Raw genomic sequence first — 57,671 nt, 5'->3', positions numbered from 1 at the left:
GAAGGCTTCTTGAATAACTTAGGCCACGATGTGGTCATCGCGACAACAGGGCAAGAAGCACGAGCTATATTCAGTGAACAAGAGTTCGATATTGCACTGGTGGACATCAACTTACCGGATTGCGATGGCGTTGAATTGATTCAACAGTTGAAAGACGATGCAAACCAACACGAACAAGCAGCAACACGTAAAGTGCCACCGATGATTGCTGTATCGGCTCACGTGTTTAACGAAGAAGTCGAAAGCTATTTGTCGTCGGGTTTCGATGGTTTCTTACCTAAACCTTTAGAGAAAGAAGCTTTATCGGAGTTGATTGTAGAGCAATTAGATGGTCACACTCTATTGTTGCCTCAGCCCGATCCATCGGATGCTATTTGCTGTAAGGTCGGTTCGAAATCTCAAGATGCCGAGTTAGATTTATCGGCATTGGCACTTGGAGGTTCCGCACAACTGGCAAATCAAGACACAGAAGTTAACCAAGGAGATCAAATCGTGCAGATTATTGATCCGAAAATCATTAAAGATGACTTGGCCATTTTAGGCCACGAGAAAATAGTGCAGATTGTTGGTCTGTTTGAGCAGAGCAGCCAAGCCACTCTCGATGAACTTGTTGTAGCGGACGAAGCTGAGAACGCTCGTGAAATTAAGTCGCTGGCTCATAAATTGAAAGGTTCGGCGGGAAGCTTGGGATTATCGGCCTTGTTTGCTTTATGCCAGAGCATTGAAGCGAGTGAAGAGCCGTTGAACCAATATCGTGACAATGCCGATTCACTTTCTGAATTGGTGAGAGACTCGCTAGCGGCATTGCGCGAACAACTGTAAATAAGATGCTCATATTTAGTAAACTAACAGCCAGTAAATCAGACTCTAAAAAAACAGTCGCTTAAAAATCAAAAAGCAGGTGATATCTTCGTGTTTCCATGAAGTTATAACCTGCTTTTTAGTCTTGGATGTAATTTAAAGCCAGACCAAAGGAGAGCTGTCTCAAGCCATTTTGATGTGGCCCGCTGCTTTGATCTTCACGTGAACCATGTTGCCTTGTAGGTAGCTTAATGGAATCTCGCTGCGTTCAATGATTGCCACGTTGTCGCTGCATGCGCCCGCCTCAATCGCCAGTTGCTTTGATTGCTCTTCTAAGCCTTTTAAGGTCTCTTCACGAGAAGCGGGATCAATCGGGACAATCTTATCGAATTGACCTGATATTTCACCCAGTGCAACACCAATTGCATTCGCCACTTCAAAGTGTTCAGGGCGAACCACTTGGCTCACACCTTCAAAATGGTCTGGGAATAGGGCACTACCGCCACCAACCATGATGACGGGTACGCTTGCTGCGGAAGTCTTCATCTTATCGATGCCTTCCTCAACATCAGTCACCATCTGTTGATACACCTGACTTGCTCGCTCGGTCGAAATACCAATCTCATCACTCAGTTGATGTTCCGCTTGCCACTGCATTTGACCTGTTTTGAGTGCAATGTCGGTTAACGTGAGTTCATCACCGCCAAAGCTGCGCGCCGTTTGCGTGAGTGTGTGGCCAACACTCTCTGGGCCTAGTTCGATACGTTCTTGTTCAAAACGAACCTTGGTGCCACCACCAATGGCTAACGCCAATATATCAGGCATACGGAAGTTGGTTCTTACTTCACCAATCTCTACCGCTAAGCTCGACTCTCTCGGGTAACCGTGAGTTAGCACGCCAATATCAGATGTTGTGCCGCCTACATCGACCACAATCGCATCTTTAAGCTTAGTTAGGTGACTTGCACCGCGAATCGAGTTTGTTGGGCCACAAGCCACGGTGAGGATTGGGTAAATCAAGGCGAACTGCTGCGACATTAATGTTCCATCGTTCTGACCGAAATAAGGTGTAGTGTGGATTTCATGATTGATGAGTGCATTACAAAAGCCGTCAACGAACCGTTTTGCTGTGCCTTGTAAGGCTGCGTTAAGAATCGTGGCGTTCTCACGTTCTAGAAGCCCTAAGCTGCCTACTTTATGGGAAAGCGATAGGTTCACGCCCGGAAGTTCTTGCTGAATCCACTCTGCGGCTTGCAGTTCTTGGTCGCCATTAACAGGAGAGAAAACACCGCAGATAGCGATTGAATCCACGTGGCCTTTCATTCTCTGGCAAAGCTCGCGGATCTCAGACTCTTGAATGTCGGCAATCAATTGGCCATCGTATTCGTAGCCGCCGTGTGCTTGGTAGAAGTGTTCACCAAGCAGGCTTTGCCACGCTTCACTCCAACCACAAAGGGGCGGGACGCTGTCGCCACTTGGAAGGGCTAAACGAATCATGCCAACTCTGTCTAAGCCTTTTCTTTCCACAATCGCGTTTGTGCATTGAGTGGTGCCAAGCATCGCGTGTTTCACTTGCTTACCGTCAATGTTAGCTTTGCTTAGTAGTGCAGAAATCGCGTTATCGATGCCAGTGGAAATGTCGTGTGTGGTTGCAGTTTTCACTTTAGCAATCACATTTAAGTCTGCGTCGAGCAACACACCATCGGTATTGGTGCCACCAACGTCAATGCCCAAACGGCAGTAATCAAGCGTAATGTTTGTCATGCTACTACCTCTTTAATGCAGACTTTAGTTGTTCAATGGGTTGATATTCGACTGTGTAGCCAAAGTAACCTGGGCCCGCAACTTCGATGCCTATGTCGGTGCGCCATTTTGGGTCGCAAGGGTAGGCGATAAGGTCGATGCGTTGTCCGTAACGAAGCTGTTCGGTTGTGATTGGCTTGCCGGTTTCATGATCCAATATCGAAATAAGATCCGGTGTCGAAGCCAAAAGGTTATCTTGATTCATGTCGGCACGGCTTGTGCCTTTGTGCGCCAGAAGCAATTCGTTTTGGAACTGCACGAACACGTTATCTAAGCCGGTATCTTCAAACTGAGCCAGTTTCTCGATCACGACGCCACCTGTCGCAAAACCACCATCGGTTTCGCGCTGAATATCAACAATCTTGCCGCTGATGATCGTGTGGCCGCCAACAATGTCCAACACAGCCTGTGTGCCGCTCTGGTTGTTGTCGTTCGCCAATCGAATGGCTTCACCGATCTTCATCGCTTGGGTCAGTGTTGCAGGCAGTGCGCTACGTTTTAGGTTCTTACCGTTCATTGGGTAGTCACACATTGCTGCCGAGCCGCCCATCTGCTCTGTAATCGGCCTAGCAAATTTTTCAGACCAAATACCGTCTATCGGGTACAGCGTTACCACATTGCCACGCTCGTCGGCCAATGTGTTGGGTGCTGAAGGTAAATCGTCGAGGAAGAAGGTCACCATCTGCGCTTCAGGGAATGCACGTCCCATCGCATCACAATCGATTACAGGGATGTTCTTTTGCGCTGCAACGAGAATTGGAATCAGTGAGTTGAAACCACCCACTTCGATAGGGAACGTTGCCGCTACCTCAGTACCAAGTGCCTTTTCCATCGCTTCGAATGCAACCAGCATTTGATCTTTCGAATTGAGCTTTTCTACTGCCACGGTTGGTGCGCCAATCATTGAAGAGGGCACTGTCATCCAATCGTCTTGTACCTCTTCCAAAGGAATCATACGTACAGGTTGTTTTGCCGTTGCGATAGCGACTTTCGCCATCAATGCGCCGCTGTATGGGTCACCACCGCCGCCCGTGCCTAATACAGTGGCACCAAGCGCGATGTCATCAATCATTTGTTCAGTAATAATCACAACTACTATTCCTTATCACTTGAAGGAGAAAGCTTCATTAGGGCTAGGTAAATAACACCAGCTGCAAGAATGCCGTCTAACGCCGAGATGCTGGTTAATGAAAACAGGTTGAAGAATTCTGGTGCAGTACAAGCACTGAATGCGGTACCAAATGCCCAAGAGGCGAGGCCTTTAAACATCCAAGCTGGAACTTGTTGGATGTTCTCAAAGCTCATTTTTGCAGAGTCTAAAACGTAATATTGAACGATGTAGACACCGGCAGCAGGGGCGATGGTCACGCTCAGTAACATTAAGAAGTCAGTAAACTTGTTCACCATGCCGAGTTGAGCAATACCGATGCCGACGATGGTCATGATCACAACCAATACAGGGCGAGGGATCTTAGGCTGCACCATCGACATACATAAGCCACCCGAGGTCAGGTTGCTACTGTTGGTCGTCCATTGAGTAAACACCAGTACGATGATGGCAGCCATACCTAAACCAAGCGTGAAGAAAACTTCGACTAGGTCGTCGGTGCCTGTCATTTTGGTCAAGATTAATGCGATAAGAATGATGGCACTGTTACCAACCAGAAAGCCGATACCTGCTCCGAGAATCGCATCACGACGAGTCTTAGCGTAACGAGCAATATCGGGCGCGGCGACGGCAGCAAGAATCCAGATAGACATTACAAAGGAGATGGCTTGGCCAAGCGTTAGAGGATCTTCAATCGTTGGTGCAGCGCCGCCTTGGTAGTCGGCAGCCATGAACAAGCCAATGGTAATCAGCGTCACCATCAAAGGTACTGAATAGGTGCTGAGTTTACCTAGGGCACGAACGCCGTAGATGGCTGTCATCATCATTAATACGCTGCCGCCAATCAGCGCGGTTAGGTGAGAAATTACAATGTCGTATTTTGCGAGAGCATCCACCATGATGAAGGCAAAGAAATCAGCTTGGAAAGCAAACCAGCCGACTAAAGATATGCCATTGATGAAACCAAGGATCTTACCGCCGTTACGACCAAACACCGCGCTACTGACGAGTGGAGTTGAAACACCCGCTTGAAACCCGATATTGGCACATAGCATCGCGATGACTGCGAGTAAGCTTGAACCGATAAATGTTGCAAGCAACGCATCTTCAAAACCAATCCCGCTGCTCAGAATCGAGCCAAGGAACAAGCCAGAGATATCGATACCGATAGCCAACCAGATGAGGCTGATCACCCACCAAGAACGCTTGGCCTTCTCGGGAACGGGTTCCAGTTCGAAGTCATCTATCTTTTTGTGGCTGTGTGTTGCTTCGGGTTTATTCATGTAAGCTTCTGTCGCCATAGCGCCATCCATGCATTGTTATTCCATAAGTGTGAATAAAGCATACTGATGTATTTATCGTTAATAAATGAATATAATCAGATGTAAACATAGTAAAAACCAAATGTGAGTGGCAAAGTGAACCCAAACAATAAGTTAGATAAAAGAGACCTACGAAGATTAGAACTTTTTTGTGAAATTGTTGAGCAGGGAGGCATCAATCAGGCGGTCGCGAGTACCGGGATTAGCCAACCTGTGCTCAGTAATCAACTTATTGCCTTGGAAAAAAGCTTAGAATTAACATTATGCCAACGTGGTCGGCGTGGTTTTAAGCTCACTCATGAAGGTGAGCAGGTGTATAAATATGCGAACCAACTGAAATCAACCTTAACTGACTTCGCTTATAAGCTACGAGGTGTTCAAACAGAACTCTCAGGGCACGTGCGAATTGGTTGTTTGGATAACACGGTGACTTTGCCCTATAACCCACTTCCAAAAGCGATAGAGACATTTTACCAACGCAGTAACAGTGTTGAAGTGAGTGTTGATGTCGGTGATTTCACTCAGTTGAATGAGAAGCTGGCCAAGAACCAGATAGATATGATGATCGTTGTTCTCGGATCACATCAAAAATCAGCCTTTCAACATAAATACCCATTGTTTGAAGAGCACAGCTATCTTTATGCGCGTAAGGATCTGGCTGAGAAGATCATGGATAAGGATTTCTCCCTTGATGGCTGTCGTATCAACATGGGTGGCTATGCCAAAGATGAGATGTTCCGATTGCTTAATATAGAGCAGTACGATTCAGTAAAGCCTTTTGATGGCTGGCATGTTGAGTCGGGTGTGATTCTCACTTTAGCAGGCACACACTTGAGTTTCTTGCCGTCTCACTTAATCGACCGCGGTCACTATGACCAAGCTTTGATCGCGCTCCAGCCGGACAAGTGGAGCCTGAAAAGTCAGTTTTATCTAGTGTTGAAGCAGCCTTTGGATTCTCTTTCTCCCGCCGCTCGCGCATTTTTTGATGAGCTACACCAACCGGAAACATCGGGTTCAATCTAGAGAGCTCCTCGCTTCTAAAGAGCACTTCTCGCTTCTCAAGAGCACTTAAGATACTTTTCCCCCAGATACAAAAAATCCTCTGCCAAGACAGAGGATTTTTGTTTTCAAATGTTATGTGTGAAAACTAGCGGTTCTCAAAGCGGTTGTAATCCAACAGGCCGAACTCGATAGGTTGCGCTTGTTGATACCAGCGATGGACACGGTCACTGAACGGCCAAAACTCCGGAGAGCTGCGTCGTACAGCAAACTTATCAAGTAACGCCACGTAATCTTCTTCCGTGTTCAAGTTCTGGAGTGTTTTAACCAGAGTCGGAATGTCGCTTTCGGTTAGTGAGAGGTAAGCCGCTGGGTAGCTGCCTACAACGCCACGCACGAGTGTTAAGTCATCGTTGGCGTAATCTCGGTTACCTTCTTCATTAAACAGGCTCGAAATGTTGCTGTGAGCGTTGTTGTGAATCATGGTAAACAGCTGCTCTTCGCCATTCTCGCCTTCAATCATGATCATCACTAACTGAGGAACGTGGCGTAAGCCTTCTCCTTTAATCAAACTCACTTGATTCAGTAGTGCTTCGTTTTTCTTACTAAAGCCTGTTTCGACAATATCAAAACGATTATTCAGAACTGGTTCGAGTTTCTGTTTGATCATATCCAGCAATTCACGCTTAGGATCGGCCGTTTTGTACACTACGCTGGTCGGTTGATCGAAAGGGGCGATATTACGCTGCAAGAAATCGCTCAATTGTACACTCTGGTTTTGGTACCAGCTTGAGTGTTCAAGGTGGCGAACGTCTTTAGGCAGAAGGGTTAAGAAGTTACTTTCGCCTTCAAGTCGTAAAAAGTCCATGAACATACGGGTAATCAGCTGGTGGCCGAAGTTTCCGTATACATCGAAGCCAGCAACAAGCAGGTAGTGAATACGCTCGAGTAGGGCGTAATCAAGAATCCACGCCGTTTTAGGCTGCGGCCCCACTAAGCCTTGAACAACGGAAGCACTGTCAAAGTGTCTGAATATCGTTAAAGCGGCATTCGGATTGGTGCCATTTCCGTCCCAAATGATGCCCGTATCCAGGTTTACGCCACTTTCAAACCATTTGTTGGTGAAGTCTGATTTAGCGTTTAGGTATCGTGCTTGTTGTTTAGAGTAACGTACCCAATTGGTCGCCGGGACTGTATTACTTTCCAATTCACTTGGCAGCTTTAAGTTTTTCTTTTGGCTTGCATAGAAGTCGTTAATCTCCGGCACATCAGCTTTCTCAGGGTCAATAAAGAACACCCAGAAGCGGTCATTAATGACATTGAGTGCAAGTTGCCCACGACACACTGGCCCTTTAATGTACGCCATGATGGTGTTCTGTGCGTTATCCAACATGAAGTTGAAGCGAGAGTTAACAGGCAGGGCTTCAAACGAAGTCATTGGGTTAGCAGCAACATCAACGTCGTAGCTAGGCAGCTTATTTACCACATAATCAGCATCAACGAACCAAGTGTTCCAATTCTGTAGACGCTCTTCATTCAGTGCGAAAGGCATGTGTGTCTTGTCGACAATGGTGCCTTGCTCTGGAATTAGTCGGTAGTAAACACGAGAGACTTTTGGATCGTCGTAAGGGCGACGAGTGGTAATGCGCTGTACTGCTTCGCCCGGAGGTGTTGTAGAACGAACGATCGAGAAGAAGCGTGTCGGTTGCCCTAAATCAGAAAAATAAACGTGCGATAAAAATAGGTGCTCATAGATATAACGCGCAGAAAGCTGGCTCTTTCTCGAACTCTTATTCAGGAATTTTTCATAGACATCAACCAGCTCTTGCTCGGCTTCGCTCAACGGAATGTGTTCATTCATTAACGCGCCGTTTTCCAACCAACTCATTAACGTCGCATACTCGGCCTTGTCTAGGTTAGGCATCCCATAAGGCATGCCCCAAGTTGGGTAATCTCTTTCGTATTGAGCGTACTCTTCGATAGTCGGACACTGTTGGTCGCGATCAATCGAAAAGTCGAAACCTTCCAACTGCTTTTGATCTGGAAGCGGGTGGTTCTCTTTTTGAATCAGCATTCGAGATACAAGACCCGCATCGAGGTTAGCGGTTGAGTTTTGCATACGTTCGTTGAGCACGGGGTGGAAGTCGGCTTCACGCCACTCTTGAGTGGTTAATGCATCTTCAAATAGGCGAGTAGGGGCAGATGCCGTTAAACGCGTACCTTGATAAACGAGAGCCTTGCTTGCACCACGATCGATGCCTTCAACGGAAGACATTTTGAGTTGGCAAGGCGCATCATAACAAGCGTGACAAACCACACATCGGTTATCAATGATCGGCTTCACTTCGTTGATGAAGTGTTGAGATTGAGCCGAAAGAATAGGGGCTTGGCGATCGCGTACTTGCTGTTCACCAAACAGCTCGTCAAAGTTTAAACCCGCGTACACGGCACAACCTGAGAAGACGCTAACAAAAGCTAAGATGAAGAGTTTTTTCAAATTCATACGTATTTAGATATTAGGCATTTTTTCTAATTATATCGAAAATGATTGAAAATGCTCATGTTCTAACAATTTTGTAGACAAGATATTGATGGAACTGAGTCACTTATCGCGTCAGCCCTATCATTAAACCAAGGTTCAGAAAGCTTAGCTAATGCTCATTGATTGACGTAACACACCGAAAAAGGAACAGACAAGCGTTCAAACTCTTTGATCCAACGCCACTGGTTGTCTTGCAATTTATCTCCCGGCCCTTTTACTTCAATCCAATGAAACTCATCACCCTTGAAGGCAATCAAATCTGGCATCCCAGTTCGGAATAGCTTTAGGTCACTCAATATCACCTTGAAGAGATCAACAATTAGGGTGTTTGGGATCGAAGCCATACTGTGCTCAATAAGTGCTTTAGGGAAATGATTCCAATGAACAAAAGGATTAGCGATGCCTTGCTTGTTATCGTAAGTCTTAAGTAAATGATTCAGCCCGTGCTCGGATAGTGTTTGGAACACAGCTTCAATTTGCTCGGCTCGTTTGTCTACGAAGTCTGAGTGATACAAGTCCAGTGGCCGATGTTGGTAACGATTAATAAAAGCACTTTCGACATCAGAGAAAATGACATCCCAGAAAGCTAAACCGAACAACCCACAAAGAAAGCTGTTCTCAGAAAAATAGACATTCCAACCTTGGCTTTCAAAGTGCTGCTTTACTGCAAGCTCAACTCTGGTTTGGCTGAGGTCTAATTCCAACCTAATCTGTTCGCAAGTCGGTTTTGAAGTGCGTGGAACCTTTTGTCCCTGTTTTCTTAGTAGCCTCTGTTCTAGCTTAGCTGCGACCTCTAACTCAGATACATCCGATGGATTCGCTTTTATTTGCGTGACAATGTCACACGTCAAGTCTAACTCGTCTTGTTTGTCATAGATGCGCGCAAGTCGTTCTCTGCTGGGAGGAAGTACCGATTGCTTGAACCAAAAGACAGCTTGGTCGCTTTGGTTGAGCCTTTCTAGATCGCGTGCTAGGTCGTTGATCAATCGCGATCGTTTTCTAGCAATGCTTCGGTGTTCTGATTCTTCGGGTATAGCTTGTAAAAGGCGTTTAATAAACTCAGGGTCTTTACGATCACCTTCGTAATACTGGTGTTGAACTTCACGCATCTCAAGCAATTGATTGATCTGTTCTCTAGCGGTGAAGAACCGACGTTGTTTGCTTAACGGATAGCTTTCAAAGGTGTTGAGTCCAAGGTCACTCAATACGAACTGACTTAGGTCTTGGTAAGTATTGGCAAAAAACAGCAACAGCAATACATCAATCACTTCGGATTCAATCACGTAAATGCAATCGAACGATAGGTTCTGGAACTGATCAAAAGCTTGTGGTTCAAGCAACGTTAACAGTTGGTCTTTTTTAGCAGCTTTGTTGCTCTTAAGAGATGGGAATAGATTCAGCAACTCAGGCTTAGTGAGCAGGTTCAATCCAAGTTCGAGCTGACTGATTTCTAAGTCATGCTTGTCAGTTGGGTGACTTAAAGTAATGAAGCGTGAAGAGCTTAGCTCTTGCAATGCAGTGTCGATATCTGGGATTTCATCATAAGCGAGCTTGTCACTACGAAACCAACAGCCTTTACGAGAAAGCAAACGAACCATTAAACACTGGCTTGAAACAGAAAGACGTTTGTATTCAGACAACCAACGGCACTCATCGTCACTCAGAAGATCAGGGTAGAGCGTTTGAGCGTGTTCAACCAGTCGATTGAAGTTGTCGAGATAATAAGTAGGTGAGAGCTGAGGAGTGGTTTCTATCGTCAATGGAGAAGTCGCTTGATACAAAAAGAGCCTAACCCTAAGGTTAAGCTCTTCAGTAACAAATTCAATCTTTTCTGATGATTAAGCTTGTGATGCTTTTAGTTCAGCAACTTTCGCTTCAGAGATTGGCTTAGTGATGATTGCTAGAACAATACACACTGCCATCATAACTGCAGAGATTGTGTAAGCTAGGCCGTAACCTTCGCCGTTTGCCATTGAGAAACCAACAACTGCTGCACCGATAGCGCCGCCGATACCCCATGCCGTGTAAAGCACGCCGTAGTTAGTACCGTAGTTTTTCAGGCCGTAGAATTCAGCAGTTAGTGTTGGGAATACTGCTAGAAGCGTACCGTAACCAACAGCTGCGATAGCTGTACCAATGATTAGCGTGAATTCAGAGTTGAACGTAGCAAATAGAGCCATGTTCGCGCCTTGAAGGATGAACGCTAGAAGTAGAGTACGTACACCACCGATTTTATCTGCAAGCATACCCGCAGCAACACGGCCGCCTGAGTTGAATACTGCAAGGATAGACGCTAGGTAAACTGCGTTTGGCAGGTTAGCTTGAACGCTAGCGATTGTAGTGATGTTACCGATGATCATTAGACCAACAGATGCAGCGAATGCGTACATGATCCATAGAGAGTAGAACTGAGGAGTCTTCAGCATTACTTTCCACGTTAGGTCTTCAGTCTTCTTAACCGCTTTAGGTGCTTGGCCTGCTTTTACTTTAGGTTCAGCTGGCGTGTAATCCGCTGGTGGGTTGTTGATTGTTGCTGCTAGAGGTACTGCGATTGCAAGTACACCAACACCAAGAATCATAAAGCTTGTTTGGATACCCATGCTGTCGATTAGCGCAGAAGTTACTGGTGCTAGGTAAATAGCTGCAAGACCGAAGCCTGCTGCGATTAGACCGTTAACCATACCTTTCTTAGAAGAGTGGAACCACTTCATTGCTGATGGAGAAAGACATGCGTAACCGAAGCCGATACCAGCACCTGTCATAATACCGAACGTGATGTTCAGCATCATAGGTGTTGTAGCGAAACCAGAAGCAATCATGCCTAGGCCTGTTAGAGCTGTACCTAGGATTAGGATCTTACGTGGACCCATACGGTCTTGTAGGATGCCTGCAACAAGAAGACAAACAGAGAATGTGATAGTTGCAATAGCGTAAGGAGAAGATGCTTCAGCAGCACTCCAACCAGCTTCAGTTACTAGCGCTTTGTTAAATACACTCCAAGCATACAGGATGCCAAGACAAAGGTTGATACAGAAGCCTGCTAGCAGGATACGTGTTGCTTTATCAATCTTGCTCATTTTTATTCTCGGTTCTGTCTTTTGTTTAGTAACAGTCACTCAACGAAAGACGGGTTATTGTCATTGTTTCTTCAAAATTAGTTTGCGTTTATCAACAGATACCGCAAAAGAGCGCGGATTATAACCAATAAAAATGTGATTGGAATCTCTTTTTCCATTTTTGGTAAATTAAATTCACTTTGTTAACAAGTTGTTTTTTGTAAGTTTTAAAATTGTTCTCAACACCTTTCTATTTTGTTCTTTTTAGGCGTGCAGCCTTATTATTTCAGGGATTTTTTGATATTGGTTTTTTAATAGCCACGTATTCCGTGCGGATATCACAGAGTTACAAATTATTTTAAATAATTTCTAAGGTTAATTTTGTGTAACAAAATAAATTAAAATGGGACTTTTTCTATGTAGGACAAGTGATAACGGACTTTCTGAAAAAACAACTTGTTAACGCAATGTTAAATGTGGTTTTGTGGTTAATATTCACACACAAACTGGTCATGTTTTGGGCTTGTGTTCTCCTCAAAAACAAGGAAAATAGTATGCAAAATGAGATTCCAAATTTGAAAGGATGCGTTTCCAGTCTATTGCGAGGCGAGTATTATGAAACTGTTTTTAATTCTATTGATGTCAATTTCTGGTGGTGTAGCGGCAGCTGACCATATTCACTCTTTCCTATTCGGCTTCTATGTTGCGGCTCTAGCTGTTGGTAGTTGCTACTGGCTTGCATTCCGCAGTACGCGTTTCCCACAGTTGGCATTAGTGCTATTGATGTGTGGCTTTTTTGCGAAAATTGCAGTGACTGTTATCGGTGTTTCTTGGGGTATCTCGAACGATATCATTCAATCGCCGTTCATTTTCTCATTGTCATACCTGTTCTTCTTAGTGGTTGTGTCTTACGTTTGGTTTGCATACCGCGATAAATTGACGCTAAAAAAGCGTGCTAAACAGGTAGAAGAGTCTCGCAAACAAGCGGCAGCATAATTTGATTCTTAAAAAGCCTTCTTCGGAAGGCTTTTTTGATCCTGTCTACCTGAACTCTATTATTTAGTTATGACGGTAGATAAAAGAAACCCCAGTATGCGACATACTGGGGTTTCTTGTGTTTGAGTCTCTATGAAAAGCGTTCTATTTCTTCATCATCTTTGCTAGATCAGCAAACGGGTTATGCGTAGCCGTTTGGTGGTCGTCTAAACGTGCTTTTGCGTCCACACCATAACGCTCATGGTCAGTGTATTTTGAGTGCTCATGATCGTGACAGTATAGGCACAATAGTTCCCAGTTACTGCCATCTTCAGGGTTGTTTGTATGATCGTGATCCACGTGGTGAACGGTCAGCTCTCTTAAGTTTGAGTAAACGAATTCACGTGCACACTTACCACAAACCCATGGGTACAGTTTTAGTGCCTTTTCACGGTAGCCTTGCTCTTGGCGAGCGTACGCTGCACTCGAGCCTGTGTAATCAGAAGACATTGCCAAATCCTTATCAATTATAATCCCCCGATTTTATCACAGCTTTCTGGAACGGATAGGACTGTCGTTGCTAAATGGTGCAGTAGATTAACCAACATTGAATGAAGTTCGAACTAGGGGGCGAATAGATGCCTATCTTTTACATAAACCACCTCGTAAAACGGGTTATGTCTTTCTGGAATAAGCCATGCTTAACAGTTTGAAAATAAATCGTATTCAGGGGTTTTAACCAAGGACATGTGACCTAATATCAGTTTGTGAGACCCTATATTAATAAGGAAATATCATGTCACAACAATACACACCGCCAAAAGTTTGGGTTAACGATGCTGCTGGTGGTAACAAGTGGGCAAACATTAATAGTCCTGAATCTGGCGCTCGATTTGATAAAGAGCTTCCTGTTGGTGACCACGCCTTGCAACTGTATTCTCTTGGTACGCCTAACGGTCAGAAAGTCACTATCATGCTAGAAGAGCTGTTAGCGGCGGGTGTTAAAGAAGCTGAATATGATGCGTACTTGATCAATATTGGAGAGTCAGACCAATTCTCTTCTGGTTTTGTTGGTGTAAACCCAAATTCGAAGATCCCAGCACTGTTTGATAAATCAGGTAATGAAGATGTGAATGTATTCGAATCGGCTTCTATCTTGATGCATCTAGCTGAAAAATTTGGTCACTTCTTGCCGAAAGAAGGGGCAGCACGCACGCAAACCATCAACTGGTTGTTCTGGGCGCAAGGTTCAGCCCCATTCCTAGGCGGCGGTTTTGGCCACTTCTACGCTTATGCAGATGAAAAGCAAGAATATCCAATTAACCGCTTCGCAATGGAAGCTAAGCGTCAGCTAGACGTGTTAGACAAGCAACTTGCTAACAGCACTTTCGTTGCGGGCGAAGAGTTCAGCATTGCTGATATCGCAATCTGGCCATGGTACGGCAACCTTGTATTGGGCAACCTATATGACGCCGCTGATTTCTTACAAGTTGAGTCTTACACCAACGTAGTTCGCTGGGCGAAGCAATTAGAAGCTCGCGAAGGCGTTCAACGTGGTCGCATTATCAACCGCTCATGGGGCGAAGCGTGGGAGCAACTTCCTGAGCGTCACTCTGCAGAAGATATCGATTCGGTGTTGAAGCTCAAGCCTTAGTCTTGATTTGATCAACATTGATGTTTTTTTCGAAACGCCATATCTCTATAGAGGTATGGCGTTTTTCTTTAACTAGGCCATAGTAAAACGAAAATAGAGCTTTTAGTTAATGTGTAAATTAAAGCAATTTATTCAATTGTTTATGAGTAGTGCTCTTTGTTGTGAGGATAAAAAACTATAGTCATCAAGACGGGCCAAATCTATAAAATAACCGTCCATATAAAATTACGATTAACATCGCTCAATGAAAAAAAACATAATTGCGTTGGTCATTATATCCGCCGCACTTTCTGGGTGTAATGATGATTCACCAACCTACAGTGAGACCCCTGATGTCGTTCCACCAACGGATCTATTACCTCCAACAGAGGTTATCCCCCCAACGGACATTCTTCCGCCGACTGACATTATTCCTCCTACAGATATTGTCCCTCCAACGACTTACATTAGTTCGTTGATATCGAGTGGAACGATAATATCGGGAGAGGTTTATTGTGATGGTATCAGCCTTGAAAGTGGCACATTCAGTGTTCAACAAGGCGTGGGTTTTAGCTGTACATTAGGCCATCTTAATTTAGGCGACTTTACCGCTCCTTTTCCTGACATTACAGAAAGATCGATTTCAAATGATGGCGTTCGTGCGGCATTTGAGTTGACGCAATTACATGGAAAGAACGTCACCAAGGTTCTGCAATCCATTGATGTGTGCGAGACGGAAAGCGAGATATGCCTAAAAGAACTTGATGCCTTTGATATCGAGGATGTGTTCTCACAACTTGATGATCAAAATGCAGTCGATGCGTATTTTTCGTCAAAAGAAGAAGAATCTACCGATGAAGTTGGCAAGGCTCCGAGTTCACACGTAGATACAACCGTTGTTCCTGCTGTTGATCCTAATGCGGACAATAACCTTAACGCTGGTTTTGTCTCTGCAGATGCAGAGTCGACTTATGCTTACAAGCCAAGTGTTGAAGGAAAGGTATTAACGCGCAGTAAGCTAACAGACGAGAATGGTAAACCGATTTCCGGGGTCAGTTTCTTTTCAGCTAACGCGACAGGTGTGACTGATGAAGACGGGGGGTTTGAGTACCTATGGGGCGACAGGATTGCTTTTGGTATCGATACGTTTGAGTTTGGTTATATCACTGGTAATCAGTTAGCCTACAAATTGTCTGATGTGACCAATAATGTGGTTGAGAAAGCAAATATCCAATCTTTGATTGAACGTTATGCTGTTGATCATGATAGTCACTATGAGATCTCTGAAGAGGTTCAGGATACGTTCTCAAAGTACCCGAATGTTATTAACGAACTGATAAATCTAACTCTGCCAAACGGTGGGGTAATAGAAGGTACTGACTATGAACTTCCTAATGAGTTTGTTGGTCAGTTTAGCCAAGGGTTAACGGCTGTAATCGATGAGGAGTTACGTCAAACACCTCTGTTTATGGATTATGTGCGCCAACCTGTGATGCTATCTATGGGTTCTGGCCACTATGTTACAGAGTCTCTGCAGCAAATATTCCATAACGTAACGACATTCCATGTCTTTAACGACAATGGTAGCTTCTATGGTGCGACGGGTTATACCCGCGGTATGCGTGCTCTGAATATTTCAAACAGAGCCTTCCCTGTGATGATGCCGAGAGCAGACAAGAACCGAGAGATTCCTTTTGGAGAGCATCAAGCTTGGACTCGTGAAGGTAAACCTTACATTGCGGAACATCCTCAAATTGTAATGCAACCCATTCCTTTCGTTTCTGAAGATAACGCCACTTATGGCTTTCCATTCGTTACAGCAGGCGAGATCGGCAAGGGTAAGGTTGTGTTTATGGGCAATGGCTTATATCCAAGTATTCTGTCATGTCCTGACAATTATTGGGCTAACCGTGCTTTAAACATTGATAGTAAAGCTGAGCGTTGTCTAGCAGCAGAATTAGAGAATGCAGAGCATGATGACCACGGCAGCATGAGGTTGTTTTTCTCGAACTTGTTTGAGTGGTTCAATAATGGTTTGCCTATTGCTGGGATGAATGCTGTCACTAATATTGACCAAGCTTATTCGGCTTATCACCATTCCACCATGGGTAAGCAGTACACCTTCTTTGTTAGTCCGCAGTATGGTTTTGCATCTTTAGAAAAGCGTGGATCAGGTGAGTTTGATGGATTAGAAGCGACCACTACGCCAATTTTGATTCTTCAGGCATACCCACCTAAGTTGATTCAAGATGGAATGACCAACCAATTCGTTGCTGACTTAGAAAATCCAAACTTAAGCCAAGACGATATTACTGCGCTTATTAACTATGTTAATGAAGGTGGCAATATCTTGTTTATGGATGCGATTCAAACGACTAACCCTGAACCTATTGGACGCTTAGCGGATGCTGCTGGTGTTTCATTAGGTGGTGAGAACGTTACGCCAACGAATCAAGCTTTCTGCGGGAGTTCTTATTACTGCCAAGCGCCATACCCAAACCTTCACGTGAAAAGTGAAAAGGAAATGGTGGTACTAGAGCGCTTTGAAGATAACCAAGGGGAGCCTCCATTCACTGTCAATCAGGATGGTACAGTTGATTGGATCAAAGATGAGTCGAAGATTAAGTTTGAAATACCAACTTATGAAGTTCAAAAGCTAGACGAAGAAGGCAAAGCTGTTTTTGATAAGTCTGGTAAACCAGTCATGGTCACTAAACACGCACGTATTTTTGTAGAATCTGCTGAGGAGAGAGCAGCGGCCATCAAAGAACTGCAATCTGCATTTGCTGGGACTCCTCTTTGTAACAACGAATATGAGTACGAATTTAACTGTATTGAAACTCGTTCTGGAGACGGTGTTACTGTTCGTGGTGCTTATCATCGCGCAGACTTTGATCGCTATGAGGTGAGTGAAGCTGTTGTTGGTAGCATGGTTAAAGCGGCGAATTTGGGCACTAACTTTACTGCCCTTTATGAGCATGAAATTTACTATCGCACGAAAGGCACTCAGGGCAAGCGCCTGTCTAACAGTGAATTGAATCAAGCTTTCGACAACCTGTCTGTTTGGATGTGGAATGACAACGCTTATCGCTTTGAAAGCGATATACAAGATGAATTAGGCTTTAAGCAAGCTGTTCAATTCTTAAATTGTTATACCGATGGCCAACATCAAACAGATACAGTAGAAGCACAATGTCCTGTTGATCTTAAAGCTTCATTGGTAGCCAATAACATGATCTATGGCGAAGGTGACTTAGTGGGGCAGTTAAACCCTAGTTACCCGTTGAACTATATGGAAAAGCCACTGACTCGTATCATGTTGGGACGCTCTTTCTGGGATCATAATATTGTTGTCGATACGACAATGTACCCAGGTCGAACTACAGGTGCGTCTTCGTCAAGTTCAGTTCTTATCCAAACGGGTGGTAAGGGCGTAACGTATTCGGCTGGGAACAATCAATCGACAGGTTTATGGGCACCTCAGCTACAAGATGTGACGATTAGTAACGGTGTCGTTGCAACGATCACTGTGATGATGGCGGATGATCTTACAGGCAAGCCTAACCATGAAACCAGTTTGAAGCGCCCTCCGCGTATGCAAACTAACTATGCGTACGATGGTTCGAATTTAACCTTCAAGGTTCCATATGGTGGCCTTATTTACATTCAACCGAAAGTAAAAGAGTTTGGTGAAGTCTCATTTATCGTTGATGGCGCGTTAAAAGCTGCTTGGTGGAAAGAGGGGGAGTGGATTAACCCAGTTCAATTGGCAGACGCACCTATTGCGGAAGTCGACACGGGTTCATTTATCTATACCACGCCTGTTAAGAACATAGAATCCGCTGATTTGGTACAGTTTGCTTCGGACATGAATCGATTCGCTGACGCCGCAAGTGAGTTCTACGGACGTGATGAGGTGCAAGATGATGGTTTACACCGTAGGTTCACTTATCCAGAATTGACGGCGTTCCGCCATCGTTTTGTGAATGACGTGCAAATTTCGATTGGCGCTGCTCACTCTGGCTATCCAGTGATGAATTCGAGTTTTAATGCAAACCGCACATACATCCCAACTAACCCTGTGAATGATTGGCTACTGTGGCATGAAGTTGGTCATAACTTGGCATCTGCACCTTTCTCAGCAGCGGGCAGTACTGAGGTGACGAACAATCTGCTTGCGCTTTATATGCAAGAGTTAGAGGGGCGTAACGAAAATCCAGAAATGGATCGTATTAAAACGGATATTAAGAAGGCACCAAAATGGCTAGAGCAAAACGATAGACATGCTTGGTCACATGGTGATGCTGGTTTACGTCTAGTTATGTTCGGGCAACTGAAAATCTGGGCAAAATCGAACTTTGCTATTGATGATTGGTATGGTCGTGGAGCTAGCCAATCTGCGGCTTACGGTGATGATGAAGGCTGGAATATGTTCAAGCTTATGCATCGTAAAGCACGAGGCGATAGAGAAGGTGACTCGAATACGAACTATTGCAGTACTAGCGAAACTGGGCTTTCTGGTGGAGACCTAATGATGGTGTGTGCTTCTTATGTTTCGAACTATGACTTAAGTGACTTCTTTGAAGCTTGGAACGTAGGTGAAACCTCCATGACTAATGCTGATGGTTCAAAGTCTTACAGTGGAGGCATCAGCGAGAAAGGTCGTAGTTTGGTAGAGCAATTAAACTTGCCGAAACCAAAGGATAGTCCTTTGAAGGTCGACTCTATCTAAGAGGGACAACCATTGTTTAAACTGCTTATTGCTTGAATCAAACGCCACACTTCACTTTAGTGTGGCGTTTTTACAGCCATAAAAGAGATCTATGCGAAAAAGCAGGTTAAACTGCGCGTATCATAATTCTAAAGGATGGTGCCATGTACCACGGTCATATCTATTTCCCTCTGCGCTTTGCAGAGCAGGCAGAAACACTGCGTCAGAAAATTCTATCGGAACGTAAAGATGTATTAGAGGTTTTTCCGCTAATCCAGCGTTTGGTTGGCCCACATAAAATGCCGATGTTTGAGTTCCACTTTGCTAACAAAGAGTCGGGCATTGTTGAGTGGCTTGAGCAAGAGCGCGGCGATATGTCTGTGCTGATTCACCCAGTAACGGGCGGTGAAGAAACGCTAGACCACACAGTACGTGCGATTTGGCTTGGTCGTGAGCTAGGTGTGTTTGAAGAGACATTAAGTAGCTAATTTAATTCGCGCCCGACAGTTTTTAGCTAATCAACGTTTTTAACAAACATAGCTGCTGTCGGGTGTATCAAAGCTCACTAATTTTCGAGCTATTTCCTTTTTTATACCTAGCTTCTCCAGCTGTTTCCCAGCAACAAAGATACCGCTACCGACACACCTAAAGCGATTAAGATATTGGGTAAGTAAAGTCCCCAAATCGCGACACAAACCGCCACGGTTACCACAGCCCACAATAGTGTTTCTAAAATCCAAGTGCCCATAACATAACTCCTAACTAGATTGTGCGACTAGCATAACCAAGCCAAGGTAAACTTTTGGTCACCATCAATTAAGCATCTAGAAAACCGCTACAGGATAACTTTTACTTTGAACTCATAGTTGTTGGTTTCATGAGTAAACTGCCAATCTTGGTTCTGACAAACGCGTTCAATGAGCTCTAGGCCGATACCAAAAGAGGTTTGTTGTTCAGAGTTGTTTGCTAAGTTTTGATCTTCCAAACGGTTGGTTACCTCAAACTGATGTTCTGTCAGTGTGATCCTGATATCTCCTTTGCCACCATGTTGGAATGCATTTCGGACTAAGTTGGTGAGCACAACTTCAGTGAGCTCTCGAGGAAGGAGATGTTCTTCTTGAACAATCTTGATTTGAATATCGACTTCTTTGTTTTTCAAAAGGTAACGTTGGCTTTCAATAACACTGTCGAGTAGGGGAGCGAGCTTGATTGGCTCATAGTTGGTTTCCATCTCGTTATTACGACTCATCCACAGCAGAGTCGTCACTAAGGCTTTCATGTTGGTGGCTGAGCGTTGGATTCGTGCGACGGCACGTTGGCCGTTGTTGGGAATGCTATCAGACAAGCGAACCAACATATCGCCACTGGCTGAAATGGTGGCAATCGGTGTTCTTAGTTCGTGACTTGCAGTTTTTAAGAAGAAGCTCTCACGCTCATTGGCTTGGCGTTCGCCTTGTACGCTTTTAACCAGTTGAGAAGCCAACTTATCGATCTCTTTATACCGAAACTGAGTCAGCCCTTTTGTGTTGTCCACATCCAGAGATTCCGACCATTTGGATAAGGTAATAATCGGTTTGGTGACTCTGTGTATCAGAAGGCGAATGATCAAGAATACCAAGAGTAAAAGAGCGCCAATGGCGATAAAGGCACTGTTTATTTGATTCACGGATTCAGGCGGGTTGAGTTCGAATAGGTTCAAGTAAATCGCTTCGTCGTATTCAGAAATGATGTATAGCGATTCGTCTTTTCCAGAAATTTGATGTTTGGCTGCATAGAGATATAGCCCCGATTCATTGCTAGATGAAGCCTCGTAATGTTCATAAATAGCGTCGTTATCAAATGTATTCCAATCAAAGGCTTGTTGAAATTTAGCTGGCAGTTCCGAATAGGTTAGAAAGGCTTGGAATGTCGGGTTTTGATAGTCTGGCAGTTGCCCTGTTTCGATGTAACGTTGCTCTGCAACTTCCAGTTCATACAAGAATCCATATTTTGCCGACTCATTAAGGCCAATATGATAACTCTGAGACACCATTAAGCTGTAGATGGCCGTTAATAGCACGACGATGCCAAACAGGTAGAGGTAAATGTCGCGCTTAATACTGACACGATTCATGTTTGCCTGTTTCATGACTGCTCCTCATGTAAGACAACACCAATGCCATGAACCGTGTGAATCAGCTTTGAATCAAAGGGCGCATCAACTACTTGGCGAAGCTTAAACAGGTGCGCTTTTACACTGTCAGAGCTTGGCATTTCGTCTTCCCAGGCTTCTTCAAGCTTGGCTTTACTTACCACGTTAGGGCTGTTTCGAACTAACATCACGAGCATTCGCCAACAAACAGGGGAGAGCTTCAACAGCTTGCCGTCTCTAATGGCTTGATGCTTGTCTAAGTCGAGCTTGAGGTCTGCCACGGACAATGAAGTTACGGAACCTTGAGCACGACGTACTAATGCCATCAACCGTACTTTGAGTTCTTCCATCGCAAAAGGCTTCACGAGATAGTCATCCGAACCGACCTCGAACCCTGCGATCTTGTCTTGTAACGTGTCTCGTGCCGTCAGCATGAGAATCGGAGTGGTCACGCCTTGCTGGCGAAGAGATTGGCAGACATCAAGCCCGTCCATTTTAGGCATGTTGATGTCCGTTAAGATGATGTCATAACGCCCCTCTAACGCAAGATTGAGCCCAGCGCTGCCATTGTAAGCAAAATCGAATTCGAAACCGTCGAGTTCCATATAGTCTGCAATGGCTTCTGCCAAGTCACTGTCGTCTTCAATCAACAGGGCGTTAATGCTCATAAGTGTCCTTACTTTGTTTCTCGTTCTCTTTTCCAAGCCCAGATAGGTGGCTGAATAAGAAGTTGTAGTCGGTAGTTCCAATTTGGCGCGTGCCATAACTGCTGGCACAGTTTAACGTAGCCGTGGAAATATACCTTAAATGGGTTCACAGAGTTGATTCTAGGGAACACACCGTATCTGACTTCTTGCTCTTCTTTGGCGAACGTACCGAACATACGATCCCAAATGATCAATATCCCAGCGTAGTTCTTATCAAGGTACTGTTTGTTGGTCGCGTGATGCACTCTGTGGTGCGAAGGCGTATTGAAAACGGCCTCAACAGGGCGAGGTAATCGCTTAACCGTTTCGGTGTGCAATAACGTTTGATATAGCTGCACAAAGGTTTCACACATCAGCACGACAAACGGGTTAAAGCCGAGCAGAATTAACGGCAAGTGAAAGAAGAATGGGAAGAACCAATCCAAAGGTCCAAACCTGTAAGCAACCGAGATATTAAAGTAAGGCGAACTATGGTGAACCGAGTGTGTTCCCCAAGCTAAACCATTACTGTGCAAGAATCTGTGTTCCCAGTAGTACGCGAGATCGGCCAAGATCAAGCAACCAAGAATTGTCCAACCAGATATCGGTAGTTGAGTTAGGCTGAAGTTCTCGTAGGCGTAAACAAACGCACCAACATAAGCTAACCCGACAAAGAAAACGGTAACCAATAAGAAGAACAAGGTGACTAAGTTAGTCGCGCTGTCTCCTAACATGTTCCAACTTAGCTTTTTCTTAAAGGCATAGCGGATAAGCTCGAAGATAAACAGAGCCAGAGCAAGCAGTAGAAAGTTATCATCAACCCAAGTCTCGGTCAGGATGACGCTCGTTTCTGTGAATGTTTGAGAGAGAAAGTTCCCAATGCTATCGATAGTGAAATCCATAACTAAATCCTTTACTGACCATTCTTATAATAGACGTATAACTCGCTAGAATCTGGCAACCCATGCTGATTCAATTGGTGGTGCTCGATAACCATATCTACCTCTCTTAAGACTGCAATACCTTCCCAAGCCAGCGCTAGCTCCTGCTCAGTATGCTCACCTTGGTTCAGTAACAAAGTGCCTTGAGACTTGCTTGGAACCTTAATTAAGGTGCTGTTTTTATTTGATGCTGATTGCTGAGTCGGGAAGCCAATCGTGATTGTGGCTTCACTGAAGTCTGAGCTGATGTCTTGATAGACGACGATGACTTTCTGTTGCTGTGCGATCTCATCATCATTGGCTTCTAGGTCTTGGTAGAAATCGACCCATAGCTCTGGCACGTCTTCTAAAGCAATCGTCTTACTCAAACCTTGCAGGTAAGTCGTATTTGCAGTCGCTTGTGGTTTTACCTCTGATGATTGTTTCTTTGAGGTGGTGTTCGTTGATGACTCAGTTATTGGCTGCTCAGTCGATGCATCCGCAATCGCAGGCTGAATATGTAATAGTCCCCAGACAACGCCTGTAATACCGACTGTCGTGAGTAATGACGCGAATAATTTCATGCTCTTTCCTTGTTGTTCATTTTTCTTATCAAGGACAGTAAAGGAGCCGAGGTAAACAAAAGGTAACCGAGCAGGCTTTTTAGTTGGTCAACAGCGAATCGGGACACAACCTAATTTTCTAATACAGCAATTTGGGACACTTTTTCCCATGCCGAATTGGTAATACTGACGCCATATTCATTTATGGGCTCAATAATGCTATTCAAACATCCCATCTCTCTGCTGACGATTATTCGGCTGAATCCATTAAGGGTCGCTACGACTTGGTTAATGGTTCTGGCTGAAAACGTGATGCTTATTCTGTTGCCACTGTTTATTGGTTACGCTATCGACGGCGCATTAAACCAAAGCTTCCAGCCTTTGATGATGCTGGCCGCGATCCTTTTTGTACTGGTGATCATCAGTGTCGTTCGTCGTTTTTACGATACCCGTGTTTATGGTGCGATTCGGGTAAAACTGGCGAATATCGTTGAGCGTAATTTGCGCGGTTTATCTATTTCGACTAAAGACGCTCGACTCACCATGTCGCGTGAGCTGGTTGATTTTTTAGAAGACGATCTACCTGCTTTGATGACGGCCGTGGTTCAGCTTGTTGCGACTGTGGTGATTCTCTCTACATTCCACTTCTCATTGGCGCTTTGCATGTTGTTTGCTGGGCTGTCGATGCTCGCGATTTATGGCGTGTTCCACCGAACCTTTACTCGGCTTAACGGCCAATTTAACGATCAAGTTGAACAGCAGGTTCAGTTACTAAGCGGTGTTCGCTTGTCAGCGCTTCGTTGGCACTTTGAGCGACTAAAACAGTGTGAAATCAAGCTTTCAGACACCGAAGCGATTGTCTACGGACTGATCTTTACTGTGTTGTTTGGCGCAGTCGTAGGCAATTTGTGGATGGTGAGTCAGCTTATCGAGCCGACCGCTGGACAAGTATTTTCTATCGTTACCTATTCACAGGAGTTTGTTGAAACCGCAGTGATGCTCCCAATTACGCTGCAAACCCTTTCACGTCTCACTGAAATCAGTCAGCGACTTAACCACACCTCTGTCCAACAGGCTACCAAGGAGATGCCTTATGAAATTTAAAAAGCCACTGTCTGTAGTAGTCGGTTGTGCGGCTATCTTTGCTGCCTTGATTGTCGTGGATGAATTGGAACCCGAGGCAGCAGAGCCTATTAAGAAACAAGCGGTTATGGCACCGGTTTCTGTATTGGAGGTGACTCCCTCACAGCACGAATCGACGTTAACGGTACTCGGCTTAACCGCTGCTCGTTGGCCAATTCAGCTGAAAGCATCGAGTAGCGCGCAATTGAAATGGTTGGATGAAGGCATCGAACCGGGAAATTTAGTCAAAAAAGGTGATGTGTTAGCAAGGCTAGATACTAGCGCCGTCGACGCGAACTTGGCGCAAGCGTTGGGGGCGCTAAAACAAGCGGAGCTGGAATTGAAACAGGCTAAGCATGAACAGACCGTAGCCCTCAAAATGCTTAATCCAAAAACAAGTTCGTCTTTTGCGCGCAGAGAGCCTCAAGTGCTTGCCGCAAAAGCCAACCTGCAACAAGCCAAACAGGCGTATGTGAGTGCGCAGAAGTTGTTGGAGGAATCAGTGATTACTGCCCCCTTTGATGCGGTGATCATGAAGCGTCACATTAGCCCTAGAGAGTGGGTAGAGGCGGGGCAAGTGACCTTTGAATTAGCCGCCAGTGACTCGATTGATGTCGAGCTTCCAATCTCTGAACTGCATTGGCAGCAAGTTCAAGCCGCTTTGGTTAAGCCAAGTATTCGTGTCGTGAGTCGTTCTGGGAATCAATGGCCAGCGAAGGTGCGCTATGTGTCGCCAGAAGTGGATTCGGTGACCCGCCAAAGACAAGTCGTGCTTTCGGTTGAGGATCCTTACCAAAACAAACCAAGGCTTTTCCCTAATCAGCAGGTTCAAGCCGTGGTTAATTTAGGTCTAAAAGATGATGTGGTAAGCGTACCTCTGAGCGCTATGACGCGAGATGGATACGTGTGGACGTTAGACACAGAAGATCGTTTACGAAAAGAGTCGGTAACACTTATCGGGCAAGGCAGCCAAGAGCTTGATATTCGCTTCAACGATCAAAGTGATAAGGCTCGCCGCGTGGTGCAATATCCGCTTTCTTCGATGCTAATTGGTAAACAGGTCGCGCCTAGATTCAATTACGTTCATTCTGAAGCCATGCTCGCCGGCAAATCTGATGCAACACAGATGAAGGAATCAAGCCAATGAGTTGGATGACAAAATGGTTTATTAATAACCCAGTCGCCGCCAATTTGTTGATGATGGCGATTGTTATCAGTGGTGTGTTGGCGTTTGGGCAGCTGCGAGTCGAGTCGTTTCCACAAATCGCACCTTCATCAATCAGCATTACCGTGGTTTACCCTGGCGGTACTGCGCAACAGATCGATGAGAGCGTGACTCAACGAATCGAAGAGTCGATCAGCGGCATTGCTGGTATCAAACAGATCACCAGCCAATCGAGCGCTGGCGTGTCTAGAGTCGTGGTTCGCAAAACCAGCAGCACTGACTTAGACAAGTTGTTGGATGACATTCGTAATCAAGTAAACGCCATCAACGGCTTTCCAGTGCAAGCCGAAAGGCCACAAGTGGTGCGCAATGAATTTACCAATTTAGCCGCGTTTGTGGTGTTATCAGGGCCAAGAACCGATGACGAGCTGCAACCTATCGCGAAGCAGCTTGAACAAGCGCTAAAGAAGAACCCTCAAATATCAAAGGTATCAAACTGGGGAGCTCGAACACCTCAGTTGGTGATTGAGCCAGTCCCTGACCAACTGAAAGCGTTAGGGCTGAGCTTGGAAGACCTCGCGAGGCTTGTTGAGCAGCGTTCGCTTGAGTCTCGCAGCGGTGAGCTTATCAGTGACAAAGGCCGAATGGTGATTCGTGGTGACGGTTATGCCGATGATTTGCAGAAGCTGAATCAGCTTGTCGTGATTTCGGGAAGCAACGGAAAAATACACTTGGGAGACATCGCCAAGTTAAGTCGTGGCTACCAATACAGTGGCTCGATCGTGCGTAACAACGGCTCCAATGCCATCGCTTTATTGGTCAGCACTAGCCAAACCGACAACCTGCTTAAAGTCAGCGAGGCGATCAGTGAAACACTGGATTCGCAACGGGCGATTCTGCCGTCGGATATAGAGCTGAATACCATGGCTGACATGGCACCTTACATTGAAGAGCAGCTATTTCGTTTGAGCGAAAACGCATGGCAAGGCTTGCTAATTGTACTGATTTTGCTTGGAATATTTCTTGAGATTAGGCTCGCGTTTTGGGTCGCGATGGGGATTCCGATTGCGCTGACAGGGACGCTCGCCGCAATGCAGCTTTTTAACTACAGCATCAACGACATCACCTTGTTTGGGTTTATCTTGGTACTCGGTGTGCTGGTAGACGATGCGGTTGTTGTCGGGGAAGCCATACATGAAAAACGGACGGGAAACGCTGGTCATTCCGGAGTCCAAAATATAAACGGCTCATCTGATATAAACGGTAAAACAGCTGCTTGGCAGGGCGTTCATTCAGTGTCGGTGGCGACTGTATTTGGTGTGCTGACGACCATTGCGGCATTCTCTCCAATGCTCTGGATTAACAATGAGTTAGCCAAGGTACTTGCTGGGTTTTCCGCAGTAGTGATCTTCGCTTTGATCTTCTCGCTTATCGAGAGCAAATTTATTCTGCCGTCTCACTTGGCACAGCTTTCAGTGAAAAAGACATCTACCAATATCTTCGCCAAGGTTCAGAATGCGGCTCAAGGCGGGTTGCAGTGGTTTAATCTCAACATCTACAAGCCAGTATTGGAGTTTGCACTTGGCTACAAAGTTGCGTCCTTACTTGGGTTTGTCGCGGTTATCTCACTGGCTTATGGCATGTGGTCGAACGGTGCAATTCGCAGTGCTCTGTTCCCTGAGATTCCGGGGCGCTACATCACTGCGGTTATTGAGTTGGAAGATGGTGCGCCGTTGCCACTGCAGCGCCAAGCCTTGCTACAAGTAGAGCAAGCAATGACACAGGTAGAAAAAGGCTTAATGGAAGATTATCCCTTGCAAGAAAAGCCCGTGGTGAATCTACTCGCATGGTCTGATGGTTATGGTGAAATTGAAGTCACTGCCGAGCTGACCAATGAATCTTTAAGCTTATTGCCAGGCAATTTATTGCTGACGCGATGGCGAGAGAGTGCAGGGCAAATCGAAGGCGCTTACTCGGTTAAATTCAGTGCAGCAGAGGAGCCTGCTGGTGGCACATTCTTAACGATCTCTTCTAATGATCGTGAGCTTGCATCAAGAGTGAGTGAACAGTTAGCGGATAGTTTGGCTTCGTTGAAAGGTGTTTCAGATGTCTACGATGATGGTCAGGACGGTTTACCGCAAGTTCGTTTGGTGTTGAATCAATATGGTCAGCAATTAGGGTTAACTCAAGCCACGCTAGCTCAACTCGCAGGAGAAGCGTTTGGCGAAAGGGAAGTCCATCGTTTGTTGGAAAATGGGCAAGAGACTAAGGTGCTGCTGCAATATCCGAGAGATGAGCGTAGAACTTTAGCGCAGCTAAAACAAGCCATCATTATGTTGCCGAACGGTGGCAGTGTGATGATGGGCGATATTGCTGAGTTCCGCCACGAGCAAGAGCCGCAAGTGGTTTATCGTCGAGACCGAGAGCAAGTGATTAACCTCTATTGGAAGCAAAACCGTGACCTGCAATCACCAGAGAAAACACGTGAGCAACTTGAAGAGACGATTGAATCTCTGCAGCAACAATATCCAAGCGTAACCATCAAAGCGGGCGGTGAGTTTGAAGAGATAGGGGAAGTATCGGATGGCTTTAAATCCGCAATGATTCTGACTTTGCTGATGATTTACATCTTGTTGGCGGTGCCTTTAAAGTCTTACTGGCAACCAATGATCATCATGGCGGTCATCCCGTTTGGATTCGCAGGCGCGATTTTTGGTCACTACTTGATGGACTTGCCGATCAGCATTCTCTCTATGTTCGGCATGATGGCTATGACGGGGATCGTGATTAACGACTCGTTGGTGCTGATCACGCGTTTTAATGCTGAATATCGACAAGGTGTGCCATTACAGAAAGCGTTAGTGATTGCAGGTACTAGCCGTTTGAGAGCGATCTTCTTAACTACGATTACCACTGTGTGTGGGCTGTTGCCGTTGTTAAGTGAAACTGCGGAACAAGCACAATACTTAAAGCCTGCGGCGGTCTCACTGGTGTTTGGTGAACTATTTGCTACTGCGGTAACGCTGATTTTGATCCCTGTGCTGCTTGGTCTGTTTTGCCGCAAACCGCCTCAGGTTGAAAATCTAATTGAACAAGAACCACGTGAACAAGATGCATTAGAAGAACTCACTTTGGAGCGCTCGTGATTGATTTTATAAAGGACAAAGACGATAGTGAAGCCAAGCGATCGAATCCAATCAAGTCGACAGAGACAAGAGCTTCTATGCCTGAGAACAAAGACCGTATGACGCAACAGAGTAAACCTGACTATCAATCAGTGCCTGGCTTTAAGCTGGTGCCTGAGATTGCGTTAGTGGAATCTTTACCTGAGCACCTTCAAAAACGCTTTAGTCATGCGCTTACTTTGATGCATGAAGAGTGGGGTGAACGTCGTACATGGGAAGAAATAGCCACCGAGAGCGCAATTTCTCCGTATCACTTTCATCGTCAATTTACTGAGCTATTTAATGAAACACCGGGTCAGTATTTGAGTCGCGTTCGATTACAAATCGCAGTGGGTTTGTTGATTAATGATGAGCCGTGGAGCGTGATTGAAATTGCTCAGTACTGTGGCTTCTCATCGTCACAGTCGTTAGGTAAGGCGCTTAAACGTGAATTAGGGGTTACGGCAAAGCATATTCGAGAAATGGGCTACAACGCGACACCTAAGGAGACGGCGGATTTCATTCAGAGATTGGCGCATCCAGGTGTGCAGTCTTCAATGGAAAAAGAATTGGTTAAGTCGATGCCGACCGAGCTGGTTTGGTATCCAGAACGCGGTATGCAGAAGCTCAAACTGGACGATCCTGATTGGGATACGGTGTTTGAGATGTATGGCCAAAAATCGACACAACTCATGGGCACCACACCAATAAAGCAGATGAGAAACAAGTGGGACGACATAGATGCCGAAATCGGAAACTGGCAAGTCGCCAGAGACCGTTACGACAAGATCGTTCCAGAAGGTTACTACCTATGTAGCGATGTTTATCTGGTTTCAGATGTGGCTTATAGCACGGCCTTAGAAGCGCTCTTTAATGCGGTTAAGCAGCAAGGTTTACAATTAGATGTGAATGGCTATTTGGTGGAGATGATTCGCCACATAGATGATGACGATGTGGAAGGAGTGACTTTCTCTTTCCAGCTACCTGTTTTGACCGTTTCAGATAACGAATAATAAAAAGGCTCCTCAATTGAGGAGCCTTTGTTTACCAAGAGCTATAGTTTATCCGGCTTAGCCGTTAAACAGAGTTGGGGGATTAAGCCTCTGCAGTCACTTTAGAATCGCTCATCTTTTTAAGAGCAGCGTAACCAAAGCCTGTTACCGCTGTACCTGCTGCAATCGCCACTAGGTACATAAGTACTGGAGAGATAGCGCCAGGAATCAGTAGTACGAATAGACCGCCGTGTGGAGCCATTAGTTGTGCACCAAACATCATTGATAGAGCACCCGTTAGTGCACCACCTGCCATACATGCTGGGATAACACGCATTGGATCTTTTGCTGCGAATGGAATTGCACCTTCAGAGATGAAACATAGGCCAAGAACGAATGATGCTTTACCTGCTTCACGCTCGCCTGCTTCAAACTTGTCTTTCACTAGGAAAGTCGCAAGGCCCATACCTAGCGCAGGAACCATACCTGCTGCCATGATAGCTGCCATTGGTGCGTAAGTTTGCGAAGCCAGTAGACCAACACCGAATGTGTAAGCCGCTTTGTTTACAGGGCCACCAAGGTCGAAACACATCATTGCGCCAAGAATCACACCCAGAAGAATCGCGTTAGACGTTCCCATGTTGTTTAGGAAAGTCGTCATCGCGCTCATCACGCCAGAAACAGGACCACCTACGATGTAAACCATCACCAAGCCAGTGAACAAACTCGCAATAAACGGAATGATCAGGATTGGCTTGAGTGCTTCCATAGATTGTGGAAGTTGAACTTTGTCGGCAATGAACTTAGCAGAGTAACCCGCAATGAAACCCGCCGCGATACCACCTAGGAAACCAGCACCTGTAGAACTAGCCAGCATACCGCCGATTAGACCTGGAGCCAGACCCGGACGGTCAGCAATTGAGAATGCAATGAAACCAGCAAGAACAGGAATCATCAGTGCGAATGCAGAACCACCACCGATAGTCATCAGTGCTGCTGCCAGTGTGCCTTCTTCTTTAAACGCCTCGATACCGAATACGAAAGAAAGAGCGATGATCAAACCACCTGCAACAACCACAGGAAGCATGTGAGATACACCAGTCATTAGGTGCTTGTACACGCCTTTCTTCTCGTCAGCAGGCGCTGAATTTGAAGAAGCTGTGTGTTGGTATGGTTTAGCTTCTGCGAACGCTTTTTCCATCTCTTGCTTTGTTTTCTTCAAAGCAGGACTTGTCGTTGTTTTGTACAGCGCTTTGCCATTAAAACGATCCAGTGGAACATCGATGTCCGCTGCGATGATAACAAGATCAGCGTCTGCGATTTCTTGGTCTGTCAGTTGGTTCTTCGCACCTACAGAGCCGCGAGTTTCCACTTTGATTTGGTGACCTAGGCGTTTGCCTTCTGCTTCAAGCGCTTCAGCCGCCATAAAGGTGTGTGCAACACCAGTTGGGCAAGCGGTAATCGCTACGATCTTTTTGCTGCCTGTTGCTGGTGACGTACCCGTTACTGCAACCGTTTCTTCAACTTGAGAAGCGTCTAGTATTGTTGCTTCTGCTACCGCTTTCTCTAGAAATGCTTTTGCATCTGCAGTGCATTCAGAGATAGCCGCTTGGTACACTTTCTTACCTACAAAACGTGCTTTATTAACGTTTGTGTTAGCTGCGATAACAACAACGTCGCTGCTGTCGATTGCGTCTTGTGATACTGGAGATTCAGGTAGCACGCTTGATTGACATTCAATAGCAGCGTTCCAACCCAGTGCTTTTGTCGCTTGCTCTAACAAGCCTGCGGCGATGATGCTGTTTGCTACGCCACTTGGGCAAGCTGTGATAATGGTAATATTCATAATAAACCTTTTGTCCTATTTGCTTGTGTCTAACTGGCTAGTTGGAGCACTAAGCGCCTGTAATTGGATATTTTGTAGTACTGAATCCAGCTCTTGTTGGCTGGTGATGCCCACGCCTACCTGTGAAACTGCTAGAGCAGACAGGGCGGTTGCGAATTTAATAAGTTCTGGTTTTGGCATCTGTTGCATGTGACCCCAACATAGGCCAGCAACTAAAGTGTCGCCTGCGCCTACTGTGCTCACCACTTGCATACGCGGCGGTTGAGCATGTAACCATTCACCTTGGTTTAGCCACATCACGCCTTCAGCGCCAAGTGATACCACGATGTTATCGATGCCTTTTTCACTTAGGGCTTGGCCTGCGTGTTGGCATTGGTCACGAGTTGTCAGTTCTGCATTGAACAGCTGAGAAAGCTCTTCGTCGTTTGGCTTAATCAACCAAGGTTGTGCATTGATACCTGCTTTTAGTGCGTCACGGCTGCTGTCGAACAACACTTTTTTGCCTAGGTCACGTAAGCGCTGTACCCAAGAAGCGCAAAGCTCTGGCGATACGCCTTTCGGCAAGCTGCCTGCAATCACGAAGTATTCGTGGTCTTCAGCCAGTTCTAGCAAGGTTTCTTCAAACGCTTTAACAGCGTCAGCATCAACAGGAACACCTGGGAAGTTGATGTCGCTAACTTGGCCTGAGTTTTCTACTAATTTCACGTTGATGCGAGTCGCGCCATCAACACGGATGAAACGGTCAGTTGCATCCATCTGTTCAAACAGTTGGCAGAAGGCTTCTTCGTTATTGCGACCAAGGAAACCTGTTACGGTCACTTTCGCACCAAGTTCTGAAAGTACTTTTGCTACGTTTACGCCCTTGCCTGCTGCATGCAGAGAGCCTTTGTTTACTAGGCTAACTGAACCTACATTTAGTGCGTCGATAGAACCTGTCAGGTCTAGGGCAGGGTTAAGCGTAACGGTAACGGCTTTGATTTGTTTATCAGACATATCGATTCCTTAACCTTCGCCAAGGCCTGAAGCGATAGCTTTACCAATCGATTCAAGTGCTTGTGCTGCATCGTCACCTTCAGCAACAAACTGAAGCTGGTGGCCGTGTTTAACGCCAAGTGCGATGACTTTCATCAAGCTCTTCGCGTTCACTTCTTTTCCGTCGCCATCTAGATTTGAAACGCGGATTGTTGATTCGAACTTCTTCGCTTCAGCAACTAGCATTGCGCCCGGGCGAGCGTGTAGGCCGTGTGCGTTTTTGATTTTGAATACTGCGCAGTTGTCATCGTCTTGAGAGGCTGTAGAAACCGCTTCACCTTTTAGAAGGCCAATTACTTGTGCAATATCAGCTGTTAACAGTTGTTGCTGTTTACCCTCGAAAACCATCTTGCTTAGGTTTGCCAGAATAGATTGGTGCGCGCTGTTACAAGCTGCGAATGCGACCAATGCTTTCACTGGTGTGCCTTCGTACTCACAGTGGTTTGCTGTTGAAACAAACGATACGCCAGTGCGAGTTACGCCTTTATCGCTGCCCAACAACCACAGGCCTTGGCCTAGATGAGTCGGTGTTTTTGTTACTAAGTCAGCAACGAACGCGTTGTCTGTGCAACCTGTGTTCTTAAGTAGGCCGCCTGCAACTGCAGACATTTGAACCATGTCGCTTGCAGGGAATAGTAGCTGGACTAAAGAAGCGTCTAGGTCGGCTTCGAGCTGAACGTCGCCATTAAGTAGGGCGATGATTTCGTCTTCTGATTTCGCTTGCTTTAATTTCTCTTCAACACCGTCTGCCGCTAGAACCTTGGTTAGCTGCTTAAGGATGCCTAAGTGCTCGTCAGATTTCGCTGCAATACCAATTGCTACGTAAACACGGTTGCCGTCTGCCCAATCAATACCTTCTGGGAAGTGGTGTACTGCAACGCCTGTCTCTTTTACTAGACTACGCGTGTCAGTGGTACCGTGAGGAATCGCGATGCCGTTACCTAAGAACGTTGAGTTCTGGTTTTCACGGTTCAGCATTCCTTCAACGTAGCCAGAGTCAACTAAGCCTTTCGCGGTTAGGTCGCCAGCAATGTTCTGGATAGCTTTGAATTTGTCATCGGCCGTTTGACCAAGAGTGATGTCAGATTTTGATAATTTAAGCATGGTGCCTCTTTAGCGTATCGCTTGAGAATTTGTGTATCGCTACGATTCAGTCTAGAGCAAGATTCATGGAGCTTAATTCTTTGCTTTATGCTTGCTGAATCGGTTCAGCATTCAGTGTAAAAAAATTCAGCAAAGCCAATTCTGTTAACCAAAATAGTTTTGCTGCGTGTCGTAATTTCAGTTTCGTTCATAGCGAGAAGTTGAATCACGACAAATGACGCTCAATCCATTCAAAAGGATGATTGAAGTCACTTTTCAGATTTTGCTGAATCCTTTCAGCTTTTATACTGAATCGATTCAGCATATAATTCAACTAATCCAAGGATCAGAAGATTGGTTATATGATCCTACGCACAAAATACAGGTCACCCATATGACACTAGATGAGATTGCCAAACTAGCCGGTGTGTCGAAAACCACGGCCAGTTACGTGATTAACGGTAAGGCGCAAAAATACAGAATCAGTGAGAAGACTCAGCAGAAAGTAATGGCGGTGGTAGACGAGTATAACTACCGTCCAGACCATGCTGCTTCGTCGCTGCGTGCTGGTAATAGCCGTTCATTTGGTTTGATTATTCCTGACCTGGAAAACAGCAGTTACGCGCGTTTAGCAAAACTGATAGAGCAGAACTCACGTAAAGTGGGCTATCAAATCCTGATTGGTTGCTCTGATGATGACGCTGAAACTGAACGCAAAGTAGCAGAAGCGTTGGTGAGCCGTCGTATTGATGCCTTGCTGGTGGCGAGCTCAATGCCAGACGCTAATGAGTTCTACTTAAAGCTGCAAAGCTCTGGTACGCCTGTGATTGCGATTGACCGTCCTTTAGACGATGAACACTTCGCTTGCGTGATCAGTGAAGATTTTGAAGCCGCGTTTGAACTAACGCATTCGATTCTTGATGACAGCATTCACAGTGTTGGTTTGATAGGCGCACTGCCTGATTTAAATATCTCACGTGAACGTCAGCTAGGTTTTGAAGCCGCAAATAAAGCGCATACTCAACAAACAGGGCTAACTGAAAACAAGCCGATGGTTGTGGGTTATGGCGAACACTTTGACAGAGAATCCGGTCGAGAAGTGTTCGAAGAGTGGATTGCTAAAGGCACGGTGCCCGATGCGATTGTGACTATGTCTTACACCTTGTTAGAAGGTGTATTGGATGTGATGGTCGAAAAGCCAGAGCTGATCAATCAAGTGAAACTGGCGACCTTCGGTGATAACCGATTATTGGATTTCTTACCCTTTAAGGTTCACTCACTGCCGCAGCAATTCGAGGTCATTGCAGACAGCGCTTTTGCTTTGGCATTAAACGCGTCGGCTAAGCGTTACCAAGCAGGTATTGAGCTTGTGCCAAGAAGCTTAGTCAAACGAGGCTAGCTTTCGTTTAACAGTTATTCAGAGTTTGACGGTTAGCCAGAGCTTAACCGTTAGCTAGAACCAAGCAATAAGACTAACTCTACGATAGCGACAACGCCAAGTAATAGAGCCAACACCTTCCAGAACTGAATAGGGTGACGGTTTATCAAAGGTTGCTTGGCTTTGTGTTTCATTAGGTTTTGATTGGGTGTGTAGAGGTCAGCTACAAAATCGCCCAGAACCTGATATCGCTCGGTCGGTGATTCTGCACATGCCTTTTGCAAAACCAAATCAATCCAAGCCGGTAAATCCGATCGCTTTTGGGTCAGCGGTTGGTATTCCCATTGATGATGACGTGATTGCTTGAGAGATTGAGCGCTCATTTCAGAGTAGGGCAATTCGCCCGTCAGCATTTCATAACCGATCACCGCGATAGAGAACAAATCTGAGCTTGTCGTGGCTGTGTTGTACTTAATACTCTCTGGTGCGATGTAATTCACCGCGCCGAGTGGTGTTGGGTCTTTGTCTGTTTGTTCTCCCTCTTCAATTCCTCTTACTAACACCGCACCAAGGTCGATTATCTTGATGTCGCCATCACGCTGAATCATGATGTTTTCTGGTTTTAAGTCTCTGTGCACCATGTCGGCTCGTTGTAATACACGAATGCCTTGAGTGATCTTCTCGAGTATTTCACGCACTTGTTCGAGTGAGGGCTTAGGGTTGTCGTACATCCATTGTCTTAGCGTGACAGCTTCAACCAATTCGCAAATTTGATATAGAAATTGAGAATGTTCTGGCGTTGGGTAAACCTTCATGACTTTCTTATTTTTCAATAGCATGCCAGCCCATTGCTCATTAAAGAAAGCCCTTAGTTGTGCTGGATCGTCATGGTATTGAACAGAAGGTACTTTGAGGACGAACTCGATTTGTGTCTCTTTCTGCAGCACCCGATACACATGGCTTCGAGTGCCTGCATATAACACCTCAAGCACCATAAAGTTGTCGATGCTTTGGCCAAGCTTTAGCGCTGGTGGAATCGCGCGCTTAGAGAGTTTTTCGTGAAATTCGATTAATGACGGCGTAGGGAGGTGAGTAACTTCGATAATCAAGCAGCTCACGTTGTCTGCGCTATTGTGGCTTAACGCTGTGTTACAGATGGTTTGAGCCGCGTATTCGAAATCTGCACCGGGTTTGTCGATATGTTCTTTAAACGTATTTGGGGAAACGAACTCATGCACACCATCCGAGGTTAGGATAAAGCGGTCATTCTTCTTGATGGGTAAGGTTTGGTAGTCAACATTGAGCTGATTATCCATGCCTAATGCTCTGGTTAAGTAATGCTTCTGTCCCATGTTTTTACGAGTGTGATCACGGGTCAGTTGGCGTAATTCTCCATCTCTTAGTAAGTAAATACGACTGTCACCCACATGAAATAAATGAGCGGTGTTCGATTTTAGAATCACACTGCTGAAAGTCGATACTAGGGCATTGTGGTTAACTTGCTGTGCGGGATGAATGTGAGAAACCGAGGTATTGAAGAGCCAAGAATTGAGCGAGGTTAGAACTTTTTGCGCCGAACGCTGAATGCTCCAGCTTTGTGGGGTCGCGTAATAGTCATCAATAAACTGCATCACACTGGTGTGACTGGCTTTCTGGCCGTGCTCACTGCAACTGGCACCGTCGGCTATGCAGGCAACACTGCCTTTTAGCTCTTGCTCTACGCGAGTCTTCGGGTGTTTTACAATGATGGCGTCTTGGTTTTCATCACGTACGCCTTTATTCGAATAACCACCAAACTTCAAAGTCAATTGGTTATTGTTTTCTGGCTTGATGACTTGCCCTTGGCTGAATAAAATCGTCATAACTGGTCTTCTTCTTAACTGGCCGTTTTCTCATCTGCTTGAGAGCAAATCTGAGAAAGAACAAAAGCTCTAGCGAATGCAGAGCCTTTGAACGAAGTAACCGAGTGTCGCAAGCCCGGTTACTTCTCCCGATTCAATAAGTGGTTAGCTTGATACGTTAATCAAGGTCACGCTACCGTCGTCGTTCACTTCGGCAATTTGACCGTTGGGCTCTTCCATGAACATCAGAGTCACGAAGCCGAGAACCGCCGTTGCAGCAATCACTAAGAAGAAAGTCTGGTAACTTACGAATGAAAGCACCGTTAGGTAAACCACCGCACCCACGTTACCGTAAGCACCTGTCATACCTGCAATCTGACCTGTCATTCGACGCTTAATCAGTGGCACTGTCGCAAACACCGCACCTTCACCCGCTTGTACGAAGAAAGAACACGCCATTGCAGCAACAACCGCTAGCCATACAGGCCATGTGCTGTCTACTTGACCCATTGCGAAGTAACCTACAGCCAAACCTGCTGTTAAGATAAGAAGCGTTGGTTTACGGCCAAATTTATCTGAAATCCAACCACCACCTGGGCGAGACATCAAGTTCATGAAGGCGTATGCCGAAGCCACCATACCTGCTAGGACGGGCGTTAATTCAAAGGTTTCAGAGAAGAACAGAGGCAACATAGAAACTACCGCTAGCTCAGAACCAAAGGTCGCGAAGTACAGAACGTTCAGTACCGCAACTTGCTTAAATTTGTACTGGTGAATCTCTGGCACTTCTTCTTTAAATACGTTCTTGTTTACTTTCCAAACCTGAGACACTTCGTAAACATACAGGGCAGCAAGTACTGCATACACGCCGTAAACTGCTGTGTCTGAAAGCATGCCAATACCTGATGGAGACAGTTTCCAAGCCAGTAGAGCCAGTGCCGCGTACATAGGGATCTTCATGAAGAGTAGAAAGAAAAAGTCACCCTTAGACGTCACTTCCATTGCTGTTACTTGAGCAGGCTTAAAGTAAGTAGAACCTTTTGGTGTGTCGGATACGTTTTTGTAGAACACCACTGAGAACAGTAAGCTCATTACACCCGTAATACCAACCGCATAACGCCAGCCTTCATCACCGCCAAATACTAATGCTAGGGTAGGAAGAGTGAATGCTGCCGCTGCCGAACCAAAGTTACCCCAACCACCGTAGATACCTTCTGCAGTACCTAATTCATTGTGTGGGAACCATTCAGAAACAAGGCGAATACCAACCACGAAACCTGCACCGATGAAGCCCAGTAGGAAACGAGCGATAGCAGCTTGAATGAAAGAATCAGCCAGTGCGAACATGAAACACGGGATCGAACAGATCGCCAGTAGCAAGGAGTAGACGAGCCTTGGACCATAGCGGTCGGTGAGCATACCAATGGCGACACGCGCCGGAATGGTTAAGGCAACGTTCAAGATAAGAAGGGTTTTGATCTCTTCAGTGGTCAATCCTAGGCTGGTTTTTACCATTTGCAGCAGGGGTGCAAAGTTAAACCACACCACAAACGTGATAAAGAAGGCCATCCAGCTGAGGTGTAAGACCTTCATCTTACCGGTAAACGAAAACAGCGAAAATTTTGAGTTATCCATGTTTTAAATCCTTTAAATATGGAAAGTGTCTAGAGTTATCTAGCCGTCCACATGCCAACTCCGTAGCTTGCCTAGACTGTTAATTATAGGCGGCTAAGGCATGTTAATGGGTGAATTTGAAAGTACAACCTTTTAGTTAGGCGATAACTTGTTGTTAGTTGAGCATTTGTTGCTAATTGCTAACTAGTCGTCAGTTAATCAACTTGCCAACGCTTCGGGTGCCAGAACTTGAATCTGATTGCCTTGTCGGCGCACTTCAAAGCGGGTTAGGGCATGTTCAGGCTCTTCCAAACAAGCGCCAGTCTCTAAATGGTAATGCTGCTTGTAGAGCGGAGAGGCCACATAAGGTTCTCCACTTAATGAGCCAATAATGCCGCGAGACATAACGTTGGCTTTCCCCACAGGGTCGAAATTCGATAGCCCATAAAGCTTGTCGCTGCGTTTGCAGTAAAAGATGGCGACTTGATGATCAGCTACTTTGGCGCACACACCCGCATTGGGTGACAGTTCCTCTTGCGAGCAAACAGTGGTCCAGTTTTCCATGACAGTCTCCTTGTCAATTTGTAGAGGCTTTGATTTTGTTCCATTTCTTAAAAAAAGAAGGTCGTAAAGAAAGAAGGTCGCTAGCAGCATGTTGCCGAGATCGAAGGGGCTGCTAACGACCAAACTGGCTACGAGACTTCCGTAATTTCAATCTGTTCAGTGCTGTTTAACGCTTGGTTACGTTCCGCTTCTTGATCGGTGTTGACCGAAGGTTTCGGGAAGCGTTGTTCACGCTCTTTGATGAACGAGAGGCTAGAGTCCATCTCTTCACTGTTGATGTAGTGTTGGAAGCGCTTCATCTTCACTGGATTCTCGATAGTGGTTTTCCACTCACACTGATAGTTTTCGATATTGAGTGCGATGTCGGCTTCTAGCTCAGCGGCGACATTGAGTTTGTCTTCAATCACCACCTCTTTGAGATACTCCAAGCCACCTTCTAAGTTTTCCATCCAAACAGAAGTACGTTGTAGGCGGTCAGCAGTACGTGTGTAGAACATCAACACGCGGTCGATGTATTGAATGAGAGTTTGCTCGTCTAGGTCGGTCGCGAATAGGTCGGCGTGACGTGGGCGCATGCCGCCATTACCACATACATAAAGGTTCCAACCTTTGTCGGTGGCGATAACACCGATGTCTTTTGATTGAGCCTCGGCACATTCACGAGTACAGCCCGATACAGCAAATTTGATCTTGTGTGGTGAACGCAAGCCCTTGTAGCGGTTCTCTAGCTTAATCGCGAGACCAACACTGTCGTTAACACCGTAGCGACACCAAGTGCTGCCAACACAAGACTTCACCGTACGAACCGATTTACCGTAGGCGTGGCCCGTTTCAAAGCCCGCATCAATCAGTTTTTTCCAAATGGCTGGCAGTTCATTGAGTTGTGCGCCAAACAGGTCGACACGCTGACCGCCAGTGATCTTGGTGTAAAGGTCGTATTCTTTCGCGACTTCACCCAGAACGATCAGTTTGTCTGGCGTGATTTCACCGCCTGCAATACGTGGAACCACAGAGTAGGTGCCATCTTTTTGCATGTTGCCAAGGTAGATGTCGTTGGTGTCTTGCAGCTCGATGTGCTCATCTTTCAGGATGTAGTCGTTCCAGTAAGAGGCGAGAATCGAACCGACCGCAGGCTTACACACGGTACAACCTAGGCCTTGACCATGAGATTCAAGCAGTTCGTCGAATGTTTTGATTTTGTTGACGCGGATAATGTCGGTCAGCTCTTGGCGAGAATAAGCAAAGTGCTCGCAGATATCGTTAGAGACTTCCACACCCAAGTTGCTCAGTTCGCTGTCGAGCACTTGTTTCGCAAGGGCAGAACAACCACCACAACCTGTAGAGGCGTTGGTTGTCTCCTTCAATGCCGACATTGTGGTGCAACCCGCTGACACCGCTTCTTTGATATCGCCTTTGGTCACATCGAAACATGAACAAATCACGGCGCTGTCTGGTAGGGCTTCGACACCCATTGCGCTGCCTGAATCGTCAGCAAGGTTTGGAAGAATCAGTACCGATGGGTTCTCTGGAAGAGGCATATCGTTTTGTTTGATTTGTAGCAGTGAGCCATACGCGTCTGCGTCACCGACTAATACGGCACCGACGATCTTTTTACCGTCAGCAGAAACAATCAAACGCTTATAAACCTGTTCAATTTCATCGTTGTAGGTGTAAGACTGAGCGCCTTCGGTTTTGCCGTGAACCTCACCAATACTGGCAACGTCTACACCCAGTAGCTTGAGCTTGGTGCTCATGTCGGCACCGGTAAAGCTGCTCTCATCTTCACCATTAGAAAGGATATGACTTGCAGCGACCTTCGCCATTGAATAGCCCGGAGCCACTAAGCCAAAGACCTTGTTGTCCCACAGAGCACATTCACCAATCGCGTACACATTGTCGAGGTTGGTTTGGCAGTTGTCATCAATCACAATGCCGCCACGTTCACCAATGGCGATGTCAGAGCTACGAGCCAGCGCATCTTGCGGGCGAATACCTGCCGAGAACACGATCATATCGGTTTCTAGATGTGTACCGTCAGCAAAATTCATGCGGTAGCGAGACGTTTCACCCGCCACAATTTCAGAGGTCGCTTTCTCGGTGTGAACTTGCACACCCAAGTCTTCAATTTTGCGTCTTAGTAGGGCACCGCCACCATCATCTAATTGAACCGCCATCAGGCGAGGGGCAAACTCAACCACATGCGTTTCTAAACCAAGATTCTTCACCGCGTTCGCTGCTTCTAAACCTAGCAACCCACCACCAATGACCACGCCCGATTTGCTCTGTTTACCTGATAGCTCAATCGCATCGAGATCTTCAATCGTACGGTACACATGACAGTGTTCCTGATCGTTACCCGGAATCGGTGGCACGAATGGGAATGAACCCGTTGCAAGAATCAGCTTGTCGTAGCTTTCAACGTGGCCGCTGTCGGTAATAACCGTTTGATTTGCTGTATCAAGTTCAGTGACTTGTGCGTTAATCAGATATTTAACGCCGTTTTCTTGGTAGTAAGCTTCACTCGTTAAAGCCAAATCGTCGGCTGTCTTACCGTTGAAGTAGGCCGTGAGTTGAACACGGTCGTAGGCAAGGCGCGATTCCTCACTGAAGGTAATAACTTCATATTGGTCTGAATCAGCTTGAATGATGTTGTCGATAAATTTGTGGCCAACCATGCCATTACCAACGACGACAATCTTTTGTTTGCTCATAGTAAATTCCTTTTTTGCTGGCTTCCTAGCGTTTCTAAAACTGCCCACTCTCTGGTGGATAATGTGCTGTTCTTCCAATGAACTGAAAACTGTAAATTTTGAGTTGTTGGTAAATAGGGCAGCAAGTAGGGTGCCAGATAAAAATAGATATCGAGAAAAATAAAAATAACATTTTAAATCAGTAGTTTAATTAAATGATAAACGGCTCAATTACCCCTAAAGTGGTAGGCTTAAAAAAGGGAATATTTATGAAAATGAGCCTTTGTGGTGCAAATTTGATCAACATGGTGCAAAAATCTCAATATTTCGCTAGTTACATTTAATTAACATTGCTTTTTGTAAGTGATTTTATTTTAAGTATTTGTAAATGATGGTTATTTTTCTTGTTGCGGAAAGGGGTAAATAGTGGCGTGCAAATTGCTGTAACTAAAAAGACAAAATTTCATAGCTGAGCAAGGGTCATAAACGACGCTCTGTTGGCTAGATGAGAAACATAAGAACATTGCACGAGGGAAGAGTGATGAGTTCAAACAAGGATTGGATTAAATCAACGTGTGCTTACTGTGGCGTAGGTTGTGGTATTGAAGTGAGGCCCACTTCTTCGGGGAAGCTGGAAGTGCGTGGCGATAAAGACCACCCATCGAATTATGGCAAGCTGTGTACCAAGGGCGCAGCGTTGGGCGACACCGTAACGCCAATTGGGCGTTTAACTCAGCCGATGCAGCGAGTAGATAACGAACAACAGCAATTGCCTTGGGGCGAGGCTTCACAATTGGTGGCAGATAAGTTTGCCCAAGCGATTAAAGAACATGGGCCAGATTCAGTCGCCTTCTATGTATCTGGTCAATTGCTGACTGAAGACTACTATGTCGCCAACAAACTGATGAAAGGTTTTATTGGTAGCGCCAACATCGACAGTAACTCTCGCCTTTGCATGGCATCGAGTGTGGTTGGGCATAAACGCGCGTTCGGCACCGACACCGTTCCTGTCTGTTATGAAGATTTAGAACAAGCAGAAGTCGTCGTTATCACTGGCTCAAACCTCGCTTGGTGTCACCCTGTGCTATTCCAAAGGTTAAGAGCGGCCAAACAAGCCAACCCTGCATTGAAAGTGATCGTGATTGACCCGCGTTATACCGACACCTGTGAAATTGCCGACATGCACTTGGCGTTGGAGTCAGGCTCAGATGTCGCACTGTTCAATGGTTTGCTAGCCTACTTAGATGACAACGACCAGCTCGACGCTGACTACATTGAACATCACACCCAAGGCTTTACTGAAGCCATTCGATCCGCAACGCACTACCGTTATACAGAATCAGGTTGGGGCGACAAAAGCATTCCCGACCTAACAGGGCTTACAGAGCAGCAACTCGAACAGTTCTACAAGCTGTTTGCTTCTAATGAGAAAGTGCTCACCATCTATTCTCAAGGCGTAAACCAATCCACACAAGGGTGTGACAAGGTCAACGCCATTATTAATTGCCATTTAGCGACGGGAAAAATCGGCAAGCCGGGCATGGGGCCTTTCTCAGTAACAGGCCAGCCAAACGCAATGGGCGGGCGAGAGGTGGGTGGCCTAGCCAATACCTTAGCCGCGCACTTTGAATTTGGTGATCCGCAATCACACCAAACCGTCAGTGAGTTTTGGGAAACCGACAGCTTAGCTACTCACGCAGGCTTAAAAGCCATCGACCTATTTGATGCGATGAATGATGGCAAGATAAAAGCCGTGTGGATCATGGCAACCAACCCTGTCGTGAGTTTGCCAGATAGCGAAAAAATAAAAACCGCACTAGAGAAGTGCCCGTTTGTGGTGGTGTCGGACTGCATTGCTGATACCGAAACCACACGCTTGGCCGATGTGGTGCTACCCGCGCAAGGGTGGAGTGAAAAGTCGGGCACCGTAACCAACTCTGAGCGTCGAATCTCACGCCAACGCCGAGTATTACCAAGCCCTGGAGAAGCCAAACCTGATTGGTGGATATTAAAAGAAGTCGCGCAAAAGATGGGATTCAAAGATCAGTTTGATTACCGCCACGAAGGTGAGATCTTCAAAGAATATTGTGAGATGACGGCGCTTGGTAATGAAACAGGTAATGCGCGTGACTTGTGCTTAATCGGTCTTACTCAGTTAGATGAGAAAGGCTATGGCGAACTCACTCCACAGCAATGGCCAGTACTTGAATATCAACCAGAGATCATTGAACAGCGCATGTTCACCGACGGCGAGTTCTATACTGAATCTGGCAAAGCGCAGTTTATCGCGGTTGAGCACGACAAGCCGATTGCTGATACCAGTGTCGAATTCCCACTTATCATGAACACAGGCCGAATCCGAGACCAGTGGCATACCATGAGCCGAACTGGTTTAGCCGCAGGTTTAGGTGAACACACACCAGAACCCTTTGTCGCCATGCATCCAGATACGGTCGCAGAGCTTGGCTTAGATGAATTTGGGTTAGATGCCTTCAACCACGCCACTATTAATCCGGTGGTGAAAGTGCGCAGTGCACAAGGTGAATGCCAAGCACGCTTAGTGGTAACCAAAGAGATGCGTCGGGAGCAAGTATTCATGCCTATTCATTGGAACGCCCCAACCGCCAAAGACAGCAAACCATGCGACCTGATTTTGCCTCATACCGATGCGGCATCAGGCCAACCTGAATTCAAACACACACCCGTTGTCGTAGAGCCGTGTGGTTATCGCAGTGAAGCCGCACTGGTCAGCGACAAAGTGATGGATTGCAGCGGCTTTGATTATTGGGTACGCCAAAGAGTGGAGGGCGGCTTTCTGTACCGCATCTCATCATCCAAGAACCCAATGGAGTTGGTGATTCAACTTGCCAACACCCTCGATGCTTTACCAGAACCCAACGCAGAGGCAATCAAATCACTCCATTACCACGGCAATAAATCGTTCAAGAACTATGGCTCAGCCAAGCTGGATCAATTTGGCGTGAAGCAAGCCTTTGTGGTGAACAGCAAGCTAGACCATCACAGCATCGACTGGCTGGTGGAATGCCTAACCCGAGAAGCCGATGAAGAGTTTGAAGCCGAGTTTTTGAGTACCATGGCGAAGTAGCCGACTACCTCTAACCTATTAATACCTAAAGTTAAGCGCCGACAATCACGTCGGCGTTTTTGTTTTTAAGTATGCAACACCGATTGATTAAACGACAAGTTTCACATATCATCTCACGCATTGGTATGTCGTTCTGTATTTTCTAGGTAGAGGTAAGTTGATGTCTAAGTTAGCTAAAACAAGAAAACCGACCTTACTTCATACATTGGCGAATTCAGCGCTACTTAGGAGTGACGATGTATAACCAAGGCGATCTTTGCCCACACTGCGGCTTAATCATAATGCTGCCTACAGATATTGAACCCAAATGCCTAGGCTGTGGCGAAGAAATCAACGAAGAAGATGACGGCTAACTCACACATTGTGTCACTTTCTACTTTTTGCCGAAAATATATGGAATTTTTCTGCTTTTCGTCATGTTTGATAAAGAAGTAATCAGATAAGATTCTGTTATTAAATGGGTTATTAGACAGAGCTTGAACAGTTTAGATTACTAGACAGAATTGTTTTAGGGACAAAATGCAGAATTATTCTGTCTAATATAGCTGTTAAGTGCCTAATCTTGCTATACCAATTCACCTGAAAACTAATTTTATGAGAGATGCAATTGAAAAGCTCATTCCAAACAATGATTGAACACCCTGAAAGCAATTCTCTAGATCGAGATTGTAAATGGATACGTCCGGAGTTTCACCCAATTGACGGAATTGGTGAAGAGGCTTTATGGAGACTTGAAGGGCTAATTGTTGCAATTGGATTTATAGACAATGAGCAACACTGTATTATCGGTAGCGGCGTTATGATTGCCCCAGGGCTTTGCTTGACAGCTACTCATGTTATAGAAGAAACAAAAGAGAAACATCCTCTATTATATACATTTCCAAGTGATAGCTGCATGAGAATTTGGACGCCTCAAGACTTCTCTGCTCAGCAAAAGGTATCTTTAGAATTATTGCCATTTCAAAAACCAGAGCCCAAATACAGTGATGTTGGGGTTTTATCATATTCACCTTTCTCCAAGTTCAAAGATAATGATGATTACCTTTTCGCCCCCATTGAAGTGTCCGTTCCCAAGATAGGTGAAAGGCTTTGGTCTACAGGGTATCGAGAAATATTAAATGATGGTGTACCCACCATATCATTCTTTATTACTTCCGGACTAGTGACTGAACAATACTTAGAAGGTAGGGGGGGACATATTAATGGACCTTGTATCGAAGTTGCTATGCAAGCTTTAGGAGGCATGAGCGGAGGGCCAGTATTTAATGCTGAAGGAAGAGTAGTTGGTGTTATTTCTTCTTGTTTAGAAGGTCAAGATGATTCGAAAGGCCCTACATATGTTTCTCTTGTTTGGACATCACTTTTATCAACAGTACATTCACCATGGCCAGAAGGTCATTGGCCAGAAGAAGTAGCAGGTATACAGACGGCTTCAAATGGTGAAGGTGCTCGACTGTTAGGAAAGGCAAGATTCGATGAACATGGTTCGTTTCGAGTTAAATTTCCAGAGCAAAGTTCGGATTCCATGTTGTCAGTATTAAAATCTGCTGGTGTTGAACTTCGAAATGACGACTATGAATTTTCGGATTTTGCTTACGAAAATTTTGAAGAGTTTCTAGAAGAAGAAGGTCTTAAATATTTATCAGTAGCAGAGAAGAGTATTTTTGAACGTGCTCTTATGAAAAAAGATTATTCGGAAACGTTAAAGTTATTTAATTGTTTTGATGCCTACATCATGGAGGGTCTAGAAGACTTGTCTATTGAGTCTGTTTCATTGTTAGATGATGGGAATTTAGGTATTAATGCATTATTTGATATGAGAATAGTATTTCTTCGGTTGCAAATATCTAAGGTGGAACATGAATATCATAAGCATGAAATCACCTCAGTTGGTAGTCTTCACAATCAAGAACAAGATGAAGATAATGTTTATTATGACCATTATGCTAGACCATTCTACAGAGTTAATTTTAAATATAATGTTCAGTCCGGCGAATGCGACGATATAAGGTTTCAACTTTTATCTATGAAAGTATAATACCGGCACTTAACAAAGCATTTAAGAGTGATTCGCAACGCTTGGCAGTTTCGCTTCGCTCAAGTATAGCCAAGCGCCGCTCACACCTTAATGCGGCGTTATGTTGTTGAATGAAGTACAGAGAAAACAATGAATAATGAATCATTACAAGCATTTCGAGAAAGGCTAGATAGTAATACTGGATTAGTTTCCAAGCGTAGAATACTGGTCACACTGTCGTTGTTACTTCTTGCGATACAATTTACTGGTGCTGTCTTTAAAGAAGCTAATACATTTATCTTTAAAATTGAGTTTACCAACCAAGGTGGGCTAAGCATATTTTTGCTCTTGGCTGTCGTCATTTTGATGATTCGTTATTACAGCTATGCACATGAATATCATCAAGAGCTATTCAAACTCATGGCTGAAAGAATGATGTCTGACTATAAAATATTTAGATTTAACCACCACACCGAGGAGATATCGGGGTTGCTTGGAGACGGTATTGATCTTTTTGGTGGTGATGAACCGGGTCTACAAGACGCGAAGTACGAAACTGACGGCTTTTTGAGACGTAAAATTGTCTATCAAAAGGAATACCATAACGAAGAAGGTAGCGAGTTGTTAGATGAGGACGTTTCATTAAACCGATACAATGAAAAGTGGACTCGATGGGACTTTCTAGTGCTTTATTCTTATGAATTGAGGTACCGTTTGGAAGCATTATTGAAATATAGAGAAAACCTTGATCTTTGGGGTCCTTATTTTCTAGGTTCTACAGCAATAGTTCTTACTTTGATAAAGCTTGATACCGCAACAATTCAAAACCTCTGGTTGGCAATAACAACATAACAAACTGTTTAAGAGTGATTCGCAACGCGTGGCATTTTTACTATGCGTTGCGTTCTGTGTTTAAGGTGGCATGCGGAAGCATCGGTATTGCGTTGCTCACATATATGGTCTCCCCCCAGTTTTGCAAGTCAGCAGTATGATTAAAAGCGCAGGTTAACTTCCATATATACGGCCTGTTGAGCGGCTATTGCCTTGGCCAAGATGAGGAAGTCGAACACGAAGTCCTAATCACCTTATCGACTTAATAAGACAGTGTGAGCATAAGGTTTTCAACGTGTAGGATTTGTCCTGTTATTCATCTTACTACGTACTTTGCAAAGGGTTGGTGATCATCATTAGCTTTGTGTTGGTCGATACTCTTCATTTTTAGTGATGACGGCCCACGCTATGCGCATGAGTTTGTTTGCGACAGCGGCTCTGTTTGGTCCTCGTCGCTCTTGGAGTTCAAGCATCCACTTACTGAGATTATCGGATTTAAATTTGGCGCGCCTCAGCGCTGCTCTTGCTCCATGAACGAGTAGGGAGCGGATATACGTGTTGCCTCTTTTGGTTATTCCAAGAAGAATGACTTTGTCGCCGCTGGTATCTTGCCTTGGTACAAGCCCCATTGCGGCGGAGGCATCTCTACCAGTTTTGAACTGTTGTCCAGAGCCAAGCCATACCGCAACGGCTTGGCTTGTGAGTGGTCCAAAGCCAGGAATAGACATAAGTCGCTTTGCGTTTTCGAACTGCTTGACGGTTTGGTTAAGTTTATCGTCGAACCATTTTACCTGTTCGTCGATGTATAAATATCGTTCGTACTGATGGGATAGCAGCTCTCTTAATATACAAGACAGTTGGTTTTCATCGTTCTCGAGTATTTCGGGTATGGCCTTTCTGAAGGTTGGGGCTCCTTTGGGCATAATGATGCCGTATTCAGAGATAAGGCCACGCACTTGATTAACGATACGAGTTCTTTCAGTGACGAGCAGACGTCTCATTCGAATAAGAGATTGGATGTCTTGTTGCTCGACTGATTTATGAGGAACAGGGTGAGGTCTTTTGTAGAGAGCGACTTCGGCAATGGCTTCAGCATCGTTATAGTCGTTTTTCTGTTTACGCCTTTGAGTTTTCACATGTTGGGGTGCGTAGAGTATGACTTCGTGACCGAACTGAGAGAATTCACGAGCCCAGTAGTGTGCGCCGGAACAAGCTTCCATGGCGATAGTACAGGTTTCTTTATTGGCGATGTAACTAAGTAGTTTACTTCGTTGAAGTTTTTTACGGCAAAAATTCTTCCCTTTATGATTGATTTCAAAAAGAAAGAAGACATTTTTTGCTAAATCGATGCCGATGATTTTATGCTGAGTCATGGTCTTCTCCTTTTACTTCGGACCTGAACACTCCAAGCATGGCTTACAGTCATGTGAAGTGGTAGGGGGAGACCATCTAATTACGTTAGTTAAAGATTGGGAAACAGAGTTGCGCTTTAAGCCTCGTGGGCAAGCAATTGAAAAACTTATCTTAGAGCAAGGTGGCGACCCAAATGAGCTTTATGTACCCATAAATGTTCACGGGAAGAGATATCACGCAATCAATGATACTAATTGCATGGCAATTCTTGAATACTATGCCTTTGATTCTCAAACGCCCTCTGACCAAGCTCGTTCAAACTATCGTAACCTTGCTAAACTTACACTTCGTACATTTATTTATGAACGTACTGGCTACGATCCAGAAGATGCGTTACCACAATACTGGAAAACGTTTCATGAACGTATTACTTTAAACGAACTACCGTCAGGCTACTTTAGCGTATTCTCAGAAATTGCTAATTTGGTTATTTCGGGTATCCGTGGCGGTATGCCTTTCGATCACCAAACAATGCCTGATATCAGTGTTGGTATGGCTTGGGGTAAGCATTGGTGTAGTAATGAGTTTGACGGTAAGTATGGTGAACGTCGTAAACACCTGCACGTTTTTCCAGAAGACTTTCCGCAACGAGATCCAATGGCTTGGATTTACCCAGTTGAAGCTCTCGGTGAGTTTCGTCGATGGATGGATGATGTATACGTATCTGAAAAATTCGGTACGTATTTGAATAACAAAGCAAAGAAAGGTGCGCTGACACATGTTGATATCCCAGCTTTGGTTCAAGCGGTGCAACCAGCTAGGCTAAATTAACGTGTCAACAAGCACCTAGCAAACAATTTAAGAGTGATTCCCAACGCTTGGCATTTTTCATTCCATCGTTGGGTTTTGTGTTTAAGGTGCAACGGTTTCGTTTCGTGGTAGTGTTGCTCACATCTTAATTGGGCGTTAGGCTCCTAGGCGAAAAATTTAAGTAAGGTTATATATGGGGAAATTAAGTGGTGCTTTTTCAGTAGCGAAAAGAGAGCTTAGTGCTGCAGAACGCCATTTCAAAAATATGAAAGAGTGTGAATCATTCGATGATATGGATATTGAATGGCGAGGCTTTATAGTGTCTATCGAAAAGGTATGGAAGAAAATTGAGAGAGCTGGTGTTGCTGTTAATCGTGGGAAGTTTGGTCAGTTTCAAAAGCCCTATAAGGCACAGAAAAAACAAGACCGATTACTAAACTACATTTTGCATGCTCGAAATAGTGATGAACACAGCGTACAAGAAGTTACAGGACATTTGAGTAACTATTCATGTACACCTATCGGGATAGTACAAAGAACTATGGGTAAACCTGATGTGTTTGTTCCAGTAAACCCATTAAGAAAACCAGCAATTAAAATGGATATTAAATTTGAGTTAGTTGATGTGACTGATAGAGGGCAAGCGTATTCCCCACCATGGGGTAATGGAGTGCCAGGACCAATGTCTCCAGTCGAAGCAGCAGAGACCGCGCTGAATTTTTATAGAAACTACATGAATGCATTTGTTGCTGAGTTCGGAGCCTAACAAAGCGTCCAAGACGGATTCTCCAATAGTTGGCTGAGTTTCGCTACGCTACACATTTTAGCCAACTATTTCCGTCCGCTTAAGTGGGCGTTAGCTGCAATGAGGTAAACCTCTCCCCATTGCGATTATCAGTTAGTAGATTTTAGCAGCACTCAATGTTTCTATATCAAAGTAATGTAGTTCAGTTCCTTCATTGCCCATAACCTTTATGTGCTTGCCACTATTCTTCAATTTGAAATTGACACAGGCTGACAAAAAGTTACTTCTATTCACGGTAATATCTGGGTGCTTTGACAAAAACTCATCCATGCAAATCAAACCATATAATTGATCATTGGTTTCTAAGTTTTCTAGTCTAATACTTGTTTCACTTTGGAACTGCTGTGTTTCATCTCTAAGTTTTTTGGTATCTGCTTTTACAGTTTTCAGCTCTTCAAGTGCATTATTTAAACCAGAAGCTACGTGTACAAGCATTTGAAGTGATGTTTGAGTTACATCCATGTTTGCGAAATCAGGGGTTGCAACACCAGTAGATGGATTTTCTGGAGGTGGGTACTGTTTATGCTCTCTTATTGATGGAAGTACTTCGTGAAATAGCCATCTCTGAAAAGCCTTGCCTGCTGGAGTTTCGTCTCTTGTTAGTACACGATAAAGTCCTGGCTCAGTTAAACAAATCTCACTCATTTCAACGCCTGTATCTGGATGAGGCATATTAAAATTTTTATGTTCATCAGAATCTAAAACTTGAATTTGAGCTTGGAGACGAGTCGCCATGGACTTCACGGGTTTACCACCATTAAGAATTTTATCCTCATCACTTAAAGTTTTGAGTATATCTCTTAAGCAAGTATACAAATGACCATCAGCTCTAAACGTTCTAATGTCATAATTTTTCTTGTATTTCAAAGTGAAAAAATTTTCCATAACAACCTGTAATGTGATATTCGTTAGTCCTGTATAGCATTATGCATCAAAACGGAGTTTTAAACATTTGATGTTGCACACATAAATGCAGCTAACAAACGTTTAAGACGGATTCACAACGCGTGGCATCTTCACCATGCGTTGATTTTAGTAGTTAAGGTTGTATGCGGTAGCTTCGGTTTTGCGTTGCTCACCACTAAAGCGGGCGTTATGTGTCTGATTTATACCTTACGATAAAATAAATTTGCTTTAGTTAACTTGCTTTTAGTGTATAACTCACGCCCATCAGCTTCTTAGCGATGTTGCCCTCAATGGATTTACAAGGGTGTTGTGTGAATGTTGCATCTGTTGATGGATTGACAATGTAAAAATACATCTACCTAATATTAATGAAAAAGCTTAGTCTTACATTTCTTCTTTCTTTCTCTTCAGTTGTCAGTGCTCATACTTGGTATTACTCGCCGGAAAACGAAGTGGCAAATTATAATGTTGATGCTTCTCGTATGGTATCAGTTAGCATTGTCGAAGGGGCGCCGATGATTCAGTTGTTAAACATGTCTGGAATGGACGGTTGTGGCTTTGATAGCAATCCTCCATCTAGTATGGTCGATGCTGTAGTAAACGATAATCCAACGCAAATATTTACGTTTTGTCAGTCATATCAGAGAGTCTATGTTATCGCTACAAAACAGGAGCAACAGTGGGTTATTGGTAACTTATGGAGAGGTCATCCAGTTATTGTATCTACAAATGGTAATTTATTTAAAATTGGTGTTAATAACTTTCAGTCCGCCGTGTCCAATATGAGTTTTTAACACAAGACACGTAACAAACGTTTAAAAATCAATCTAGCCAAAGAGGGCGCCATTAACAGGCGCCCTTTGTATTAGTTGGCAACGCTGTAAGTGTCGTGGTCACGCAGTAAGAATAGTGCGACACAAGCTGCGAGCATTGGCCAAGAGGCAAAGAACAGTAGGTTATTGAACGGGTCCATGTACTTAGCGAAAGAGGCGAAGGTGGAACCTGCATGCAAGACTAGAACCGCGCCGTAGGTGTACTTTTTCCACATGCCTACAACGAACGCGCCTAAAAAACCAAGCTGAGCAACACCCAGCGCCATCATCGCATTCACCGATATGTCGATGCCGTAGAAGCCAGACAACACTTTTACGGCGTGTTCAGGCACTAGGATCTTATCTAAGCCCCAGAACAAGAAGACGATAAAAATGCCGATTCTCAGTAGTAGTAGGCTGGTCGCCAGTTTGGTTTGAAGTGTCTTTTCCATGATATTCCTTTTGTGCACTCAAGATGCGATGAAGTTAAATGTCCATCAAAGGAGACCCATGGCCGTTGGTTTTTCTTTCGCGGTTTTTCAGTGCCTTATGTAACAAGGAATGTCTGGTTGAATAGCTTGTGATTGATCGCCTAAATGGCGGTTTGAGTATGGCTTGTTTGTTAAAAGAAGGTGGGTATCGATGACCCTAACACACCTAACCCGTGCGATTAGGCAGTTGCGGAGCATAAGCCATCATCATGCGCTGAGCCTGATGTTCATTCACTAAGATGCGGTTTATGAGCTTTTGAAGTTGCTCGATGTCTGGCAGTTGCTGATGCCTTACTTGTTTCTCAAGGGTAAGGGCTTGGTGAGAGAGCATTTTTAAGCCAAGGTTCAAAGACATCCCTTTAATGGAGTGCAGGGTTTGCCTTAGCGACTTGATGTTATGTTGCATGTAGTACTCGATGAGTTGGTCTATCGACTCCTCAAGCTCTCTGGATGTGGACTCTAGCAGTATGAGTAACTCATGGTGGTTCTCTTTGAACGATTGAATGACTTCAGATTGGCTTATCTCTTCTTCAGTCAGGCTCAGTTTTTCGATGGGTTCTCGGTGAAGTTCTATCACGTTGCTGCTTAGGTCGATGGTTTTATCGCTGCTGGCTTGTTTGGGAAGGCGAGACGAGAACTGCTGCAGTGCATCGAAGAAGCTTTCTTGTTGTAGAGGTTTAGTCAAAACGTGGTCTGCACCTGCTTCAATAAAGCTGTCATGTGCCTCGCGGAAAACATCGGCAGTATACGCAAAGATCAACGTCTCTAAACCAAGCTGTTGCCTAATAAACAGTGTTGCCTCAATCCCGTTCATCTCAGGCATGTGGTTATCCATTAAGATCAGATCATACTTAGCCGTTTTGAGGTATTCCGTTGCGATTCTTCCGTTTTCAGCTAACTCGACATGGTAGCCGAGGTTTTCACAAAAGCCTTTTGCCACAATCGCGTTAATTCGGTTGTCTTCCACCAGAAGCACATTCAATGGTGTATTGAACGGCTCTGCTGTGCTCATTAGGTTGGGGTGTATGTCGGTTGCTTGGCGTTCTTGCCACATGATGGGAAGCGATACTTTGAATTTAGTGCCCAACCCAACAGCGCTGTTTAGCGTTATTTTTCCTTCCATCAATTCGACAAGCTTCTTAACAATCGCAAGGCCAAGCCCTGTGCCGCCAAACTTTCTGGTGGTTGATGCGTCTGCTTGCTCGAACGAGTTAAAGATGTGCTGATGCTTATCTTGTGGTATGCCGACGCCAGTGTCCGTGACTGTCAGTAATAGTTCGTTCATGGGCTGGTTAAGCTCGGCTTGAATCAACACATGGCCTTCATTGGTGAACTTGGTCGCGTTGCCACCTAGGTTAAACAAGATTTGGCGTAACCGCGCACAGTCGCCAACAATGTCGATGTTATTAGGCACTTCGTTCTCAACAATTAAACGGATACTTTTCTCATCGGCCATGGGTTTGATTGCACTACACACCGGTTTGATGACTTGTTCAAAGTTAAACGGCGCTATATCCAATTCGAGCTTGTTCTCTTCAACTTTAGAGAAATCTAGAATGTCGTTAAGTATGGTCATGAGGTGCTGACCTGAATCGAGGATGACGTTGATGTTCTCTTTGGTTGAGGGCTCTTTGGTTTGAGAAGCTATGATTTGCGAGATACCGAGCACACCATTCATCGGTGTACGTATTTCGTGACTCATGGTTGAAAGAAACTCGCTTTTTGCCTTGGCTGCGGCTTCGGCTTTTTTACGTTCCGCGATCAGTTCCTGATTGGATGCTTCCATCTGGCTGTTACTTCTTACTAGGTTGGTCGCCATTTTGTGGAAGCTGTGGGTGAGCTGCGCTACCTCGTCTTTACCATTCATTGAAGGGGTGCGTTCTAAGGTTGAAGCGACTTGTTTTAAATGGCCTGCCGACACTTGGTTTGCAGCATTGAGAAGGAGGTGAATACGTTTATTGATTCTGTTTGACGACCATGCCACAACAAGCAGCGAAATAAACGTTGAAAATAGTGTTCCCAGAAACAGTACATAGGTGGTTTGGCTTGCGGAATTATCGGATTTTTCGACTCGAACCTGAATGAGTTTCTGCTCAATTTCGATGAACACGGCTATTTCGCTACGAATCTCATCAATGATTTTCTTTCCGGTTTGTTTCTGAGTTAGGTCGATAACATTCTGCATTGTGGTGTCGCCATTACCGACGAGGCTACGTTGAGCGATTTCTTTTTCTCCGGCTTCTGCTAACCATGTTTCGTGAAGAGTATCTATACGTTTTAGTCGTTCAACTTGGGGTGGGTTATCACTGACTTGGTCACTCAAGGTAGTGATTTTTTGATTCCACACATCAAGTGCAAGATCGTAAGGTTCTAGGAAGACAGGATCACCGGTAATCAGGTATCCACGTTGGCCTGTTTCCATATCTATCGCTAGGTTAAGGAGTTCTTGAGCACGAGCAATGGCCTTGTGGGTGTGAACCACCCAATGGTTATCTTCGACAATGGACTGCGTGTTTTGATGGACAGAAAACGAGACGAGAACCATTAGCGCAATAGGGGTGAAAAAGCTGACTAATAGCTTCCATTGTAGGGATATATCATCAAACCAACTCGCAAACATAAAGACACGCATTCCACACACTAAAAACCTATTGTTAGTGTAGGTGAGATTGTTGGGTGTACAAATGCATAGTGTGTGGTTGGGTATAGTAGTTAACTAAAAGTAGAGCTAGGGCACTAAAAACAGGGCTCTAGCTCTATTGATTTGAGGCTTTTGGGCAAGCATCAATGATACACAATATATCGACTGCGCTTAGGCTACTCTAACGCTGTAGCTGAAGGCGATGACGCTGGAAAACCAAGGCTAGACTCCACATGCTGCTGCCTGAGCAAGCTTATTGTTAGGTTGATTGGCATAGGCTTATAAAAGTAGAAGCCTTGGATATAATCGACCCCCAGTTTAGACAAGATGTTCACTTGGGACTCGTACTCAACGCCTTCAACGATGACTTGCATGCCTAAGGTTTGTGACAACTGAAGCATGGATTCCAGCAAAGGGATACCAAGGCTTGATTCGTCTGAAATGTTCTTCACAAACACACGGTCGATCTTGAGAATACTGAAAGGAAATTGTCTCACAAAATCCAAGCCCGCATAGCCAGTACCAAAGTCGTCAATCGCGACTCTCACTCCTAGATCAGCAAGCTTGGTTAAGTTGTTTTTGATCTTCACCATATCCGCATCAGAACACTCGCCATCTTCTGTCACTTCAAAAACCACTTGCTTGAGAATGTCTGGATTCTTCTTGTAGATGCTAATGACTTTGTTGGCGAAGTTACTATTAGAGACAACGTTTCGGCTGATATTGACGCTGATGTATTTTGACTCAAATAGCTCGCGGTGATTCTTCATTGTGTACAGCACTTCACGCAACACAAAGTAGGTTAGGTCTTCAATCAACCCTAAGCTTTCAGCCAGAGGGATGAAGATGGCAGGGGATACATTGCCTTCGATAGGGTCGTTCCACCTGAGCAGCGACTCGCAGCCCACAATTTCAGTTGTGTTTCGGTTAACGATAGGCTGCATGTGAACATGTAGGTGTTTGTTTTTGAGTGCACTAGACAGCGAGTACTCCAAGCTACGCTGGCTCTGTTTTTTATGCTTGAGAGAAAGAAGAATGATGGTGGTTATTCCGGCCATCAAAAAGCCAAACCACAAGTAGCTTAACAAGAAGTGAAGATAATACTGATACCCAATGTATGAGGTGATGGTCAGTGGGTAGATGTTCGATTGTATACGCACTTTGGCAATGGATGCGTCGATATTCGAAGGGTGGATATCTCTTTGGATCACATCAACTTTGGCTTGAATGCCATGATTGTGAAGGTTCGCTTCTACAATGTCATAGATAAAGTGGGGCGGAATCATCAGGCTCACCCCAGCATCTTCCTTATTCGAGAAAATAAGCATGATGGATTGCACTTGGGTGATGGCCGAATTGGAATACGATAGGGTGGTTAAATTCGGATCGTCGTTGAGTCTTTCTCTGATAGTGCTGTAAAGGCGAAACGAAACCTCACCATCGGTGGTCGAGCAGTAAAAACGGTTCTGTTTGTTGAATACGGCTGCTTCTTTTACCCAATCGGCATCAAAAACGTTTTGTCTTAACTCTCTAACAATTGCATCGCAAGATTGGTCTGGGGTGATACCCGATAAAAAACGGTTGAACCTTGATTGGATACCTTCAAGTCGTGTTTCGACGAGCTTTGATGTGTCTTGGGTTAAATTCTGGTAGTGAGACGGTGTAAACGGGATAAGCAATGCCATAGAGAAGAAGAAAGAAATGGCAAAGTAGAATGAAGTCTTGGCAAAATGTTGGTACTTGATATCCATAGTTGGAGAAGCGTTACCGATTGGATGAGCATTCAATTTAATTTATAAATTTAACGATTACGTAGCAATAGTAATAATAAATATTGTGAATACGCGCATGAATTATTGATAAAGATAATATGTTTTCCATTTTTACCAGCGAAATCTTGATGTTATCTCGTTTTTTCTTCGTGGGATTGGTGATATTTTGCATTATTCATACGTATAACAAGCGCTTATATCCCGATAAATTTTGATGTTATTCGCTGAAAGATCGAAAGAGATTTAAATATTGAACCATGTTTAAACTAATTAGCTGATATGGTCACAAGTTAAACAAGGTTATAAGGAAATGTCATCGAACCGTTCACGGGTGACAATATTTAGGATGTTTATGAAAAAATTGATATCAGTAATCGCATTCGCTT

42 protein-coding genes (2 of these 42 cut by a window edge) are annotated in these 57,671 nt (G+C 44.9%); 18 read left to right on the top strand and 24 right to left on the bottom strand.

The features are described 5' to 3' along the window. A protein-coding gene (gene torS, locus OCV12_RS23535; RefSeq protein ID WP_261886356.1) for a TMAO reductase system sensor histidine kinase/response regulator TorS crosses the window boundary here: on the top strand, positions 1 to 822 show its 3' portion. It extends 2,178 nt beyond the left edge of the window; only the last 822 of its 3,000 coding nucleotides appear in the window; the start codon falls outside the window, past its left edge; it ends in the stop codon at positions 820 to 822. A 162-nt stretch (positions 823 to 984) separates the two neighbouring features. On the opposite strand, the gene OCV12_RS23530 is transcribed toward torS, so the two are convergent. From OCV12_RS23530 to OCV12_RS23520, 3 genes are read right to left on the bottom strand one after another with little or no spacing between them, the layout of a single operon-like run. Continuing rightward, positions 985 to 2,565, bottom strand: coding sequence for a hydantoinase/oxoprolinase family protein (locus OCV12_RS23530; RefSeq protein ID WP_261886355.1), 1,581 nt, complete (start codon positions 2,563 to 2,565; stop codon positions 985 to 987). Positions 2,566 to 2,569: 4 nt separating this feature from the next. Next, positions 2,570 to 3,694 carry a DUF917 domain-containing protein gene (locus OCV12_RS23525; protein ID WP_261886354.1) on the bottom strand — a complete coding sequence of 375 codons (1,125 nt, stop codon included), beginning with the start codon at positions 3,692 to 3,694 and terminating at the stop codon, positions 2,570 to 2,572. Positions 3,695 to 3,699: 5 nt separating this feature from the next. Next, positions 3,700 to 5,025, bottom strand: a complete 1,326-nt coding sequence (locus OCV12_RS23520; RefSeq protein WP_261886353.1) for a cytosine permease — start codon at positions 5,023 to 5,025, stop codon at positions 3,700 to 3,702. 93 nt (positions 5,026 to 5,118) lie between these two features. On the opposite strand from OCV12_RS23520, the gene OCV12_RS23515 reads away from it, so the two are divergent. Next, entirely contained in the window at positions 5,119 to 6,057 is a 939-nt protein-coding gene (locus OCV12_RS23515) for a LysR family transcriptional regulator (RefSeq protein WP_261886352.1), read from the top strand. 124 nt (positions 6,058 to 6,181) lie between these two features. On the opposite strand, the gene OCV12_RS23510 is transcribed toward OCV12_RS23515, so the two are convergent. The 3 genes from OCV12_RS23510 to OCV12_RS23500 form a co-directional block, all read right to left on the bottom strand. Next, positions 6,182 to 8,536, bottom strand: a complete 2,355-nt coding sequence (locus OCV12_RS23510) for a fatty acid cis/trans isomerase (RefSeq protein WP_261886351.1) — start codon at positions 8,534 to 8,536, stop codon at positions 6,182 to 6,184. A 155-nt stretch (positions 8,537 to 8,691) separates the two neighbouring features. Continuing rightward, entirely contained in the window at positions 8,692 to 10,356 is a 1,665-nt protein-coding gene (locus OCV12_RS23505) for a VRR-NUC domain-containing protein (protein WP_261886350.1), read from the bottom strand. A 57-nt stretch (positions 10,357 to 10,413) separates the two neighbouring features. Then, positions 10,414 to 11,652, bottom strand: coding sequence for an L-lactate MFS transporter (locus OCV12_RS23500; RefSeq protein WP_132762405.1), 1,239 nt, complete (start codon positions 11,650 to 11,652; stop codon positions 10,414 to 10,416). Positions 11,653 to 12,246: 594 nt separating this feature from the next. On the opposite strand from OCV12_RS23500, the gene OCV12_RS23495 reads away from it, so the two are divergent. After that, on the top strand, positions 12,247 to 12,627 hold the full coding sequence (locus OCV12_RS23495; protein ID WP_017060877.1) for a hypothetical protein: 381 nt from the start codon (positions 12,247 to 12,249) through the stop codon (positions 12,625 to 12,627). Positions 12,628 to 12,771: 144 nt separating this feature from the next. Here OCV12_RS23495 and OCV12_RS23490 read toward each other — a convergent pair whose 3' ends face one another. Next, positions 12,772 to 13,116, bottom strand: a complete 345-nt coding sequence (locus tag OCV12_RS23490) for a YajD family HNH nuclease (protein WP_261886349.1) — start codon at positions 13,114 to 13,116, stop codon at positions 12,772 to 12,774. A gap of 286 nt (positions 13,117 to 13,402) precedes the next feature. Between OCV12_RS23490 and yghU the strand changes: the two genes are divergently transcribed. The 3 genes from yghU (at position 13,403) to OCV12_RS23475 (ending at position 19,438) form a co-directional block, all read left to right on the top strand. Next, positions 13,403 to 14,260, top strand: a complete 858-nt coding sequence (gene yghU / locus OCV12_RS23485; RefSeq protein WP_261886348.1) for a glutathione-dependent disulfide-bond oxidoreductase — start codon at positions 13,403 to 13,405, stop codon at positions 14,258 to 14,260. A 244-nt stretch (positions 14,261 to 14,504) separates the two neighbouring features. Then, positions 14,505 to 18,971, top strand: coding sequence for an SslE/AcfD family lipoprotein zinc metalloprotease (locus tag OCV12_RS23480; RefSeq protein ID WP_261886347.1), 4,467 nt, complete (start codon positions 14,505 to 14,507; stop codon positions 18,969 to 18,971). Positions 18,972 to 19,114: 143 nt separating this feature from the next. Further along, the gene (locus OCV12_RS23475) at positions 19,115 to 19,438 is read left to right on the top strand and encodes a DOPA 4,5-dioxygenase family protein (protein ID WP_261886346.1); all 324 of its coding nucleotides are present in this window, start codon (positions 19,115 to 19,117) and stop codon (positions 19,436 to 19,438) included. A 107-nt stretch (positions 19,439 to 19,545) separates the two neighbouring features. On the opposite strand, the gene OCV12_RS23470 is transcribed toward OCV12_RS23475, so the two are convergent. The 5 genes from OCV12_RS23470 to OCV12_RS23450 form a co-directional block, all read right to left on the bottom strand. Further along, positions 19,546 to 19,698, bottom strand: coding sequence for a hypothetical protein (locus OCV12_RS23470; RefSeq protein ID WP_009844874.1), 153 nt, complete (start codon positions 19,696 to 19,698; stop codon positions 19,546 to 19,548). Between the two features lie 87 nt (positions 19,699 to 19,785). Beyond that, entirely contained in the window at positions 19,786 to 21,078 is a 1,293-nt protein-coding gene (locus OCV12_RS23465; RefSeq protein WP_261886345.1) for a sensor histidine kinase, read from the bottom strand. After that, positions 21,075 to 21,749: a response regulator transcription factor gene (locus OCV12_RS23460; RefSeq protein WP_017632316.1), complete on the bottom strand. Its 675-nt coding sequence runs from the start codon at positions 21,747 to 21,749 to the stop codon at positions 21,075 to 21,077. The genes OCV12_RS23465 and OCV12_RS23460 overlap by 4 nt, the downstream gene beginning before the upstream one ends. Positions 21,750 to 21,757: 8 nt before the next feature. Beyond that, the gene (locus OCV12_RS23455; RefSeq protein WP_261886344.1) at positions 21,758 to 22,669 is read right to left on the bottom strand and encodes a sterol desaturase family protein; all 912 of its coding nucleotides are present in this window, start codon (positions 22,667 to 22,669) and stop codon (positions 21,758 to 21,760) included. 11 nt (positions 22,670 to 22,680) lie between these two features. Beyond that, the gene (locus tag OCV12_RS23450) at positions 22,681 to 23,271 is read right to left on the bottom strand and encodes a hypothetical protein (RefSeq protein WP_261886343.1); all 591 of its coding nucleotides are present in this window, start codon (positions 23,269 to 23,271) and stop codon (positions 22,681 to 22,683) included. A gap of 195 nt (positions 23,272 to 23,466) precedes the next feature. Here OCV12_RS23450 and OCV12_RS23445 point away from each other — a divergent pair, with 195 nt between their 5' ends. From OCV12_RS23445 to OCV12_RS23430, 4 genes are read left to right on the top strand one after another with little or no spacing between them, the layout of a single operon-like run. Then, positions 23,467 to 24,354 carry an ABC transporter six-transmembrane domain-containing protein gene (locus OCV12_RS23445; RefSeq protein ID WP_261886342.1) on the top strand — a complete coding sequence of 296 codons (888 nt, stop codon included), beginning with the start codon at positions 23,467 to 23,469 and terminating at the stop codon, positions 24,352 to 24,354. Next, the gene (locus tag OCV12_RS23440; protein WP_261886341.1) at positions 24,344 to 25,519 is read left to right on the top strand and encodes an efflux RND transporter periplasmic adaptor subunit; all 1,176 of its coding nucleotides are present in this window, start codon (positions 24,344 to 24,346) and stop codon (positions 25,517 to 25,519) included. The genes OCV12_RS23445 and OCV12_RS23440 overlap by 11 nt, the downstream gene beginning before the upstream one ends. Beyond that, on the top strand, positions 25,516 to 28,683 hold the full coding sequence (locus OCV12_RS23435; RefSeq protein WP_261886340.1) for an efflux RND transporter permease subunit: 3,168 nt from the start codon (positions 25,516 to 25,518) through the stop codon (positions 28,681 to 28,683). The genes OCV12_RS23440 and OCV12_RS23435 overlap by 4 nt, the downstream gene beginning before the upstream one ends. Then, positions 28,680 to 29,714 carry a helix-turn-helix transcriptional regulator gene (locus OCV12_RS23430; RefSeq protein ID WP_261886339.1) on the top strand — a complete coding sequence of 345 codons (1,035 nt, stop codon included), beginning with the start codon at positions 28,680 to 28,682 and terminating at the stop codon, positions 29,712 to 29,714. Before OCV12_RS23435 ends, OCV12_RS23430 begins: the two co-directional genes overlap by 4 nt. Positions 29,715 to 29,796: 82 nt before the next feature. Here OCV12_RS23430 and fruA read toward each other — a convergent pair whose 3' ends face one another. Genes fruA through fruB form a run of 3 tightly spaced genes read right to left on the bottom strand, consistent with a single transcriptional unit; the run spans position 29,797 to position 33,675 of the window. Continuing rightward, complete coding sequence (fruA, locus tag OCV12_RS23425; protein WP_261886338.1) at positions 29,797 to 31,539, bottom strand: PTS fructose transporter subunit IIBC; 1,743 nt, start codon at positions 31,537 to 31,539, stop codon at positions 29,797 to 29,799. A 15-nt stretch (positions 31,540 to 31,554) separates the two neighbouring features. Next, complete coding sequence (gene pfkB, locus OCV12_RS23420; RefSeq protein ID WP_261886337.1) at positions 31,555 to 32,532, bottom strand: 1-phosphofructokinase; 978 nt, start codon at positions 32,530 to 32,532, stop codon at positions 31,555 to 31,557. Positions 32,533 to 32,541: 9 nt separating this feature from the next. Then, positions 32,542 to 33,675, bottom strand: a complete 1,134-nt coding sequence (fruB, locus tag OCV12_RS23415) for a fused PTS fructose transporter subunit IIA/HPr protein (protein ID WP_261886336.1) — start codon at positions 33,673 to 33,675, stop codon at positions 32,542 to 32,544. A 373-nt stretch (positions 33,676 to 34,048) separates the two neighbouring features. Between fruB and cra the strand changes: the two genes are divergently transcribed. Beyond that, the gene (gene cra, locus OCV12_RS23410; RefSeq protein ID WP_261886335.1) at positions 34,049 to 35,053 is read left to right on the top strand and encodes a catabolite repressor/activator; all 1,005 of its coding nucleotides are present in this window, start codon (positions 34,049 to 34,051) and stop codon (positions 35,051 to 35,053) included. Positions 35,054 to 35,103: 50 nt separating this feature from the next. On the opposite strand, the gene OCV12_RS23405 is transcribed toward cra, so the two are convergent. The 4 genes from OCV12_RS23405 to nirB all read right to left on the bottom strand — a co-directional run bounded on the left by OCV12_RS23405 (position 35,104) and on the right by nirB (position 41,762). Then, a complete protein-coding gene (locus tag OCV12_RS23405) occupies positions 35,104 to 36,894 on the bottom strand; it encodes a bifunctional protein-serine/threonine kinase/phosphatase (protein ID WP_261886334.1) in 1,791 nt (596 codons plus the stop codon). 144 nt (positions 36,895 to 37,038) lie between these two features. Next, positions 37,039 to 38,508 carry a NarK family nitrate/nitrite MFS transporter gene (locus OCV12_RS23400; protein WP_176679860.1) on the bottom strand — a complete coding sequence of 490 codons (1,470 nt, stop codon included), beginning with the start codon at positions 38,506 to 38,508 and terminating at the stop codon, positions 37,039 to 37,041. A 198-nt stretch (positions 38,509 to 38,706) separates the two neighbouring features. Next, complete coding sequence (gene nirD / locus OCV12_RS23395) at positions 38,707 to 39,051, bottom strand: nitrite reductase small subunit NirD (RefSeq protein WP_061031137.1); 345 nt, start codon at positions 39,049 to 39,051, stop codon at positions 38,707 to 38,709. Positions 39,052 to 39,179: 128 nt separating this feature from the next. Then, positions 39,180 to 41,762, bottom strand: coding sequence for a nitrite reductase large subunit NirB (gene nirB / locus OCV12_RS23390; protein ID WP_261886333.1), 2,583 nt, complete (start codon positions 41,760 to 41,762; stop codon positions 39,180 to 39,182). 520 nt (positions 41,763 to 42,282) lie between these two features. Here nirB and OCV12_RS23385 point away from each other — a divergent pair. The 3 genes from OCV12_RS23385 to OCV12_RS23375 all read left to right on the top strand — a co-directional run bounded on the left by OCV12_RS23385 (position 42,283) and on the right by OCV12_RS23375 (position 47,716). Further along, positions 42,283 to 44,847: a molybdopterin oxidoreductase family protein gene (locus OCV12_RS23385; RefSeq protein WP_370779663.1), complete on the top strand. Its 2,565-nt coding sequence runs from the start codon at positions 42,283 to 42,285 to the stop codon at positions 44,845 to 44,847. A 607-nt stretch (positions 44,848 to 45,454) separates the two neighbouring features. Beyond that, positions 45,455 to 46,885 carry a S1 family peptidase gene (locus OCV12_RS23380; RefSeq protein ID WP_176679858.1) on the top strand — a complete coding sequence of 477 codons (1,431 nt, stop codon included), beginning with the start codon at positions 45,455 to 45,457 and terminating at the stop codon, positions 46,883 to 46,885. 129 nt (positions 46,886 to 47,014) lie between these two features. Beyond that, positions 47,015 to 47,716: a hypothetical protein gene (locus OCV12_RS23375; protein ID WP_176679857.1), complete on the top strand. Its 702-nt coding sequence runs from the start codon at positions 47,015 to 47,017 to the stop codon at positions 47,714 to 47,716. 335 nt (positions 47,717 to 48,051) lie between these two features. Here OCV12_RS23375 and OCV12_RS23370 read toward each other — a convergent pair whose 3' ends face one another. Then, complete coding sequence (locus OCV12_RS23370; RefSeq protein WP_261886332.1) at positions 48,052 to 49,068, bottom strand: IS110 family RNA-guided transposase; 1,017 nt, start codon at positions 49,066 to 49,068, stop codon at positions 48,052 to 48,054. A gap of 238 nt (positions 49,069 to 49,306) precedes the next feature. On the opposite strand from OCV12_RS23370, the gene OCV12_RS23365 reads away from it, so the two are divergent. Together OCV12_RS23365 and OCV12_RS23360 are read left to right on the top strand one after the other, a co-directional pair. Next, positions 49,307 to 49,879 carry a hypothetical protein gene (locus OCV12_RS23365; protein ID WP_261886331.1) on the top strand — a complete coding sequence of 191 codons (573 nt, stop codon included), beginning with the start codon at positions 49,307 to 49,309 and terminating at the stop codon, positions 49,877 to 49,879. A gap of 172 nt (positions 49,880 to 50,051) precedes the next feature. Then, a complete protein-coding gene (locus tag OCV12_RS23360) occupies positions 50,052 to 50,624 on the top strand; it encodes a hypothetical protein (protein WP_176679854.1) in 573 nt (190 codons plus the stop codon). Positions 50,625 to 50,756: 132 nt separating this feature from the next. Here the strand turns inward: OCV12_RS23360 and OCV12_RS23355 are convergent, their stop codons facing one another. Continuing rightward, the gene (locus tag OCV12_RS23355) at positions 50,757 to 51,548 is read right to left on the bottom strand and encodes a BRO-N domain-containing protein (RefSeq protein ID WP_061038407.1); all 792 of its coding nucleotides are present in this window, start codon (positions 51,546 to 51,548) and stop codon (positions 50,757 to 50,759) included. 389 nt (positions 51,549 to 51,937) lie between these two features. On the opposite strand from OCV12_RS23355, the gene OCV12_RS23345 reads away from it, so the two are divergent. Then, positions 51,938 to 52,363, top strand: coding sequence for a hypothetical protein (locus OCV12_RS23345; protein WP_176679853.1), 426 nt, complete (start codon positions 51,938 to 51,940; stop codon positions 52,361 to 52,363). A 71-nt stretch (positions 52,364 to 52,434) separates the two neighbouring features. On the opposite strand, the gene OCV12_RS23340 is transcribed toward OCV12_RS23345, so the two are convergent. The 3 genes from OCV12_RS23340 to OCV12_RS23330 all read right to left on the bottom strand — a co-directional run bounded on the left by OCV12_RS23340 (position 52,435) and on the right by OCV12_RS23330 (position 57,264). Beyond that, on the bottom strand, positions 52,435 to 52,833 hold the full coding sequence (locus tag OCV12_RS23340) for a hypothetical protein (RefSeq protein WP_176679852.1): 399 nt from the start codon (positions 52,831 to 52,833) through the stop codon (positions 52,435 to 52,437). 205 nt (positions 52,834 to 53,038) lie between these two features. Beyond that, the gene (locus OCV12_RS23335; protein ID WP_261887125.1) at positions 53,039 to 55,492 is read right to left on the bottom strand and encodes a CHASE3 domain-containing protein; all 2,454 of its coding nucleotides are present in this window, start codon (positions 55,490 to 55,492) and stop codon (positions 53,039 to 53,041) included. A gap of 197 nt (positions 55,493 to 55,689) precedes the next feature. Further along, positions 55,690 to 57,264: an EAL domain-containing protein gene (locus OCV12_RS23330; protein WP_261886330.1), complete on the bottom strand. Its 1,575-nt coding sequence runs from the start codon at positions 57,262 to 57,264 to the stop codon at positions 55,690 to 55,692. Between the two features lie 373 nt (positions 57,265 to 57,637). Here OCV12_RS23330 and OCV12_RS23325 point away from each other — a divergent pair, with 373 nt between their 5' ends. Beyond that, positions 57,638 to 57,671 carry the start of a lysozyme inhibitor LprI family protein gene (locus tag OCV12_RS23325; protein WP_261886329.1) on the top strand. Its footprint extends 389 nt past the window's final position, so the window shows 34 of its 423 coding nt (coding positions 1–34); it begins with the start codon at positions 57,638 to 57,640; its stop codon lies beyond the right edge, outside the window.

The sequence above is a fragment of the Vibrio pomeroyi genome (assembly GCF_024347595.1).
GTDB classification, from domain to species: domain Bacteria; phylum Pseudomonadota; class Gammaproteobacteria; order Enterobacterales; family Vibrionaceae; genus Vibrio; species Vibrio pomeroyi.
Note: the sequence above shows the minus strand (reverse complement) of the source record. Positions and strands in the feature narration are given on the sequence as shown.

Excerpts from the sequence above, each read along its gene's own strand:
- OCV12_RS23370 (WP_261886332.1), bottom strand. The coding sequence starts at position 49,068 with ATGACTCAGCATAAAATCATCGGCATCGATTTAGCAAAAAATGTCTTC.
- OCV12_RS23405 (WP_261886334.1), bottom strand. The coding sequence starts at position 36,894 with ATGACGATTTTATTCAGCCAAGGGCAAGTCATCAAGCCAGAAAACAAT.
- OCV12_RS23530 (WP_261886355.1), bottom strand. The coding sequence starts at position 2,565 with ATGACAAACATTACGCTTGATTACTGCCGTTTGGGCATTGACGTTGGT.
- OCV12_RS23475 (WP_261886346.1), top strand. The coding sequence starts at position 19,115 with ATGTACCACGGTCATATCTATTTCCCTCTGCGCTTTGCAGAGCAGGCA.
- OCV12_RS23360 (WP_176679854.1), top strand. The coding sequence starts at position 50,052 with ATGGGGAAATTAAGTGGTGCTTTTTCAGTAGCGAAAAGAGAGCTTAGT.
- OCV12_RS23520 (WP_261886353.1), bottom strand. The coding sequence starts at position 5,025 with ATGGATGGCGCTATGGCGACAGAAGCTTACATGAATAAACCCGAAGCA.
- OCV12_RS23490 (WP_261886349.1), bottom strand. The coding sequence starts at position 13,116 with ATGTCTTCTGATTACACAGGCTCGAGTGCAGCGTACGCTCGCCAAGAG.
- fruB (WP_261886336.1), bottom strand. The coding sequence starts at position 33,675 with ATGCTTAAATTATCAAAATCTGACATCACTCTTGGTCAAACGGCCGAT.
- OCV12_RS23455 (WP_261886344.1), bottom strand. The coding sequence starts at position 22,669 with ATGGATTTCACTATCGATAGCATTGGGAACTTTCTCTCTCAAACATTC.
- OCV12_RS23450 (WP_261886343.1), bottom strand. The coding sequence starts at position 23,271 with ATGAAATTATTCGCGTCATTACTCACGACAGTCGGTATTACAGGCGTT.
- OCV12_RS23400 (WP_176679860.1), bottom strand. The coding sequence starts at position 38,508 with ATGGATAACTCAAAATTTTCGCTGTTTTCGTTTACCGGTAAGATGAAG.
- OCV12_RS23445 (WP_261886342.1), top strand. The coding sequence starts at position 23,467 with ATGCTATTCAAACATCCCATCTCTCTGCTGACGATTATTCGGCTGAAT.
- OCV12_RS23435 (WP_261886340.1), top strand. The coding sequence starts at position 25,516 with ATGAGTTGGATGACAAAATGGTTTATTAATAACCCAGTCGCCGCCAAT.
- OCV12_RS23375 (WP_176679857.1), top strand. The coding sequence starts at position 47,015 with ATGAATAATGAATCATTACAAGCATTTCGAGAAAGGCTAGATAGTAAT.
- OCV12_RS23440 (WP_261886341.1), top strand. The coding sequence starts at position 24,344 with ATGAAATTTAAAAAGCCACTGTCTGTAGTAGTCGGTTGTGCGGCTATC.
- OCV12_RS23385 (WP_370779663.1), top strand. The coding sequence starts at position 42,283 with ATGAGTTCAAACAAGGATTGGATTAAATCAACGTGTGCTTACTGTGGC.
- OCV12_RS23500 (WP_132762405.1), bottom strand. The coding sequence starts at position 11,652 with ATGAGCAAGATTGATAAAGCAACACGTATCCTGCTAGCAGGCTTCTGT.
- yghU (WP_261886348.1), top strand. The coding sequence starts at position 13,403 with ATGTCACAACAATACACACCGCCAAAAGTTTGGGTTAACGATGCTGCT.
- OCV12_RS23460 (WP_017632316.1), bottom strand. The coding sequence starts at position 21,749 with ATGAGCATTAACGCCCTGTTGATTGAAGACGACAGTGACTTGGCAGAA.
- OCV12_RS23465 (WP_261886345.1), bottom strand. The coding sequence starts at position 21,078 with ATGAAACAGGCAAACATGAATCGTGTCAGTATTAAGCGCGACATTTAC.
- cra (WP_261886335.1), top strand. The coding sequence starts at position 34,049 with ATGACACTAGATGAGATTGCCAAACTAGCCGGTGTGTCGAAAACCACG.
- OCV12_RS23330 (WP_261886330.1), bottom strand. The coding sequence starts at position 57,264 with ATGGATATCAAGTACCAACATTTTGCCAAGACTTCATTCTACTTTGCC.
- OCV12_RS23355 (WP_061038407.1), bottom strand. The coding sequence starts at position 51,548 with ATGGAAAATTTTTTCACTTTGAAATACAAGAAAAATTATGACATTAGA.
- nirD (WP_061031137.1), bottom strand. The coding sequence starts at position 39,051 with ATGGAAAACTGGACCACTGTTTGCTCGCAAGAGGAACTGTCACCCAAT.
- nirB (WP_261886333.1), bottom strand. The coding sequence starts at position 41,762 with ATGAGCAAACAAAAGATTGTCGTCGTTGGTAATGGCATGGTTGGCCAC.
- OCV12_RS23345 (WP_176679853.1), top strand. The coding sequence starts at position 51,938 with ATGAAAAAGCTTAGTCTTACATTTCTTCTTTCTTTCTCTTCAGTTGTC.
- OCV12_RS23470 (WP_009844874.1), bottom strand. The coding sequence starts at position 19,698 with ATGGGCACTTGGATTTTAGAAACACTATTGTGGGCTGTGGTAACCGTG.
- OCV12_RS23340 (WP_176679852.1), bottom strand. The coding sequence starts at position 52,833 with ATGGAAAAGACACTTCAAACCAAACTGGCGACCAGCCTACTACTACTG.
- OCV12_RS23480 (WP_261886347.1), top strand. The coding sequence starts at position 14,505 with ATGAAAAAAAACATAATTGCGTTGGTCATTATATCCGCCGCACTTTCT.
- fruA (WP_261886338.1), bottom strand. The coding sequence starts at position 31,539 with ATGAATATTACCATTATCACAGCTTGCCCAAGTGGCGTAGCAAACAGC.
- OCV12_RS23335 (WP_261887125.1), bottom strand. The coding sequence starts at position 55,492 with ATGTTTGCGAGTTGGTTTGATGATATATCCCTACAATGGAAGCTATTA.
- pfkB (WP_261886337.1), bottom strand. The coding sequence starts at position 32,532 with ATGTCTGATAAACAAATCAAAGCCGTTACCGTTACGCTTAACCCTGCC.
- OCV12_RS23495 (WP_017060877.1), top strand. The coding sequence starts at position 12,247 with ATGAAACTGTTTTTAATTCTATTGATGTCAATTTCTGGTGGTGTAGCG.
- OCV12_RS23365 (WP_261886331.1), top strand. The coding sequence starts at position 49,307 with ATGGCAATTCTTGAATACTATGCCTTTGATTCTCAAACGCCCTCTGAC.
- OCV12_RS23510 (WP_261886351.1), bottom strand. The coding sequence starts at position 8,536 with ATGAATTTGAAAAAACTCTTCATCTTAGCTTTTGTTAGCGTCTTCTCA.